The organism is Thermophilibacter provencensis (assembly GCF_900128445.1).
GTDB classification, from domain to species: Bacteria; Actinomycetota; Coriobacteriia; order Coriobacteriales; family Atopobiaceae; genus Thermophilibacter; species Thermophilibacter provencensis.
The window spans coordinates 2,441,313-2,494,543 of sequence record NZ_LT671417.1; the positions used below are offsets into that span (position 1 = coordinate 2,441,313).

Consider the following 53,231-nt stretch of genomic DNA (forward strand, 5'->3'; position numbering starts at 1 on the left):
TGCCGTCGTCAGATACGAACTTGCTCTTGATCTTATCGAACAGTCCCATGGATACCTCCTGTCGCTTCCCTTCCATTGTCTCATGGTACCGATGTTGCCTGCATGTTTCGGGTTCATTCGGCCAGCGGCGCAAAAGGGGGCGGCCGAGACAGAGCGAGACAAAGGGGACGGGTTCGTTTGTCTCATGAATTCGATGAGACAAACGAACCCGTCCCCTTTGTCTCGCCGCGTCCCCTCTGTCTCGCCGCCCCCTTTTGCGCTACCGCACGATGAGGCTGCGCGAGGTGAGGTAGGTCACGAGGAAGTAGCCGCCGTAGAGGGCCACCACGAAGGCGACCGTGCCCGCGAGCGCCGTGCCAATCTGGAAGCCCGTGAGCAGCGCCACGATGTCGTTCACCACGGAGAGCGCCACCGCCGCGTGCGCCACGGCCACGACCAGCGGGAAGAGGAAGTACACCCCCACCTGGGCGAGAAGCGCGCGGTTGATCATGCGCCGCTCGGCGCCGAGCTCGGCGAGGACGCGGTAGCGGCCCACGTTGTCCGCCGCCTCAGAGAGCTGCTGCAGGGCGAGCACCGTGGCGCAGCTCACGAGCAGGACCACGCCGATGTAGATGGCCAGGTAGGTGACCACGACGGTGGTGCCGGACGCCTGGTCGAGCAGGCTCTGGGCGGTCGTGCGCATCCAGACCGGCCAGGCGTCGAGCGTGGAGCCCTGGCTCATGATGTCTCCGTAGGCCTCGTCGGTCGCGGCGACGGCGGCGGCCTCCACCTCCGCGCGCTCGCCCGCGTACATGAGGTTCACCACGGTCGTGGTGGGCCCGGTGCCCTCCGGGACCAGGTCGTCGGGAACGATGAGCGCGCCCGACACCGTGCCGCCGGCGCTCGAGTCCGAGAAGGGCAGGCGCGCGAGCGACTCTGCGGCGAAGCGCAGCGTCTGGCCTTGGACCTCGACCTCGGGGTTCTGCGCGACCACGGCCTCCCAGAGCTCGTCGAGAGACGACATGTCGTTCCAGAGCAGGCACTCGTCGTCCGCGAGCTCCACGTTCTTCTCGCCCAGCATCTGGGCCAGGGCGTTGTACTGCGAGACCGGCACGATGACGAGGTGCTGGTCCGTGTTGCCCTGCATCATGGTCTGCATGGTGGCGTTGCCGGTGAAGTCCGTATTGGCAAAGAGCTCCTCCACGGTGGTGTCCACGAGCAGGTTGCCCTCGGCATCGTAGGTGTACTGGTTGACCTGGACGGCGTCGCGGAAGAGCTCGTCGTAGTCAGGGATGTCCGCGCGCAGGCGGGCGATGGCGTCGTAGCCGTCCGCTGCGGCGGGGCCCTCCTCGGGGTCGTCGGAGACGAGCGCCGAGGCCATGCCCATGGGATAGCTCACGAGCGACATGTCGTAGCGCGTGCCCACCTTGAAGCTCTCGTTCATGCCCGTTGCCACCGAGAAGCCCGTGCACACGCCGCAGATGGCGAGGAAGAGCATCGCGCACACCAGGGAGACGGAGAGCCACGCGGTGTTGATGCGGCTGTTGAGCTGGCGCATCACGAACATGTTGAGGCCGGAGAGGTAGGCGCGCGGGCTCGCCTGGAGCGCGCGCAGCGCAAAGCCGGAGATCGAGAAGAAGAACAGCAGGGTGCCCACCGTGACCAGGCCCGTGGCGATGGCGAAGTACGGGCCCTCCTCCATCATGCCGTGCTCGAGCAGGACCTTGTACGCCACGCCGATGAGCGCGAGCGACACGAGGAAGAGCACCACGGAGAGCGGCAGGCTGCGCAGGCGGACCTTCTCGCTCACCTTGTCCGCGTTGATGAGGTCGATGAGCTTGTAGCGGCTGACCGTGGTCACGTTGAAGACGAGCGTCACGAGGAAGATGCCCGCGAAGCACGCCATCGTGGAGAGGCACGCGGACGGCGAGAAGGCGAAGACGAAGCCCTTGATCGTTGCCTCGAAGAGCCCGGCCGTGACGTACATCATGACCTGCGAGAGGCCGATGCCCAAAAGCAGGCCCACCGCCAGCGCGACCACGCCCACGACGAGCGTCTCTATGACGACGATCCACGAGACGTGCCGGATGTCCATGCCCAGCGTGAGGTAGATGCCAAACTCGCGCTTGCGCCGACGGATGAGGAAGCGGTTGGCGTAGACGACGAGAAACCCGAGGATGATGACGACGAACACGGAGAGGCCGGAGAGGATGTCCGAGAGGGCCTGCACCATGCGGCGCTGGTCGGCCGCCATCTGGATGACGGCAGCCTGGTCGGTGATGGAGCCGAAGGCGTAGAACACGCAGACGCCGACGGCGAGCGTCAAGAAGAAGACCGAGAAGTCCCGGAAGGACTTGCGGACGTTGCCGAGCGCGATCTTAGCGTACATCTGCCCCCTCCCCTCCCAGGAAGGACACGACGTCCATGATCTCGTCGAAGAAGGCCTTGCGCGTCTTGTCGCCGCGGACGATCTCGTTCCAGACGCGGCCGTCCTTGAGGAAGAGGGCGCGACGCGCGTAGCTCGCGGCGAAGGAGTCGTGCGTGACCATGATGATCGTGGCGCCGTCGGCGTTCAGGGCCTCGAGGCTCTCGAGCAGGCGGCGGGAGTTCTTGGAGTCGAGGGCGCCCGTGGGCTCGTCGGCGAGCACGAGCGAGGGGTCGGTCACGATGGCGCGGGCCGCCGCCACGCGCTGCTTCTGGCCGCCGGACATCTCGTGCGGGAACTTGTCGAGGACGTCCGCGACGCCAAGGCGCTCCGCCACGCCGGTCACGCGCGCGACGACCTCCTTGGCGGGGGCGTGGTTGATCGTGAGCGCGAGGGCGATGTTCTCGCGCGCGGTGAGGGTATCAAGCAGGTTGGAGTCCTGGAAGACGAAGCCCAGACGTTCGCGGCGGAACTTCGAGAGCTGCCCGGGGCGCAGGGCGGTGATGTCCTGGCCGTCCACGAGGATGTGGCCGGAGGTGGGGCGGTCGATCGTGGAGATGCAGTTCAGGAGCGTGGTCTTGCCCGAGCCGGACGGGCCCATGATGGCGATGTACTCGCCGGCGGCAACGTCGAAGGACACGCCGTCGAGGGCGCGCGTGACGTTGGAGCGGCTGCCGTAGAGCTTCTCCACGTCCTGGCAGACGAGGACCGGCTGGGCAGGCTGGGCGGATCGGATGTGAGCGGGTGCCATGGGGGCTCCTCTCGTGTGGCGTTCTGGTACAAGACCATACTCGCCCGGCGAGAAGGACGGTGCCATCGGAGGGGCTTATCGCTTCCTTATGGTTTCGTAAGGAAGGGGGGCCGGTGAGACAGGGGGGCAGTCGTGCAAGGGGGACCGTGCAAAGGGGACAGTCACTTTTGCACGGTGTTCGCGTGCAAAAGTGACTGTCCCCTTTGCACGGTCACCTTTGCACGCCCCCTTTGCGTCACGCGCGGTCGACCATGTCGGGGAAGCTCAGGTACACGGTGGTGCCCACGCCCTCCTCGGACTCCAGCGCGGCGCGCACGCCCATCTTCTCGCAGAGCTCGCGCACGAGGTAGAGGCCCATGCCGGTGGAGCGGGCGAAGCGCCGGCCGTTCTCGCCCGTGAAGCCCTTGTCAAACGCGCGGCCCACGTCGGAGGCCGGCATGCCCACGCCGTCGTCGGCGATCGCGAGCACCGTCTCCCACGCGTCGAGGCCCGTCTCCCGCCGCGTGACCGTGATGCGCACGCGGCCCCGCCCGTCCTTCTCGCTGCGGTACTTTGCGCTGTTCACGAGCACCTGGCCGATCACGAAGGAGAGCCACTTGGGGTCGGCGCGCACCGTGAGGTCGAGCCCTTCCAGCTCGGGCGTCACGCGGGCCCCGATCAGCGTGCGCGCCTTGTGGCGCAGCGCGTCGCGCACCACGTCGGCGAGAAGGACCTCGCGAATCTGGAAGTCGCGCTCGAGCGAGGTGCCACGCGAGTAGTAGAGGGCCTGCTCGACGTAGCCCTCGATGGCGTCGACCTCGGCGTCCAGGGCATCCACCTCGGGCGAGGGGTTGTTCTTCGCGATGAGGTGCGCCGCGGCGATGGGCGTCTTGATCTCGTGCACCCAGGTCTCCACGTACTCGCGGTACTCGCGCTGCCGGCGGCGCGCGGCGGCGATGCGGTCGCGCATGGCCCGGGACTCGCGGTCGAGCGCGTCGTAGAAGAGCTCGCCCTCGAGGAAGTCCGGCCGCCCGACGAGCTCCGTGGCGAGGTACGTCTCGTCGAGCGAGTCGAGCATGTCGGAGAGCCGCTGGTAGAACGTGCGGCGGTGGAGCCAGTCGAGCAGCAGGGCCACGGCGGCGGCAAGCACGAGCACGCCGCAGACAAACGCCACGGCGGCCGGGTCGAGGCCGTAGACGCCCATGACGAGCGCGACGAACGCGAGCGCCGCCACGCCCACGACCAGCGGAACCAGCCGGTCGGCGATGTACGCCCCAAAGCCCATGTGTCCTCCCTTGCGTGCCGCTGTGCCGCTGGCGTATGCCACTGGCGTCAGGTTTATTTGGCACGCCGGCTACGCGTGCCAAATAAACCTGACGCCAGTGGCATACGCCAGCGGCACGCCTCACTCCACCAGATAGCCCATGCCGCGCTTGGTGAGCACGTAGTCCTCAACGCCGATCTTCGCGAGCGTCGCGCGCAGGTGGGAGACGTTCACCGTGAGCGTGTTGTCGTCGACGAACTCGTCCGAGGCCCAGAGCTCCTCCTGGATGCGCTGGCGGCTCACCACCGCGCCGGCGTTGCGCATGAGCAGCGCCAGGATGCGCAGCTCGTTCTTCGTGAGCTCGGCGGTGCGGCCGCCCGCGCTCACGCGGCAGCGCGCCGTGTCCAGCACCACGCCGCCGTGGCAGATCTCCGCGGGCGTCGCGCCCTCCCCGTAGCTGCGCTTGAGGACCGTCGCCACGTGGGCGAGGAGGACCTGGTCGTTGTAGGGCTTGGGCACGAAGTCGTCCGCGCCGAGGGAGAGTGTGAGCAGCTCGTCCATGTCGTTGTCGCGGCTCGTCACCACAATGATGGGGACGTCGCTCTTGCGGCGCACCTCGCGGCAGACGTACTGGCCGTCCACGCCGGGGAGGTTGAGGTCCAGGAGCACGAGGTCAGGGGCGGCGGAGAGAATCTGGGCCGCGGTGTCCGCGAAGTCCGTGAGCGCCACGGCCTCGTAGCCGTTGCGCTCGAGAAGGACGCAGAGCTCGTCGCGCAGCCGGGCGTCGTCCTCAACCACCAAAAGGCGTCTCATGGGGCCTCCTGTCCGCAGGTTCTTCTCGCCACGAGGGTAGCACAGCGGCAGGGCGCGGGCGGCAGGCGCTGTGCGAGCGGGGGTTATGGCAATCCCGGCGCCTGTCGCGTTGCGCGGATGGGGGTTATGGCAATCGGCCCCGGGCGTCAACTGCGCGTTCTTCTCGCCCCGCTGCGCTTTTCGGAGTTATGGCAGCCGTGCCGCTGCCACAGCCCCCATCCGCGCAACGCCCGTCCGCCCCGGATTGCCACGGCCCTCAAAGCCGCAACGCTACGTCACATGAACGTTACCGCACACGAAGTCGTGCGCCCCTCTCGGCGCGTCCGCGTCTATCATGTCCCCTACGTGTGACAAGAGCGGAAAGGCCCCGTATGACCATCGTCGACATGCTGCGCGCAAATGCCGAGAAGTATCCCAGTGAGGTCGCCCTCGTGGAGGTCAACCCCGAACGACGCGAGAATCGCCACATCACCTGGCGCGACTACGAGCTGGTCGAGACCACCGACGATGAGCCGTTCCGCCGCGAGATGACCTGGTCCGTCTTTGACGAGAAGGCCAACCGCTTTGCCAACCTGCTGCTCAGCCGTGGCGTGCGCAAGGACGACAAGGTGGCCATCCTGCTCTACAACTGCATCGAGTGGCTGCCTCTCTACTTTGGCGTTCTCAAGTCTGGCGCCACGGTGGTGCCGCTGAACTTCCGCTACTCCGCCGACGAGATCGAGTACTGCCTGGACAAGGCGGACGTGAACATCCTCGTCTTTGGCCCGGAGTTCATCGGCCGCGTGGAGGAGATCGTGGACCGCATCCAGGCCGGCCGCCTGCTCTTCTTTGTGGGCGACGACTGCCCCACCTGGGCCGAGTCATATCGCGAGCTGGCATCCCTGTGCTCCTCCGCCGACCCGCGCGTGCCCCTCTCCGAGCACGAGGACGCGGCCATCTACTTCTCCTCCGGCACGACGGGCTTCCCCAAGGCGATCCTCCACAACCACGAGAGCCTCACGCAGGCCGCCGAGATGGAGCAGCGCCACCACGGCCAGACCCACGACGACGTGTTCCTGTGCATCCCGCCGCTCTACCACACGGGCGCGTGCATGCACTGGATGGGAAGCCTGCTCGTGGGCGGGCGCGGCGTGCTGCTGCGCGGCGTCTCGCCCAAGACGGTGCTCGAGACCGCGTCCAGCGAGGGGTGCACCATCGTGTGGCTGCTCGTGCCGTGGGCGCAGGACATCCTCGTGGCCCTCGAGGAGGGGGCGGTGAGGCTGGAGGACTACCACCTCGACCAGTGGCGCCTCATGCACATCGGCGCGCAGCCGGTCCCCGCGAGCCTCATCCAGCGCTGGCGCGCGGTCTTCCCGCACCACGACTACGACACCAACTACGGCCTCTCGGAGTCGATGGGCCCCGGCTGCGTGCACCTGGGCGTGGAGAACATCGACCACGTGGGCGCCATCGGCGTGCCCGGGTATCGCTGGGAGTGCAAGATCGTGGACGAGCGCGGCGCCGAGGTGGCGACGGGCGAGGTCGGCGAGCTCTGCGTCAAGGGCCCCGGCCTCATGGAGTGCTACTACAAGGACCCCGAGGCCACGGCGGAAACGCTCGTCGACGGCTGGCTCCACACCGGGGACATGGCCCGGCGCGACGAGGAGGGGTTCTACTGGCTCGTCGACCGCAAGAAGGACGTCATCATCACGGGCGGCGAGAACCTCTACCCGGTGCAGATCGAGGACTACCTCATGGGTCACCCCGCGATCAAGGACGTGGCCGTGATAGGACTCCCCGACGAGCGCCTGGGAGAGATCGCCGCCGCCATCATCGAGCTCAAGCCGGACGCCGCCCCCCTCACGGAGGAGGACGTCGAGCGGTTCTGCAAGGGGCTGCCGCGCTACAAGCGCCCGCGCAGGGTCATCTTTGCGCCCGTGCCGAGAAACCCGACGGGCAAGATAGAGAAGCCGGCGCTTCGCGCGAAGTACGGGGCCGACGCCCTCGTCGCCCGCGAGACCCGCCACTAGGCGTGCAAGGCGTGCAAAGGGGACAGTCACTTTTGCACGCATACGAAGCGGCGTGCAAAAGTGACTGTCCCCTTTGCACGCAGGAGAGGAGAGACATGGACAAGCATCTCATGTCCGGAAACGAGGCCATCGCCCAGGGCGCCTGGGAGGCGGGCGTCGCGGTTGGCGTCGGCTACCCCGGCACGCCGTCCACCGAGACGCTCGAGGCGCTCGTGCGCAAGGACGGCGTCTACTGCGAGTGGTCCCCCAACGAGAAGGTCGCCTTCGAGGTGGGCCTCGGCGCCGCCATCGCCGGCGTGCGCGCGCTCGTCACGATGAAGCACGTGGGCGTCAACGTTGCCGCCGACCCCTTCATGGCCGCCGCGTCCACCGGCGTGAACGCAGGCCTCGTGCTCCTGGCCGCGGACGACCCCTCCTGCTACTCGTCCCAGAACGAGCAGGACTCGCGCTTCTACGCCGCCTTCGGCCGCATCCCCTGCCTCGACGTCGCCGACTCGCAGGACTGCTACGAGATGACCCGAGCCGCCTTCGAGCTCTCCGAGCGCTTCGACACGCCGGTCATGCTGCACGAGACCATGCGCATCGCGCACACCCGCACCCTGGTGGCCGCCGCCGGCGCGCGCGAGGCCGCGGCCCCGCGCGACTACGCGGACGACATCCCCAAGTACGTCATGATGCCCGCCAACGCCGTCAAGCGCCGCGCGGTGGTCGACGAGCGCCAGGCCGCGCTCGAGGAATACGCGGAGACCTGCCCGTACAACGTGGTGGAGATGCGTGACGAGAAGATCGGCGTCATCTGCGCCGGTGCCGTCTACCAGCACGTCCGCGAGGCACTGCCCGAGGCCTCCACGTTCAAGCTCGGCCTCGCCTGGCCGCTGCCGGCCCGCGCGCTCGCCGACTTTGCCGCGTCCGTCGACGCGTGCTACGTCATCGAGGAGGCCAGCGACTACTTCTCCTCGCGCGTCCGCGCCCTCGGCATCCAGCTCGCCGAGCCGCCCGCCGCGCCGCTCCCCGTTGCCGGCGAGCTCAAGCCCCAGCTCATCCGCGCCGCCTTCGGCGCGGAGCAGCCCGCGCACCTCGACCCCGCCACCGACCTCCCGCCGCGCCCGCCGGCGTTCTGCCCCGGCTGCCCGCACCGCCTCGTCTTCTGCGAGCTGCGCCGCCTCAAGGCCATCGTCACCGGCGACATCGGCTGCTACACGCTCGGCGCCGTCGCGCCCTACGGCGCGTGCCACACGGTCATCGACATGGGCGCCTCGCTCTCCATGGCGCACGGCATGGAGCTCGCCGGCGCCACCGAGCGCACCGGCCGCCCCGTCGTGGGCGTCATCGGCGACTCCACCTTCGCGCACTCCGGCATCACGAGCATGCTCGGCACCATCTACAACGGTGGCACCGGCACCCTCTGCATCCTGGACAACCGCACCACGGCCATGACCGGCACGCAGGGCAACCCCGTGAACGGCGTCACCCTCACGGACAGCTCGCACAAGATAGGCCCGCTGGACAGCCCGAGCGGCAAGGCGCTCGACCTTCTCGCCCTGTGCCGCGCGATGGGCGTGGAGGACGTGGCCGAGGTGGACGCGCAGGACCTCCAGGCCGTGCGCGCCGCGCTCAAGGCCGCCACGTCCGCGACCGACCGCCTCTCCGTCATCGTCTTCAAGGCCCCGTGCCGCCTCATCGACCGCAGCCGTGGCAAGCTGCCCACCATCCGCGGCTGCCGCGCGTGCGGCCAGTGCATCAAGATCGGCTGCCCCGCCCTCGGACGCGCCAAGGACGGCACGGCCGCGATCGACCCCACCCAGTGCGTCGGGTGCGACCAGTGCGTCCAGTCCTGCCCGTTCGGCTGCATCACGAAGGAGTAAGCAATGGCAGATACCGAGAAGAGCGTGCAGAGGGGACAGGCACTTTTGCACGGCACCAAGACCATCCTCCTCGTGGGCGTGGGCGGACAGGGCACGATCCTCGCGGGCAAACTGCTGGCGACGGTCGCCGCCGGAGCCGGGCTCGACGTCAAGGTCTCCGAGATCCACGGCATGAGCCAGCGCGGCGGCTCGGTGAGCACGGTCATCCGCCTGGGCGAGCACGTCTCCACCATGGTCTGCGACGACGGCTGCGCCGACGTGGTGGTGGCCTTTGAGGCCGTGGAGGCCCTGCGCGCCCAGCACTACCTCGCCGAGGGCGGAAAGATGTTCGTGAACGACGAGGAGATCACCCCGGTCTCGGTGAACATCGGCAACTTCGCGATGCCCGAGCGCGTGGACGAGCGCCTGCGCGAGCTGGGCGCCCACCTACTGGACGCCGGCGTGATCGCGCGCGGCCTGGGCGCCCCCCGCTCCACCAACGTGGTGCTCGTGGGCGCGCTCTCCACGGCGCTGCCCTTCGACGCCGACCTCTGGCGCGACGCCGTGCGCGCCTGCGTGCCGCCCGCGACCGTGGAGGCGAACCTCGCCGCCTTCGACGCCGGCCGCGACGCGGCGCTTCGCGGCGAGGCGCGCTAGCGAGAAGGGCGGCCCGCCCGCTCTTCTCGCCGCCAGAGACGACGTGGCCCCGGCCGCCCGTATGGGAGGCCGGGGCCCTTCTCGTCTGGTGGGCTGGCGCGTCCCCCGACCACGCCAACCCATTGCGTTCGGGGGATGTAAAGCAATCATACCCCATTTTCCTGCCCGTATTCCCCCACGACTCGTTTGCCGCCCGCACCGACGCTGCGTCATGCCCTTCTCCCCGAACAAATCCGACCGTCCGCGAACGCGTTACTTCCGCGGGGGCCCGCACGGGGTAGGCTTTTGTAATCCGCAAGTAAACCGACTTAGGTGGTGATTTCCATGGGTCAGTACGTCGTGGTTGAGAACGAGGGCCGCTACTGCTTCAACCTCTGCGCCAGCAACGGGCACATCCTCATGTCCTCGATCATCTTCCCGTCCAAGGACGAGTGCCTGCACGGAATCGAGTGCGTGCGCGCCTCCGCCGCCGACGCCGAGATCGAGGACAGCACCGTTGACGCCTTCGATCGCGAGTCCACGCCCAAGTTCCGCATCTACGAGGACTTCGACGGCCACTTCTTCTTCCGCTTCATCACCCACGAGGCGGGCGACATCGCGCGCTCCCACACCTACGAGCTCAAGGAGTCCCTGCTTCGCCGCATCGAGCGGACCCGCGCGGAGTGCGACTCCTCTCTTGCCGCGGACGAGAACTAGCGGCTCTCGGCCGGCGCTCCGCCGGCGACAAGAACGTTGACTCGGCACGCCCCCGGGACCTGCATGCCCGGGGGCGTCTGCGAGTTGGGGACAGTCCCCAATTTGCAGAAAAGTTTTATGTGATTTGGGGACTGTCCCCAATTTGCAGACCCACCTCGCAGACACAGGGAGGAAGCCATGGACATGACGGGGGTGCGGCTCACGGAGCTCGTGGAGGCCGCAGGATGCGCGGCCAAGATCGCGCCGGGCGAGCTCGCGGGCGTGCTCTCCGGGCTGCCGCGCCTGGACGCGCCGGAGCTCGTGGTGGGCTTTGACGCCTCCGACGACGCGTGCGTGTGGGACCTCGGCGACGGTCGCGGCCTCATCGCCACGACGGACTTCTTCCCGCCCATGGTGGACGACCCGTTCCTGTTTGGCCAGGTCGCGGCCACCAACGCGCTTTCGGACGTCTATGCGATGGGCGGCCGGCCCGCGCTGGCGCTCAACCTCCTGTGCTTCCCCAACTGCCTTGGCATCGAGGTCGCCGGGCAGATCCTGGCCGGCGGCGCCGAGGCATGCCGGCGCGCAGGGTGCGTGGTGGCGGGCGGCCACTCGATCAACGACCACGAGCCCAAGTACGGCCTCGCCGTCACGGGGTTCGTGCGGCTGGACGAGCGGCTGGAGAACGGAGGGGCGCGGGCGGGAGACGCGCTCGTGCTCACCAAGGCTCTCGGCACGGGCGTCCTCACCACCGCGCACAAGGGCGGCCTTCTGGACGACGCCGGCGTGCGCGTGGCCACGGACTCCATGGCCACGCTCAACGAGGCGCCCATCCGCCTAGCGCGCGAGCTGGGCGCCTGGCCGCACGCGGCCACGGACGTCACGGGCTTCTCCCTCCTGGGCCATGCCTGCGAGATGGCCGAGGCCTCGGGCGTGACGCTCGAGGTGGACGCCGCCTCCGTGCCGCTCATGGCGCGCGCCCGCGAGATGGCGGCCATGGGGCTCATCCCCGCCGGGGCCTATCGCAACCGCGACTTCTTCGGCCCCCGCGTGGCGCTCGACGACGCCCTGCCGCTCGACCTCACCGACGTGCTCTTCGACCCGCAGACCTCGGGCGGCCTGCTCCTGGCGCTGCCCAAACTGGACGCGGAGCACCTGGTGGGAGCCCTGCGCAAAGAGGGCCTTCCCGCAGCAGTCATCGGTCGCGCCCTCCCCTGCGGCGAGAAGAGCGTGGTCGTGGCGTAGACCCCACGACACCGCTATCCGTCGAGAAGGGCAGAGAGATTGCGGGCAAAGCGCTCGCGATCCTCGTTGGTGAAGGCGGCGGGCCCGCGCGTCCGGCCTCCCGTGCGTCGCAACTTCTTCTCCTCGTGGCGAATGAAGAGGTCCATGTCGATCGTCGCCCTTGAGTACACGCGCCCGCGCACGCCAATAGCGGCCGCCCCACGTCCCAGCACCATGCTCGCAAGGCCGATGTCCTGCGTGACCACCACGTCATCTGGCTGCAGGCGCTCCACGATGGCAAAGTCCGCGCTATCCGCCCCGACGGACACGTCGAGCACGTCGACCCAGAACCCGCCGTGCTTGGCATCGCGGCCGCGGGCCCGCTCGGGGCCGCGCGGGTCATCCCGTCGGACGTGCCGTTCAAGGTTCTGCGTGGTGTTTCCCACAATGACCACCGGCACCCGCGCCCGTCGCGCGCAGGCGAGGGCCTCGCGCGTGACCGGGCACGCGTCGGCGTCAATGTAGAGGGTACGACTGTGGGCCACCCGCTCCTCCTCTTAGCGCGCCTCGCCCCCATACCAGCGGCGCAGCGTGGGCAGCACCGCGCCGAGCAGCGACGACGCCTCGTCCGCCGTCCAGCCCATCGCCTTGGCCATGCGCGGGGCGCAGTCCTCGATCATCTCGTCCATCGTGACGTCCTCGACGTAGGCGCCGTCATCGTAGCACCACCGGCAGAGGTCACCCACCTCGGAGCCGTCCGCCTCGTGGCCGTGCTGGCCGGGCGCGGCGAACAACATGCCGCAGCTCTGGCAGTAGTGCTCCGGCATGTCGAGGAGTGCCGTCACGGGGACGTCAAGCTCGCGGGCAATGAGCTTGATCATGTCAATGCCGGGCTCAGTGGCACCGGTCTCCCAGCGACTGACTGCCTGGCGGGTGATGTAGAGCCTTCGCGCCAGCTCCTCCTGCGTGAGCCCTCGCTCGCGCCGCAGGCGGGACAGCGCGTCCTTGAGCATGAGCATGGGACGTCTCCTCTCATCCGGATTCTTCTTCCCCATTGTCCGGGGGGCGGCGCAAGAGCCAAGCAACAGATCGTTGCGCGGACTACCCCCTGGCAAGCTCACGCTGCACGCGCTTGGGCAGCTTGGCAACAACGAGCCTGTAGCTCAGGTCGCAGAGGTCGAGCACGAGCCCCTCAGGCAGGTCGGCGTCGAGGTCCACCGAGATCCACGTGCGCCCGTCGGAGTAGTAGCCGGGCAGGACCGCGTCCGGCCGCTCGGCACGCAGCTCCAGGATGCGGTCGGGATCGCACTTGAGCGAGAGCAGGTGACGCCCGGCATAGGGAGCCTTGGCGTCGGGCGCGACCGTGAGCTCGCAGGCAAACTGCCGGCCACCCACCCAGTACACCATCCAGCCCCACTTCTCGTGAAGCGCCTTGGTGGCGCCGGCGAGCGAGAGCAGGCGCTTGTCGACATTCGCAAAGTCCATGGCGGCCCCCAATCAGGGAAACGGATTGCCCTGCCAAAGGCTACCAGACAGAAATAGGCCGGGGCACCGTCTTCGGCGACCCCGGCCCGTCAGTCACGCCCCGCCGCGTCTACGCGTTGAGCTTCTCCTTAAGGGAGAGCAGCTCACGATAGGTGTCGGCGAAGTTCAGCGCCATGAGCTTGCAGGTCTCGGCGCTCGCCATCTGGTCCTCGGCGTGGAGGAGGAGCAGCGGCAGCGTCTTCTTGCCCGCGCCGGACGCCTCGGCCTGGAGCAGCCTCATGTGAACCTCGTGGCCGCCGTTGTACGCCTCGTCGCCCTGCTTGACCAGGTCGGCCGCCGCGTCGAAGTCGCCCTCCTTGGCCTTGGCGATCGAGTTGACGTAGCAGGACTTGGCGGTGCCCACGTAGCTGATGATCTCGAAGCAGATCTGCTCGAGCTCGTCCATGTCTTCCATCTCAGCCTCCTCGCTGGCTAGCCGAGCATCTTCTTGACGTCGTCGAGAATCTTGGCGGCGTTCATGCGGCCGTAGTCGACCATCGGGATGACGGCGACGGGGATGCGCCCCTCGACGGCCTTCTCGAAGTCGCCCCTCGCGTAGCCGATCTGGGGCCCAAGGAGGATGACGTCGGCCTCGCTGATGTGGTCCATGGCCTCGTTCATCGGGCGCGCCTCGATTGCGACCTCCTCGCCGCGGCTCGCGGCCTCCTTCTGCATCTTCTGGACGAGCAGGCTCGTGGACATGCCCGCGTTGCAGCACAGCATGATCTTCATGATCTGTCCTTTCCGACCGGCATACCGGTCCGTTGCATCCGACGACCGCCAGATGACGGTCACCGCTTCTTGGCATGGGGCCCCTCCGGGGGGCGCCCTCTGCGGACGAGCTGGCATGGCCCGCCCGCAGGGGGCGGGGGGAACTACGCGACTACTCCTGAGCTATCTCGAACTGCTTGCGCTGCGCGGTCTCCGACGCCTTCATGAAGGGCAGGTAGATCAGCGTGAAGATCACCAGCAGCACGATCTGGAGAATGCCCGCGCGGATGTCGCCGCCCGTGGACAGGACGCCCGAGGCGATGATCGGGGTGGTCCAGGGCACCTGGATGCAGGTGGGGCTGACGAGGCCGATGACCGTGGCAAAGTAGCCGACGAGGATGCCGATGATGGTGTTGAGCACGAACGGAACCATGAGCGGGATGTTGAACACGATCGGGTAGCCGTAGATGACCGGCTCGTTGATGTTGAAGATGGCGGGCAGGATGCCGAGCTTGGCAACCTCGCGGGAGGGGCGCCACTTGCCCCAGATGAACGTTGCGACGAGCAGCGCCAGCGTGCAGCCCGAGCCTCCCATGAGCGCGTAGACGTTGATGGTGTTCATGTTGAGCCACAGGTCCGGACGGGCGATCACGGCGTCGATGCCGCCGGAGCTGTACACGCTCGTGGCCTCGACGAGCACGACCGTGAGGACGGGCTCGACGAGCACGCCGTTGATGGTGGACTGGTGGATGCCGAGGGTGAACAGGAACACGCCGAGCGAGTAGATCACCACGAGGCCGATCGGGTTGGTGGTGAGGGCTCGCAGCGGGGTCTGGATGAAGGTGTTGATGAGAGCAGTGACGTCAGTCTGGAAGCCTGCGTGGAGAACCATCGAGAGCACGCCGAAGGCGCCCAGGGTGAGCAGCATCGGGATCAGGACGTTGAAGGACTTCTCGACCGCGGGCGGCACGCCCTCGGGCATCTTGATGCGCAGCTTCTCGACGCCCGAGACCTTGATGAAGAGCGTGGGCGCAAACAGGCCGATGATGATGGCGGTGAACATGCCGTTGGTGCCCGTGTAGTTGGTGATGAACGCGCTCGAGACCTGAGCGGTGGTCACCTCTTCGGCCACGTAGAGCGGCGATGACGCAGCAAGGTTGGCAGCCACCGTCTGCGGCATCATGATGAAGAAGACCGCGAGCGCCACCACCACGCACGAGACGGGGTTGTCGAAGCGCTTGTTGTTCGCGAAGCTGTAGCCCACCATGGCGCACAGCAGGATGGCCGAGATGGAGAGCGCGCCCTGCGTGAGCGAGTTGCCCCAGTACTGGGCCGTGGCGAGCACGTCGGCGTTCGGGAAGAGCCCGGGGCTGCTCGGGTCCGCGCTCCACAGGAACGTGAAGACAACGTTGTTGAGCAGCGCCGCGATGCCGGCGAGGATGAAGATCGGCATGATGGTGGCGAAGCCATCGCGCAGGCTGCGCAGGTGCACCTGGTTGCCGACCTTGGCGGAGACTTCCGCGAACTTGTCGAGGAAGCTTTGTCCGTTGGCCATGTCTTTCACTCCTAACTGAACCGTTGGAAACATCAGCCGTGCCATCGCGCCCCTCTCCAGGGGACGCGTATCCGATGGCCGGACCGAGGGGAGGGAGCCCGGGACCGTTCCCCCCGGCCCGGCCCGAGGACCTACTTCACCACGTGTGTCGCGACAACCCCCCTGAGCCACGCCGCGGACTTCTTGGGCCTGCGGTCGTAGCTCTCCATGAGGTCGACCTCGACGAAGCCGTAGCGGTTCTTGAAGGCGTTCGCCCAGGACCAGTTGTCGATGAGGCCCCAGTAGTGGTAGCCCACGCACCTGGCGCCGTCGTCGATCGCGCGGGCGATCCAGGCGAGGTGGTCGCGCACGAAGTCGACGCGGTAGTCGTCCTGGATCTGGCCGCTCTCGTCGCGGTTCTTGTACTCGCCCTCGATGCCGATGCCGTTCTCGGACACGAACCACTCGAGGTCGGGGTACTCGTCGCGGCACTTCATGCCGAAGTCGTAGATGCCCTTGGGGTAGATCTCCCAGCCGCGGCTCTCGTTCATGACGCGCTCGGGCCAGACGTAGGGCTCGGCGAAGAGCGGGCTGCCCCACTCGTCGCGGTCGCGGCTCGGCGCCTGCACGCGGCAGGGCTGGTAGTAGTTGCAGCCGAGCCAGTCCACGACGCCCGAGCGCAGGACCTCCTCGTCGCCGGGGCGCGCCGGGACGGGCGTCCCGAGGCGGGCGAGGGTCTCGAGCACGTCCGCGGGCAGGCCGCCCCTGGTCGCGAGGTCGAGCCACCAGCGCGTGGTGAGGCCGTCGTTCATGCGCAGCGCCTCGAGGTCGGCCTCGCTCGGGTCCTCCTTGGTGTAGGAGGGGCTGAAGTTGCACACGATGCCGATCCGCGCGTCCGGACGGAGCGCGCCCTCCTCGCGCGCCGCGCGGTAGCGGGCGACGCCGAGCGCGTGCGCGACCGAGATGTTGTACTGCGCCACCACGGCCTCGCGGAAGCTGTGGTGCTGCGGGTACCAGCCGCCGTGCCAGTAGCGGTTCTCGGGCTCGACGCTCGGCTCGTTGAACGTGAACCAGTACCGGACCTCCTTGCCGAACTCGCGGAGCGCCTTCTCGACGTAGTTCGCGTACGCCTCGCAGGTCTCGCGGCTCTCCCAGCCGCCGCGGCGGAAGAGATAGGTGGGGAGGTCGAAGTGGTAGAGGGTCACGAAGGGCTCGAGCCCCTCCTCGCGCGCCGCGCGGAAGAGCTCGTGGTACCAGGCCGCGCCCTCGGGGCTGATGCTGCCGTCCGCGTCGAGCAGGCGGCTCCACTGGATCGACGTGCGGAAGCTGTCGAGCCCGAGTCCCCTGAGGATGGCAAGGTCCTCCTTGTAGTGGTGCATGAAGTCGTTGCCCACGTAGGAGCCCACGCGGTTGTGGAACGCCTCGATGTCCTCGTTGGACCAGGTGTCCCACACGTTCTCGAGCTTGCCGCCTACGTTCCATCCTCCCTCCGTCTGCGGACCGGACATCGCCGCCCCGAAGAAGAAGTCCTTGGGCAAGGTCAGTTCTGCCATGATGCCTCCGTTTCCTCGCTCGTCCTGCGCGGCTCTTTGTCGCGCTTTGTTGGTTAAATTGTAGCGCTTTTATTTTCTCTATGTAGCGGATTTATTGCCGACAAAGACGGGGTCAAAGGAAGATAATGGATTACGTCAGACGAGAACCACGTCGATGAGCTGGGGTTTTGCAGCCGACCAGCCCGACGGGGCGCAACGCGCACGAACCCGCGCCCTCTTGCCTGGCCGCAAAATCAAACCGCTCGCGGGCGAAACAAGACCGTTCGCGGAGCGCGTCGAGGACCGCGGGAAGCACGAGGGAAGCCGCCATGCTCAAGTACGAGACGATTGCCCAGGACATCCAGAGCCGCATCGAGGACGGCGACCTCGTGCCCAACGACAAGCTACCGACGGTCGTGGACCTCTGCGACCGCTACGGCGTGAGCAAGATCACCGTCAAGCGCGCCTTCGAGATCCTCACCGAGAAGGGTCTCATCGCGAGCAAGCGCGGGTCGGGCACCTACGTGAAGAACATCACGGAGCTCTTCGACACGGGGGGCGTCGACCCGCTGCTCGTGGGCAAGGACGGCACGCGGGAGGACACGTTCGGGTTCACCAGGTCCGACCAGCCGATCGGCTTCACCGCCTCGCACAGCGCGCGCGGGAGGAGCGTGAGCTCGGTGGTCTACGACTTCTCGGTCACGAACCCGCCCGAGAGCGTCGCGCGGCACCTGAGCATCTCCCCCGACGACTTCACCTACTACTTCTGCCGGGTGCGCTGCCTTGAGGACGACCCAATTACGATTGAGTACACCTACATGCCGATCGACGTAACGCCCGGCCTCAAGCGCGACCAGCTCTACCACTCCGTCTACTCGTTCGTCCAGGACACGCTCGGGCTCAAGATCTCGAGCTTCCACCGCATCATCCGCGCCGTGGGCGCGACCGAGGAGGAGGCCGGGCGCCTGCGGCTCGACGCGGGCGCCCCCCTGCTCGAGATCTCCCAGGTCGGCTTCCTCGACGACGGAACGCCCTTCGAGTTCTCCGTCGCACGCAGCAACGGCATGCGCTCCGAGCTGCGCGACGTGAACGTCATATAGGCAGCAGGCAGGGACAGGAGAAGGACATGAAGAAGCTGGCGGTTCTCGACGTAGGCGGCTCCGCGATCAAGTACTGCACCATGTGCGGACCGGGCCTCGAGGGCAAGGGGGAGGTGCCCACCCCCGACGGGGAGAGTCACGACCCCGAGCCGTTCCTCGAGGCCATCGAGGGCATCCTCGCCCGCATGGGCGACGTCGAGGGCCTGGCCCTCTCCATGCCCGGAGAGATCGACGCGCGCCGGAAGTACATCCGGACGGGCGGCGCACTGCTCTACAACTACGACGTCGACGTAACGGAGTGGGAGAAGCGCTTCAGACTCCCAGTTGAGATCGAGAATGACGCGCGCTGCTCGGCAATCGCTGAGTTCTCCCGCGGTAACCTCCAGGGCGTTAACTGCGGCGTGGTTCTTGCCTTTGGGACGGGCATCGGCGGCGGTGTGGTCATCGACGGCAAGGTCCTGCGGGGAGCGCACCTCTTTGCGGGGGAGGCCTCGAAGGTCCTCACCTCCTGGCCCGAGAGGGTCTGCGACCCCATTGCGAACGACCGTCTCTGGTCGTCCGCCTGCTCGACCAAATCCCTATGCGAGCGCGTCGCCCGGGCAAAGGGAATCGACGGCTGCGACGGACGGCAACTCTTCGGCTGGCTCGAAGGCGGGGACGAGGTCGTCGCCAGCGTGTTCCATCGGGTGTGCAACGAGATTGCCCTTCAGATTCACAACATCCAGTGCTGGCTCGACCCCGAGCGCGTCTGCCTTGGCGGCGGCATCAGCCAGAACCCGCTCTTCGTGGAGGGCGTGAGGGACGCACACCGGCGCTTCAACGCCGCGTTTGACAACGCATTCCCCGATACGGACATCGTGGCGTGCCGGTTCTTCAACGATGCCAACCTCATCGGCGCCTACGAGCACTTCCTCGCCATGGAGCAATCGCGCTGACCTGCGCGCATTATAGAAATGCATAGCGTCAGGGGGTGCGGACGAAAAGTTGGACCATCGGGTCCGGACTGGAGGTCCGCATGTACTCTAAGGACGACGTCGAGCTCGCCATGGACGGCTACAAGTGCTACCTGAGTCCCGTGGTCGACTGCTTCGACGGGATGCCGGCGGCGTGGTCCCTGTCGCTCCACCCCGACTCGGCCCTCTGTTCGTCGTACCTGCGCTCCTGCCTCGACTCGCTGTCGTCCGGGTCGGCGCCGACCGCGCACACCGACGGCGGCGGGCCCCACCGCTCCGCGGGCTGGAAGGAGCTGTGCTCGGAGCGCGGCGTGACGCGGTCGATGTCGCGGCCGGGGCGAAGCGGCGACAACGCCCCGGCCGAGGGCCTCTTCGGCACGTTCAGGACCGAGTTCCTCGATCCCCTCGACCGGGCGGGCGTCGGCCTCGAGGAGCTGAGGGAGGCGATCGACGGCTACATGGAGTGGTACGGGGACGGGAGGCTCAAGCGCTTCGAGGAGCCCGGCGGAGGGCGCCGCTACGAGACGATCTCGGGGAGGCGCAGGCGGCTGGGGGTCCCGCTGTAGGATGTGTACAAGAAAATGTCCGCACCCCCAAGTCACGTTCTCGCGGCTGAAAGCGTAACTTTGAGTGAGCTGGCTCCGCTCAACTCATTGAAAGCCACGCTTCGAGCGACGAAAACGTGACTTTGCATGAGTTTTCGCACAGCACGCGCGCGGCTCAGCGGCCCTTGCGCGCCACGGCGACGCAGGCGGTCATCCCGACGTGGCGCCAGCTCACCTCGGCGAACCAGGCGCCCAGGATATCCCTGAGCTCCGCCTCCGAGTAGATGCGCACGTCCCCCTCGCGCGAGCGCGGCAGCCACGCGTTCATGACGGCGCGCGCCGGCGCCAGTTGCCAGGCGTCGCCTATCACGAGCGCGCCGCCGGGCGCGAGCACGCGCCACGCCTGGAACGCCGCGCGCTCGGGGTCCGGGTAGTGGTGGAACGAGTCGTTGCACCAGGCCGCGTCGAAGCCCGCGTCGTGGAAGGGCAGGCGCTCAGCGTCGCCGAGAAGGACCTCGGCGCGCCCGGCCAGGCGCGCACGCGCGGCCTCTGCCATGCGCGGCGACAGGTCAACGCACGTGAGGTGCGCCCCGGGCGCGACGCCCAGCACCCGCTCCGCGAGCGCGCCCGTGCCGCAGCCGAGGTCGAGCAGCCGCGGGGCCGCGAGCCCCGCGACCGCGGCGCGCACCTCCCCGAGCACGTGAGGGTAGAGCCGGCGCGCGTGCTCGCCCTCCATCCCGGCGTCGTAGGTCGCGGCCTGCGCGTCGAAGGCCGCCCGGGTGCGCGCCTTGAGCTGCTCGGCGTTCTTCTCGTCCATCGTGGTTCCCTTCTGTTGAGCAATGTTCAATACAATTGGCAGAACGAAGCCCCGGCAACAGCCGGGGCAAGGCCCCTAGCTTGGCGACCCTCCCGCCCGAAACTCGGCAACAAGCGCGCGGAGGTAGCGCCGCGCCGCCGCAAGGGCCGCCTCGTCCGGCATGCCCGGGCCGGAGGCCAGGCCCACGCAGCCGTAGACCATGATGGCGGCGAGCTCGTCGGCGTCCTTCGCGGCGGCCCCCCGCTCCGCGGCGTCCGCCTCGAGCGCGCGGCGCAGGTGCGGGCGGACCGCCTCGCACATCGCGAGCGAGAGCCGGTCGTGGAGCGCCCCGTGCCCCGCCGCGTGGAAGAAGTCCGCGTACGGGTAGCCGTCGTGGCGCGCGCCCGTCGCGAGCGCGCGGTCGAGCCGCTCATCCAGCGAGGGTCCCCGCTCGTCCAGCACGGCGCAGACCCCCTCGGCGCAGCGGCGCGCGTAGTCCTCGATGGCCTCCGCGAACAGGCGCTCCTTGGAGTCGAAGTAGTGGTACGCGAGCCCCGGCGCCACGTGCGCGGCGCGCGCGACCGCGCGGACGGACACGTTGTCGTAGCCATCCTCGGCGAAGAGCCGCATGGCGCAGGCGAGCAGCTCGCGCCTGCGCTCCTCGGGGTCCCTCACGGTCCTGGGCATGCGACATCACCTCCTCGGAGCCATCGTAACTCAGTGTTGAACATTGGTCAATAATTGGAGGGCAATCGCCCGTCCCACGCGCCATCGGGACCTGTCCCGTTTGAGCTGCTCGTTTGAACCCGTCCCTTTTTTGCAGCCGTTAGGGCTTCGTTAGAAATGGGCCGCACCATGGAGGACGTCCACAAAAAACCGAACGAAGGGACGTCCATGGAATACGTGCTCGAGACATGCGGGCTCACCAAGCGCTTCGGCCGGGGCGCGGACGCGCAGACGGCCGTTGCCGGCGTGAGCCTGCACATCAGGGAGGGCGAGGTGTACGGCCTCCTTGGCCCCAACGGCGCCGGCAAGTCCACCACGCTCAAGATGATCTGCGGGATGCTCCGCCCGACCTCGGGCGAGATGCTCTTCGCCGGCCACGCCTGGGGCCGCGACGACCTCTACCAGATCGGCAGCCTCATCGAGGAGGCGCCGCTCTACCCCAACCTCACCGCCCGCGAGAACCTCCGCGTGCGCACGACGCTCCTCGGCCTGCCCGAGCGCCGCATCGACGAGGCGCTCGAGGCGGTGGGCCTCACGGACACCGGGCACAAGCGGGCGGGGCGCTTCTCGATGGGCATGCGACAGCGCCTGGGGATAGCGCTCGCCCTTCTCGCCCGCCCGCGCCTGCTCGTGCTCGACGAGCCCACCAACGGCCTCGACCCCATCGGCATCGAGGAGCTGCGCGACCAGGTCCGCGGCTTCGCGGCCGCCGGCACCACGGTGCTCGTCTCCAGCCACATCCTCTCCGAGGTCCAGCAGATGGCGGACACGGTCGGCATCATCTACCGGGGCCGCCTCGCCTACGAGGACCGGCTGCGGCCGGGGCAGGACCTCGAGGAGCTCTTCATGAGCGTCTGCCGAGAAGGACAGCGCGAGCGCGGGGAGGCGGCATGAGCGAGAGGAGCACGCTGCTCGCGACCTTGCGCGCGGAGGCGCTCAAGTCGCGCCACGCGGCCCCCGTCCGCCTGGCCGTGGCCATGGCGCTGCCGATGCCGCTCCTGGGGACGATGCCCGTCAACGGCTACCAGTCGTTCTCCGCGTGGAACTACTGGTACTCGCTCTTCCTGCCCGTGGCGCTCTCGCTCGTGGTCGCCTGCGTCGCGCAGGCCGACGCGCGGCTCAGGATGCGGCCGCTCCTGGGCATGGGCGTCCCGCTCGGGCGCGCCTGGTGGGCAAAGGCGTTCTGGTGCCTCGCCCTGCTCGCCCTCTCGAACCTTGTGGTATTCGCGGTCTACCTCGTGGGGTCCGCGTTCACGGCGCAGGGCGTCACGATGGCTGGGACGCTCACAATGCTCGCGTGCGCGGGCGTGAACACCGTGACCGCGGCGTGGATGATCCCCGCCGGCCTCTTCCTCACGGCGCGGCTCGGCATGCTCGCGGGCATCTTCGTCCCGCTCGCCGCGCAGCTCGTGGGTGGCTTCGCCTGGAGCGTGGTGCCGCTGCCGCAGCTCTTCCCGCCGTCGGCCTCGATGGTCATCCCCACGAGCTTCATCCCCGTGCTGCCGAGCGGCGAGCCGCTCGCGGCGGACGAGGTGCTCGTCGGCGCGCTCGCCTCGAGCGGGGCGCTCACCGCCGCGGGGCTCGTCGTCTGCGCGGCCGCGTTTGTCGCGCTCACGGCTGCCACCGCCGCGTGGTTCGCGCGCTCCGAGGAGAGGTGATCGCCATGGCAGACCTCAGCGCGCCCGGCGCCGCCCCGCGCGTGACGCTTCCGAGGGCGCTGCGCTCCGAGGCCCTGCGGCTCTCCCGCTCGCCGCTCGTAGCGGTGCACCTTGCCTGCGGGCTCGCGGGCGGGCTTGCCTGTGGGGAGTACTTCACCGTCGCCCGCTGGGACCCGGCGCTGGGCGCGGACGCATACGCCCAGTTCCTCGGCGCCCTCATGCCCCTCATGTCCGCCATCGTCTGCGGGCTCGCCGTGGACGAGGAGCGCGCCGCCGGGCGCCTCGCCAACCTCACGGCGGTCCCCTCGCGCGGGCGCGCCGTCGCGGCGAAGTGGCTCGCCCTTGCGGCGCTCGGCGCGGGCGCGCTGGCCGTGGCGCTCGGCGTGTTCGGGGCCGTGCTCGCCGCCGCCGGCCGCCTGCCGCTCGGGCCCGCGCCGCTCGCGGCCGCCTGGGCGCTCACCGTACTCGGCAGCCTGCCGCTCTACGCGCTTGGGCTCGCACTGGCCCTGCGCCTCGGCCGCAACGCGTCCATCGGCATGGGCGCGGCGGGCACGCTCCTCGCGTTCTTCTCGGTGGGCGGCCTTGCGCACGGCCTCATGACGGGCGAGCTCACCGGCGCGCTGGCGACCCCACTCTCCTGGGTCCCGTTTGCGTGGCCCGCGCGCCTGGGGTCGCTCGGGGTGGAGGTCTTCATCGACTTCGCACGAACGGCGGGGCCGCTCCTCGCGACCGCGCTCGCCGGCGCCGTGCTCGCCCTCGCGGCCGTCGCCGTCCTTCTCGCCTGGTTCCGCCGCTTCGAGGACGGGAGGGCAGATGCGTAGGAAGCCGCTCGTCGTTGCCATGCTCGCCCTTCTTAGCGTGGCACTCGTCCTGGGCGGGAATGCCCTGCTCGAAGCCGGCTGGGGACCGGCCCTGCGCTCCGTCGCCGACCGCGTCCTTCCCAACCCGGAGGTCACCATGTGGGCGCCCGCGCCCATACCCGGAAGCCACGCGAGCTCCTACGCCGACGCCACGGGCGCCGGCACCAACTACGTCTACCTTGTGACGGCGGCAGACGCCGACGGCAACGTCCGGGAGCTCCAGCTCATCTTCTTCGGGCGGGAGTCGGACGGCGGGGGCTGGCTCGAAATCGAGGCCCGCGGCGAATCTGGGGTGCACTACCGGGCATGCGATAGGACAGGCGTGCCCACCAAAGCCCTCGACGCGCTGGGATAGATTGGCCGACGTCGCATACCCCGACATTTTGGGCCAAATTTGAGCCCAAAATGTCGGGGTATGTGACGTCGGCAGAAGTACCCCCGTTACACCTTCGTTAGAATTGGGCGCCAGACTGGTCTTGGGCAAACAAGGGGGCGAGAGATGGCGCGCATTCTGGCGATAGACGACGAGCGGGCGATCCTGGACGCCCTCGCGCGCGTCCTGTCACGCGACGGCCACGAGGTCGTGCGCGTCACCGACCCCACGAGCGTGCCGGGCATAGACCTCGCGCGCTTTGATCTCGTGCTCTGCGACGTCATGATGCCGGGGCTCGACGGCTTCGAGCTCGTGCGACGGATTCGGCCCGCCTTTGACGGCCCCATCCTCTTCCTCACCGCCAAGGTCGCCGAGGAGGACGCCGTCACCGGCTACGGCCTCGGCGCTGACGACTACGTGCGCAAGCCCTTCGGAGCCGCCGAGCTGCGCGCCAAGGTGGCCGCCCACCTGCGCCGCGAGCGGCGGCCGCACGCGCATGCGCTCGCGTTTGACGAGGTGCGCCTCGACCTCGGGGCGCGCAAGCTCTCCGTGGCCGGCAGGGCAGTGCCGCTCTCCCCCACCGAGTACGCCATCTGCGAGCTTCTCGCGCGCCATCCCGGCCAGGTCATGAGCCGCCCCCAGATTCGCGAGTCCGTGCTCGGATGGGACAGCCAGGCGGATGACGCCGCCATATCCATGCAGGTCAGCCGAGCGCGCAAGAAGCTCGCCGCCGCGGGCGCCGACCCCATTGCGACCGTCTGGGGAATGGGGTACAAGTGGCAGCTCTAGGAACCCGCCGCACGGGCGAGAGGGGCGCCGGCATGCCGCTCGCCTTCGTGATCGCGCGCTACTTCGCCTACGCGTTCGTCGCGGTTGCCGCCGCCTGGGCGCTCTCGTTTGCGGCGCTCTCGGCCGCCATCAACCTGGGCTGGGTCTACGAGGCAAGCTGGGGGCCGGCCAATGCGCGCGAGGTCGCGGCGCAGCTGGCCAGCGAGGGGGTCCGGGGTCCGCAGGACATCCCGACGGCGTACCAGTACCTCATCGTCGACGCGCGCGGCGAGCGGCTTATGACGGACCTCGAGGGAACGCGCCTCGACCGTGCCGCGCAGGCGGCCCGCGCGGCGCTTCTCGCCGAGCCGGGCAGCGTGAAGATCGAGGGCGGGGGCAGCGGCCTCACCTACGCGGCGTTTCCGCTCGAGGACGGCGGCGCTTGCGCGCTCGTGTCCGAGTACCTGCCGCAATGGGCCTCTCGCGACCTCGTCGGCGTGCTCCCGAACCCGCAGAACCTCATGCTCGCCGTTGGCCTGGCAGGAAGCGCGGTCTCGCTCGCGCTCGTCGCGCGGCGGGCAAGCCGCGTCATCGCGCGCAAGATGGCCCCGCTCGCCGAGGCGGCGGAGCGCGTGGGGCGAGAGGAGCTCGACTTCCCGGTGGGGCGCACCAACGTGCGCGAGGTGAACGACGTCCTCGCCGCGATGGACGCCATGCGCTCCTCGCTCGCCGCGTCGCTCGAGGCTCGCTGGGAGGCGGAGCGCGCCCAGCGGGAGCAGGTCGCCTCGCTCGCCCACGACCTCAAGACGCCGCTCACGGTCCTGCGCGCCAACGCCGACTTCGTGGCGGAGGAGCTCTCGGAAGGCGCGGAGCCCGGCGAGCAGGGCCGCGCCGAGCTCGCCGCCGCCGCACGCGACATCTCCGGCGGAGCAGAGCGGCTCGACGGCTACGTGCGCCTGCTCATCGAGACGTCGCGCGGCGCGGGGGGCGGGACGCTCGCGCCCGTGCGCCCGGCCGAGCTCTGCGAGCAGGTCGTGGCCGAGGCCGAGGCCGTCGCACGCGCGCGGGGCGTAGGGCTCGCGGCGAGCGTCGCCCCCTCCGTCTCGCTCGCGCCGGAGGCTCCCCTCGACCGCGCCGCCCTCGCGCGCGCGGCCGCCAACCTCGTCGCCAACGCCTCCGAGCACGCGATGGGCCGCGTTGAGATCGCCTGCTCGATAGCAGGCGAAGCGCTGGTCATCGAGGTTGCAGACGACGGTCCGGGCTTCTCGCCCGCCGCGCTCGAGCACGGTTGCGAGCGCCTCTTCACCGACGACTCGTCCCGGACGGGGCAGGGCGGCTCCCAGCACTACGGCCTCGGCCTCTACGCCGCGGCGGGGGTCGCGAGGGCCCACGGCGGGTCCGTCTCCCTTGCCAACCGGCCCGAGGGCGGCGCCGTGGCGACCCTCGCGATCCCCCTCCCGTAGCCGCGGCAATTGGGGGCGTGGTCCGCGTGCGCGCGGGAGACGGCGCCGCGGGCGCGCGGGGAATCGGCCCCGTCGCCGGCGCGCCCGAGGCGGCGGGCGCGGCGGTTCCGAGCGCGTAGGCGCGCGACGAGCAGAATCCCCGACGCCTTAGGGAATTCTTAGCAGTCGGTTCATGCGCCGTTATGGCGGGCGCCCCTAGGCTTGGCTGAGCCACGTCAAAGGGGGAATTATGAACACGACTCGCATCGCGCCGCGCAGGTACCTCAATCGCAGGAGGGCACGTCGCGTCCCGCTTGTGTTCGGGGCGGCCGGCGCGCTGGCGGTCGCGCTCGCCGTCGCGCTCTGGCTTGCGGTGGCCTCGGCCGCTGGCGGCGCGAGGCGGGCGGGCGGCTCGGCGCCGACCAGCTCCACGCCGCGCGAGGAATGGCGCGCGGGCGAGGTCCCCTTCCTCTACCAGACCGACCCGCAGTGGGCAAGCCACCCCTACGCCGGGGGGACCGTCGAGAAGAACGGATGCGGCCCCACGTGCCTCTCCATGGTCTACGTGTCGCTCACCGGGCGCGATGACCTCGACCCCTCCGCCATGGCCGACTTCTCCGAGCGCGACGGCTACACGACCGACGGGATGACGGCGTGGGCCCTCATGACCGACGGCGCGGCCGAGCTGGGGCTCGTCTCCGAGGAGCTGCCCGCCAGCGCCGGCGCCGTGCGCGAGGCGCTCCTCGCGGGGAGGCCCGTCATCTGCAGCGTGGGCCCCGGCGACTTCACCAGCACGGGCCACTTCATCGTGCTCTCCGGCCTGGCCGGGGACGGAGGGGTCGTCGTGCACGACCCCAACAGCGCCGAGCGAAGCTCGCGCACCTGGGACCTCGAGCGCGTGCTCGGCCAGTGCCTGAACCTGTGGGCCCTCTCAGCGTGACGGCGTGACGGGGGACGGAGGTTTTGTCACCGCTCCGTCCCCCTGTCACGCGTCACGCGGGCAGCTCGACGGTGAAGGTGGTTCGGCCGTTCTCGCTCGCGGCGGAGATAGCGCCGCCGTGCAGCTCCACGATCTCGCGGGCGATGGCGAGGCCGAGTCCGGCGCCTCCAGTGGCCGTCCCGCGGGACTCGTCCAGCCGGAAGAACCGGTCGAAGATCGCGCGGAGCTTGTGCGAGGGGATGGTCACGCCCGTGTCGGACACGGTGACGACGACGCTCCCCTCCCCGGCCACGGCCCCGACCTCCACGGGCGTCCCCTCGTCGCTGTAGGCGATCGCGTTGCGCAGCAGGTTGCCAAAGACGCGCGCGAGGCGGGAGGCGTCGGCCGTGAGCACGAGCGGCTCGCCGGGATCGTCGACCGTGCGCACGCTCCCCTCCACCGTCACGCGCGCCACGTTGCCGTGGGCGGCAAGCGCCGGGTAGAACTCGTCGGCGAGCTGGACGAGAAGACCCGCAAGGTCCACCGGGGCAAGCTCGAGCTCTATGTGCGTAAGGCTGTAGCGCGTGATGTCGAAGAGCTCGTTGACCAGGCGCTCGAGCCGGCACGCCTTGTCGAGCGCGACGTCGGTGTAGCGGGCGCGCTGCGCCTCGGGCATGTCGGGCACCTCGTCGAGCAGCGAGAGGTAGCCGATCACCGAGGTGAGCGGAGTCTTGAGGTCGTGCGCCAGGTAGGTCACGAGGTCGCTCCTGCGAGCGGACTCGTCTGCGAGCTGGCGCTCCTTCTCGGCCGCCGCGCGCTTGGCATCTGACGCAACGAGCGCGAGCTCCTCCCAGCCGGGCGGGAACGCCTCGTGCGCCTCGAGGTCGTGCGCCAGGTAGAAGCGCAGCAGCTCGGCGGCTCGGGCGCGCTCCTCGCGACGGGCGCGGCGCGCGGAGAGCCTCGCGGCGACAACGGCGGCGAGCGCAATGGCCGCCGCCACGCAGACGCCGAGCTGAAAGAAGAAGTAGCGCGTCCCCACGATGTCGAGCGCGATCCCCGCCGAGATGCCGAACTCGTTGAGGTTGTGGACGTTCAGGAAGGTGTCCGAGACCCACCCGATGAACACCCCGTTCAGGACCTGGTCGGCAAAGGCCACGAACACGTTGTAGAGCATGACCGCCCCGAGGACGGAGAGGGCGCCGATGCCGGCGACGCGGATGGCCTCGCGGGCGCCGCGCCCCTCGCCCGGGCTCTTCTCGCTAGCGCTCAATCTTGTACCCCAATCCCCAGACGGTCTTGATGTAGCGCGGGTCCTCGAAGGAGTCGCCCATCTTCTCGCGCAGGTGCCGCACGTGCACCGTGATGGAGCCCGACCCCCGCTCGTAGTACTCGTCGCCAAAGATGCGCTGGTAGAGCTCGCGCGCGGAGACGACCGCGCCATCTGCCTCGAGCAGGATCCGCATGAGGGAGAACTCCGTCGGCGTGAGGGCGAGCGGGCGCTCGTTCAAGGTGGCCTCGTGGGCCGGAACATCGAGCAGGAGGCCGCGGCAGGCGATGACGCCGTCCTTCTCGCCACGCGCCCCACTTGCCGCGTTGTACGTGGTATAGCGCCTGAGCTGCGCCTTCACGCGCGCCACGAGCTCGAGCGGAAGGAAGGGCTTGGTCACGTAGTCGTCCGCGCCCAGGGTGAGGCCGCAGATCTTGTCCGCCTGCTCGCCGCGGGCCGTGAGCATGATCACCGGGTAGCTGCGGCGCGCTCGGATGGCACGGCAGACCTCGAGGCCGCTCGCCCCGGGCAGCATGACGTCAAGGACGGCAAGGTCCACCTGCGGCGCATCGTCATCCGTCACGCGGGCGACCGCCGCCGCGCCGTCCCCGAGCGTCTCAACCTCGAAGCCCTCCGCCTCGAGGTAGACGCGCACGAGCTCGCAGATCTCCGGCTCGTCGTCCACCACCAGCACGCGTGCGCCCATGCGTTCCTCCCCTCATGCCGGCCACAAGGATACGCGAGAAGAACGCGGCAGTTCCTAACGTTTGCTTAAGGGCACGTGACAGGGGGACGGAGCGGTGACAAAACCTCCGTCCCCCCGTCACGCCCTCAGGCCAAGCTCGCGCCCAAGGCGTCGGCACGCCCAGACGGCGAGCAGGACGCAGGCGGCGACCCATGCCGCCACGAGGGCGATGAGGGCCGGCAGCGGCGCTGCGGCGGCTATCCCGCCCGCGGCGCGCAGGATCTCGGCGGCGGGACCCAGCGGCCAGAGCCACGTGACCGTTCGCACGGTGTCCGACATGAAGGCGAGGATCGGCGCCACGGCCGCAGCCGTGAGCGGAACGGCGAACAGGCTCGATGCCATCTGCTCACGCGCAAGAAGCCCGCAGGAGAGCCCCAGGAGCAGCAGCGGCTGCGCCGCGACGAGCGAAAGCCCCAGGAGCGCGGCGAGCTCCGCGGGGGCAGACCCCGCGAGCAGGCACGTCAGCGCCTGGGCCGCGAGCGTCACCGTGGTGGCGACGAGCCACTTGGAGATGGCGAGCTGCGCTGGCGTGACGCCGACCTCGGCAAGCGTCAGGTACATTCCGCGCTCGCGCTCCTCCGCCATCACATAGAGCTCCGTCACGCATCCCGCGAAGGCAGGTGCGACGCAGAGCGCGGCCGTGCGCGCAAACGCCGCGCCCTCCCCCGGGGCAAGACGGGGCGACCCCGCCACCACCGTCGAGATGAGCAGCGCGAGCAACACGCCCGTCCCGCACGACATGAGCACCGTGCGGTTGCGCAGCGCGTCCGCAAGGTCACGCGCGAAGAGCGCCCGTATGTTTCTCAACGCGTTGCTTTCCATGCGCCCCATCATACTCGATATACTGGTCCCGCCCCTACAGCGCGACCATCGGAGGCACCATGGCGCAGCCCTCCTCATACGACACCGTCGAGAGCCTTCTCGCCGCCCGCGAGGACGAGAGCGTCCACCTCGAGTGCGGGCGGGAGACGGTGGACCGCGCCGTAAGGTTCGTGCACGAGCGCTACGCCCGACGCCGCTGCGCGTTCTACGTCTCCACCGACCGCGGCTTTGACCGCGAGACCGTGCGCTCCTACCTGAGGCTCTTCTCGCGCCTTGCGGGAGGCTCCGTGACGGCAGGGGACGCGATGGCGCACTTTGGCCTCGCCCCGGCGGCGCGCACGCAGGTGAGAAGGCTCACCGCGGAGCAGAGGGCGCTCCTCAACTTCGCGCGCATGAGCCTCTTCGAGCCCGAGGTGGTCTTCTGCGAGCGACCCCTCGCCGACGTGACGCCCTCGACGCGCGGCATCGTCACCGCCTGGATGGGCCAGGTCGCCGACGCCGGCGGCATCCTCATCACCGCAGGCGAGCCCCTTCGCGAGGCCCTGCTCATGCCCGGGACCGCCTTCTACGAGGAGGACGGGAGGCTTCACGAGGCCAAGACCGCCGTGGGCGAGAAGGACGAGGACGTCGAGTACGCCGGCGACGAGGTTCGCGTCTTCAAGGTCCCGGCGCGCGTGGACGGCGCCACGCTGCTCTTTGACCCGCGCGAAGTCGACTTCGTGGAGAGCGTGAACCGCGCGAACTTCGCGAGCGTGCGCGGCGAGCTCTACCCAGTGACGATGACCCTCGACGAGCTGGAGTCGGAGCTCGAGCGCTTTGGCTTCTTCCGGTGCCACCGCTCCTACATCGTGAACGTGCAGAAGGTCGCCAAGGTCGAGCGCTTCACGCGCAACAGCTTCAACCTCACGCTCGCCGACGCAGCGCAGACGCAGATCCCGCTCGCCAAGGGGCGCGCCGAGGCCATGCGCGAGCGATACGGCTGGCGCTAGCAGCACGACGCTCGTTTGTAGTGTGTTTTCTGGCGAAACATCGAAGTACACTACAAGCTAAGCAGCTCGTCTAGCTGGGAGTTCACCCCTGATTCGTTTGTAGTGTACCTGAGGCGCCCGCCTCAAAGTACACCACAAACGAGAGTCCCCCCATGGCTTGGGCCGGCCCCCAACACATTGACGTCCGTCGTCAAGCGGCGGCTCTTCATGCCAGCTTGCCCGGATGGGCGAACGGCTTACCCGACCGCACGGCTCCTCTCGTGCCCGCCCATGCTCCTCTCGTCGTTTCCGCAGCTCCTGATGACCGGATTCCCTTGTTGCCCCGACCCGGGTTGGCGAGGATGTGCTCGTCAGCAGGAAGCCCGGCGACTGACCCCGGAGCCGGGCGAGAGCGAAGGGACATACCATGACCGAGCAGCAAATCGCAGACATCGTCACCGATGCCCTAGGGCCAAACACCCCGATCAGCCTGGAGCAGCTCTCCGCGCTCCTTATGGCGCTCGCCATATCCGTGATTCTCCTTGCCATGGGTATGGGCTATCAGATCGTCCGGTCCGAGAGACGAATAAGCGCCCTCGAGTCCGCGCTCAACCGCACGGAGCGCGAGAGGGAGGCGATGTAGCATGGACCCCGCGATCATGGGCGCGATCGTCATCGCGTGCTGCTTCGCCGCCGGCGTGTTCGAGTCCGGCAGGCGCAAGAAGGACCGCAGGGACGAGAGGGGCGTGAGCGAGGAGGCTCCGCGGAGGGAGGGCGACGATGGCCGCAACGCATAGCCCCGTGCTCTCGATGGAGGGCGTCTGCATCTCCTTCGGCGCCAAGCGCGTGCTCGACGGGCTCACCTTCGACGTCGCGCGCGGCGAGTGCTTCGGGTTCCTCGGCCCCTCCGGCGCCGGCAAGACCACCACGATCAAGCTGCTCACCCGCCAGCTCGCTGCGGACGCCGGGCGCATCATGCTGTTCGGCAGGCCCATCGAGCACGCAGGCGGCGCCGACTACGACCGCATCGGCATCCTCTCGGACACGAGCGCGCTCTACGAGCGGCTCACCATCGAGGAGAACCTGCGCCTCTACGCGAAGGTGCGCGGGCGCGGCGAGCGCGGCATTCCCGCGCTGCTCGAGCGCGTGGGCCTCGAGGGGGACCGCAAGACGCTCGTCAAGAACTGCTCGAAGGGCATGCGGCAGCGCGCGGCCCTTCTCGCCGCCCTCGTGCATAGCCCGGAGCTGGTCTTTCTGGACGAGCCGACGAGCGGGCTCGACCCGGCGGCGCGCGCCGAGGTCCACCGGATGCTCAGGGAGCTGCGCCGCGCCGGGACCACGGTCTTTCTCACCACGCACGACATGGCGGAGGCCGAAGGCTGCTGCGACCGGCTGGCGATCCTGAACGAGGGCCGCATCGCGGCGACGGGGGCGCCCGCGGAGCTCACCATGGAGCACGCGCGCAACCGCGTCGTGGTGGTCACGCGCACCCGCGGCGCCGTCGAGCTCACGAAGGACGCCGCGTCCGCCGACGCCGCGCGCGAGCTCTTCGCCGCCGGCGAGGTGATGTCGATACACTCGGACGAGCCCGACCTCGAGGAGGTCTTCCTCGAACTGACCGGAAGGGAGCTGTAGGATGGACGCCACGATCAGGCGGGTGGGCGCGCTCGCCGCGAAGGACCTCGCCGACCTCTTCAAGAACCCCACGATGCTCGTGGTGCTGCTCATGCCCATCGGCTTCATGATGCTGTTCCGCCTCGTCATCGGCGACACCGCCGCGGACTCCGGGCTCACCGGCGCGGAGCTCGCCGCCGTCGAGGGCGAGTTCCAGAAGTTCCTGCTCGGCTCCGGTCTCTGCATGAGCGTCGGGATGGTCGCCTCCATGGTGCTCATCTACGGCATCGCCGAGGAGAAGGAGAGGCACACCCTGCGCACCCTCATGCTCGCCAACGTGGGCGCCGGCGAGGTGGCCGCCTCCAAGGGCGGGGTGGCGCTCGCCGCCGTGGTCGCGGTCGGCGCGGCGTGCTTCGCCGTCGCAGGGGGCAACCCCGCGCTGCTGCCCGCCTACCTCGCCCTCACTGCGCTGGGCGCCGTGCCCGTGGTGCTCGTGTCGCTCGTGCTCGGGCTCGCCTCGCGCGACCAGATGACGGCCGGCTTCTACAGCGTGCCCGTGCTGCTTCTGGCCCTCGTGCCCACCTTCGGGACGGCGAGCGACGCCATCGACGCGATCGCGGCGTTCACGCCGCTCGGGGGCGTCTACGACCTGCTCGGGCTCGCGGTCGACGGGCGCCTGCTCACGACCGACTCCCTGGCCCCGCTGGCGGTGACGATCGCGTGGGCGGTCGCCGGGGCCGCGGCCTTCGCGGCGCTCTACCGCAGGCTCGCCCGGGACAACTAGGCGGGCGGAGGGAGCCCCACGCACACCCGTCGACCAGACTGCATGCGCCTCGGAAATCCGCAGGCAGAAGCTACGTAAAGAACTCTTGACACGCCCATTTCGCCCCGCGGGGCCCGGTGTCAGGACCCTTTGATGGTACGATTCCGCGGGACGTGCCATGGTCTGGCCCGTAGGGGGCCGCGCCGAGAAGGACGGAGGGAGAGCGGGCATGGAGGTCGGCGGGAGGATACGCGAGCTGCGCACGGAGCGAGGGATGTCGCAGGACGACCTCGCGGCGCGCGTGTACGTGAGCCGCCAGACGATCAGCTCCTGGGAGAACGGCAAGACCTACCCCGACGTCCAGAGCCTGCTCCTGCTCTCCGAGATCTTCGACGCGTCCGTGGACTCTCTCATCAGAGGAGACGTGGAGACCATGAACGAGACCATCGACCGCGACGTCAAGACCATGAAGCGCCTGAGCTACGTGATGCTCGGATTCCTGCTGCTCATGATAGCCGCGATGATATGGGTCTGCCTGCAGGCGTTCGCCTGGGACTGGCCGCTCGAGCAGACCGTGCCCACCCTCGTTCTCGCCCTCGTGCTCTGGGGCGTCGCAATGTTCGCCGCCTGCTGGGTGGATTGCATCAAGAAGTCGCACGACCTCGTCACCTACGGCGAGATCCTCGCCTACTGGAGGGGCGAGGCGGTGGACCGCGACACGGAGCGCGGGCGGCGCGAGCGCATGATCCCCAGCCGGATGAAGGCCGCCCACGCCGTCGGCCTGACGCTTCTCGCGATGGCCGTCGGCGCGTTCGTGGGCTACGGTGGCGTCGCGCTCGCGAACATGCTGCTCGGATAGGGCTGGCTCCCTCCGTAGGGCTCGCGAGCGGACCCCGCACCTTCGCGCTGGTGGTGATGTACGGGGTGTCCGTGACTGAGGGGCGGGTCGCGCGGCGGCCCGCCCCTCGCCTTCAGATGGCCCGCCCACTCCCCGTGGGCCACGCACGCGATGCGCATGGCCTCGTAGGCGGCGGCCACGAGAGCGGCATTGCGCTGGCGCAGCTCGTAGCCCTCGAAGTAGAACGGGCAGAAGCTCACAAGCACGCCGTCGACCACGGCGTGGGCGCCAAAGTCACCATGGCCCTCGTTGCATCCCAGGCTGAGCGAGTCGAGCGCGGGGTCGTACAGGTCCTCGGCGGCGAGCCAGGCACGAACGACGGGCATGTCGCCCAGGCGCACTGAGACGTCCACGTCACCGTGGGGGCTCCCGGAGTCGCGCCCGGAGGCGGCCCAGGGGACGAATCCTCCCTGGAGGTAGGCCCTCCCAGCGAGCGCAGGGGCGGTCAGCACCCGCAGTGCCGCTGCGAGCACCTGCGGGAACGAGACGGGGCTTATCGATGGAAAGGTGTTGGCGTTCTCTGCCATGGCTGTCTTCTCTCTATCCGGTCGCGGGCCGTAGGGAACCGCCCCGGCATCACCAGGGTCGCAGCCCGCGCTGCTGTCAGGCTCGTCAGCTAGAGGGAAGTCGTCATGCGCGCCTCCTCGGGAGGGGTTGTCTGACGCCATGATACCCGGGGCGTGCGCCTCACAGCGCATGACGGGAACGCTCTCCGACGGAGGTCCCCACAGGGCGGTGGGCGGAGCGTCGCTCAAGGGAGCGGGCCAATAACAGGAGCGACGCTCGCTTGTCGCCCGTTGGGCGCCTGCGCGATGTCCTGGAGAGAGTCGCCCGGAGGAGGGCAACCCCAACGAGCCGACCCATCGGAAGGCGCGGCGCCTCGCAGAATCCCTGCGGGGCGCACGATTGCTGATGCATCTTCGGGGCTAGGCGCCGTGCCTACGACGGCAATTTGCCTCGCTCACGGTGTCGCCCCTGGGAGTCCAGGCCTTCATCGTGTGCCTGTGAGGGGAGCTCCTGCTCCGGCAAGACGTCGACGCTCGAGGCAGCGGGCTCGGGGGGAAGCGGGGGGCAGAAGGATTGATGATATGATGACAGCCCGGTGAGCCCCTTGTTGCGTTCCGCGAGAGCGGGTAGGATATGTATTGATGGGCCCGGGAATGACCTCTGATTCAAGTCACCGGGCCTCAATCATGTCAATAGGAGGTGTTCGATGGCGACCGTGCCCGAGCAGTCTCTCCCCCAGGACAGTAACAACGAGCAAGACAGCCCCACGAGGGCGTGGGCCGAGCGCTGGCTCTCGCCCGAGCGTCTCGCTCCCTACCTCGCTGACTGCGGCGGCGACGTCGAGCGTGCACTTGCGCTCTACGAGTGGAACATATCGCTCGGCCAGGTGCTCATGCGCGACATATCCCACTTCGAGGTGGCGCTGCGCAACGCCTACGACCGCGTGCTGCGCGAGAGCTGGGAGGGGTGCTGGCTTTTGGACGACGCCTCGCCGGCACGCGCACCGGTCATGAGAAAGTCGAAGCGAGGGAAGCTTGATGCGAATCGCATCAATCGCAAAACGATTGACGCCGTGGTCGATCGACTGCCCTCCGACGCGAGCACGGGCACGATCGTGGCAAATCTGACGCTGGGCTTTTGGGTACACCTTTCCGATCGCTCCCGCGAGGCCACAATATGGAGGACGGCGCTTTACCGTGCCTGGCCGAAGGGCACCGACCGCAAAAAACTGCAGCCGCGCTTAGAGGGCATCCTGCGCGTCCGCAACCGAGTAGCCCATGCCGAGCGCCTATTTGACCCGAGCAACGGCAAGCTCTCCCCGCTCCGCGCCGACGCCGATGCGGTGAATCTGCTGCGGGATTTGTGCCCCGAGGCAGCGGAGCATCTATACGGGAACGACACGGCCTCTCCCGTCGAGCTGTTCTGCGAGGAGAACCCGGCGCCTGCGAACGTGAGGCTGTAACGGCACATCTTGATGCGCGAGGGCACTTTCGAGCGCCCTTTTCTTTGCCCCTTGTGGCGCAATGGCGAGAATCCGCCGTGAGTGAGTCTGTCGACCGTTCGCGAGGGTGATTGGCGGGTCAGCCTGTGTAGGCGTCCTCCGCGGCGTTCGTGAAGTCCTGCCGCTCGAGCTGCGCGCTCCTCATCCGTCTCGGGGATGTCGGCACGCTCGATCTTGAAGATGACGAGCCGGGTGCCGTCGTTGCAGCAGGCGATCACCACGTGGTCGTCGTTCGTCTACCCTCTCATGTGACGGGCACTTGTAATGGGGGTGTGACGTACCAGGAGCCCAAAATGCCGTTCGTAACCCCTGAATGCTGGAGCACGGGCGCCCGCTGTTCCCAGTCTTGCAAAAGCACCTTCTCAGCGTCTGAATATAACGGTATAAGGAGAACAAGGTGATTATGTTATGCGGAAAGGACATCGCATGACGGATAGCAAAATGGTAAAGGAGATACTGTTTGGGCTGGGCGCAGACCTGTGCGGCATTGCAAGCATGGACAGGTTCGCCGATGCGCCGAAAGGCCATCATCCTTTGGACGTGCTCCCCACGTGCAAATCGGTTATTTCTTTTGGCTGCAGATTTCCGGTAGGGACGCTAGTCTGCAGATCAGACGTCCCATATACGAGGGTAAGGAATTCCATTACTCCCAAAATGGACGCAATGGCTCTGGACTTTTGCATTGAAATGGAGAGGCGCCAGGTAGTATGCGTTCCCGTTCCAACGAACGAGAGCCAGTGGGATGAGCGCACTGGCAGATATCGCTCCATCGTCTCGCAAAAGCACATGGCTCAAGCGGCTGGGCTGGGGTCAATAGGAAGACACTCTCTGCTCATAACGCCAGAATACGGAAGCATGGTCTGGTTGGGCGCAGTGTTGTGCGAGCAGGAGCTCGAGCCCGATGAGATGAAGGAGCCCGTCTGCGATGACTGCAATCTATGCGTCAGCACCTGCCCGGTCAACGCTCTGGAGAACACAGAGATGAATCAGCAGGCTTGCTGGAACTTTGCGTTTGGAGATGACCAGGAGAGACAGATCTGGAGCATATCTTGTCACAGGTGCAGGGATGCCTGCCCCTATAACCTGGGAAGTCAAAACTCGCTTCTTGGGAACGCTTCTTGGGAAGAAGGACCCGAGCAGAACCTAGCTCGGTGAGATGCCAAAAGGCAAGGCACGGAAACCCGGTGGCCTGGCCAATGCCGAGACGCCGTAAGCAAACTGGAGGCTCGTGGCGAGCCGGGACAACAGGATGAGGCCGCACTCACCCCCGACGCCCCCGCCCAATCGCCCAGAACGCGAGCAGCACGACCGCGCCGCCTGCGACGGCGAGCCAGTCACGGGGAGAGCCGAGGCCGCCCGTCGCCGCTCCGAGGGCGACGGCGCCCGCGACCCAGAGCGCTGGCAGGATGGCCACCGTCCACGTCGGGCGCGCGAGGCGCCCGAGAAGGAACGACCCCGTGAGCGCGGCGGCGGCAACAAGGGCGACCGCAAGGGTAAGGAACGCCTGCCCATCGAGCAGAACGTCGCCCGCCACGAGCACGCCGATGCCGACCGCAAGCCCCGCGAGGACCTGCAGGACGAGCCTTATCCCCAGCGCGGCGCCGCTCACTCGCACCGCCTCGACGGGCTCGCCCGTCGCCGCGCCGAGGAGCTCTGCCGCACTTCTCGCCTCGTCGCCGCCCTCGGAGCGGCGCGCCATGAGCATCACGACCGAAAAGGCCAGCACCAGCACCGCGAGCAGAAGACGCAGCATCGGCTCCAGGTAGTCGCGCCCCGCGACCGCCGTCACGGCGAGCGCCGTGATCACGACCACCTCGACCGCGGCCAGCGCCACCGCGAAAGTCTTCGTCCTCCGCTCGTTCTTCTCGACCATCTCGCGCATCTCGTCCACGCCCCCTCTCACCAGCTCGTCGATCGTGGTGCCGAAGAGGTTGGCGAGGAGCAGCATGCTCTGGACGTCGGGCAGAGTCTTCGACGTCTCCCAGTGGCTCACCGTGACGCGGCTCACGTAGAGCCTCTGCGCAAGCTCCTCCTGGGAGAGGCCCAGACGCTGCCGCCGCTCCCTGATCTGGTTGCCGATGTCCATGCGATTGTCCGTTCCTCGCGGCCTGCCCTGCGACCCCAACGTAGCCGAGGGGCGTCTACGGCGCAGTATAAGGCGCTATACAGGACCTCTGACCTGCGGAGTGGGACCTTCCGACGGGATTGCTCCGCGAACGGCGGGGCGGGTCGCCCGGGAGGGCGGCACGCGCCGACAAGGGAGGGGTCCGCGGCGGCGACCCCTTGTGACGGCCCCTCCCGCCGGCGTCACTCGCCCCAGCCGGGACCCGGAAGCCCGCGGCGGGCGACCGCGCGGAGGGCGGCGAGCCCGCCGAGCGCGCAGGCGGCCGGGGCGGCGAGGTTGACCGCGACGGACGCCGCGTGCCCGAGGGCGCCGGCGGCGGTCACCGAGAGGAAGGCGAGCCCGAACGACGCGAGCACCCCTCCGATCGACCCCACCATGACCGGCAGGCCGCGCTTGACGACCTCGGCGGGGGACGTCCAGGAGAGGTTGGGCCGCGAGGCGTCGATCGCGAGCGCGAGCGAGGCGAAGCCGGCGAGCATGCCGACGGCCGACACGAAGCACTGGAGAGCCAGGAGCGGTGCGGTGCCGCCCGCCAGCAACGCGACGGCCGAGACCGCCGCCGCCACCCCGCCGAGCGCGACGTTGGCGAGGAGCTTGGAGCCGAGCACGGTCCCGGCGCCCACCGGCGCCGTGAGCATGAGCCAGCTCGCGCTCGCCTCGAGCGAGACCGAGGGCCCCGCCGTGAGCGACATGGCGCCGCAGAACCCGAAGACCCACGGCAGGGCGGCGTCGACCTGGGAGCGCATCGCCGCGACGACCTGGGCGTCGAGCCGAACGCCGTCGACGACCCCGGAGGCGAGCAGGGCGTCCACCCCGAGCGCGGAGACCGCGACCGACGCCGCGACCATGAGGAGCAGGCCCGCGCAGTCGTTCAGCGCGTAGAAGGGCATGGAGCCGATACGGCGGAGCTCCTTGACCGTGAGGGCGCGAAGCGGGCTCGCGGCACCGCGGGAGGTCGCGACGGAGCGCGCACGGCGGCGGGGTCCGGAGGTCGCCGCGGCGTTCACCGACGGGTAGCACGCCGCGAGCGCCAGCGTCACGAGCGCGGGAAGCGCAAGCGAGAGCGCCGCGAAGGCGAGGAGGCCCGCTGCCGACCCCTCGCGGACCGCCGCGGCAGCCCATGCCGCGGGCGGGTAGGCGGATGCCACGGCAGCTGAGAGCGCTCCCGCCACATTGCCCATCGCCGCGAGGGCCGCCGCGTCGTCGACTCCCGACGAGGCGCGGCCGAGGGCGAGCGACCCGGCAAGGACGGCCGCGACGAGCAGCGCTGAGAGGGCGAGCTGAACCGCGCCCGCGTGACGGAACCTCACGGCCACCGACGTGAGCGCGAGGGAGGCGAGCGTGGCCGCTGCCGCAGGCGCGAGCGGCGCCAGCACGGAGAGGACGGCTGCGGCCGCAACCGCGGCAGGGCCAGCAGGCGCCACCGAGAAGTACGCCGCATAGAGCGCCGCCGACATCAGCGCCGAGAGCGCGGCGGCGAAGCCGTAGAGCGGCGCCGTTCGCGCGACCACCACCACGCGCGTCGGCACCGGCAGCGCCGCCACGAGGTCGTAGTCGCGGCAGCCGAAGACCGTGCCCGGGGCCTTGACGAACACGAGCGCCACCGCGGCGAGCGAGCCCGCGAGCGCGGCGAGCGCGGGGATGGCGCCCGCGGCGCCGACGGCGACCATGCCCGACCCGAGCGCCCACAGGTAGGCGACCGCCACGGCGACGAGGAGGGCGGCGAGCGCCGCGGCGCCCAGCAGCCGCGCGCGGCCCCTTCCGCGCCGCACGCCGAGCCCGTAGATGAGCGAGCGGGCCTGGAGGGAGAGCAGCGGGCGAAGCGCACGCCCGCGAGAGTGAGACGTCATGCCGATCACCTCGTCCTTCTCGCCGCGGCGCCGCCGTCCTTCTCGTCCACGAGCTCGAGGAACACGTCCTCCAGCGACTCCGAGCCGCGCACCTCGTCGGTGGGGCCCGAGACAACGAGCTCGCCGCGCCGGATCACCGCCACGGTGTCGCAGAGCCGCTCCACGACCTCGAGCACGTGGGACGAGAAGAACACCGCGCCCCCGGCCTCGGCGCGCTCGCGCAGGATGGCCTTGAGCTCGTGGGAGGCCGAGGGGTCGAGCCCCACGAACGGCTCGTCCAGCACGAGGAGCGTCGGGTCGTGCAGCAGCGCCCCCACGAGCACGAGCTTCTGCCGCATGCCGTGGGAGTAGCCGGAGACCGCGTCCCCGAGCGCGTCCGCGAGCTCCAGGCGCTCCGAGAGCTCGCCCGCGCGACGGCGGCGGTCCCCCTCGCCCACGCCGAAGACGTCGGCGATGAGGTCCAGGTACTGCATGCCGGTGAGGAAGTCGTAGACGTCGGGGTTGTCCGGGACGTACGCCATGCGGCGCTTTGCGGCAACGGGCTCCCGCCAGACGTCGATTCCGCAGACGCGAACCTCGCCCGACGTGGGCGGCTGCGCGCCCACCACCGAGCGGATGAGCGTGGTCTTCCCCGCGCCGTTGTGACCGATGAAGCCGCAGATCTCCCCGGGGGCCACCGAGAGCGAGAGGTCGCGCACCGCGACCTTGTCCCGGTAGGACTTCCGGAAGTGGCGCACCTCGAGCACGTATTCCATCTCTCCTCCTTCGGATGTGCAAAAGTGACTGTCCCCTTTGCACGCCTCTGCTATATCTGCTCTATAACAGTTGGCGGGTACTATACCTCTTTGCCGCGCGCTCTGCTATAGTTCAGATAGAACACAATTCCTTCACGCACGGGAGGCGGGCACCACGGTCATCACGGTCGACAGGCTCTCGGAGACACCGCTCTACCTGCAGCTGCGCGACGCGGTCATCGCCGGCATCGCCGCCGGCGAGCTGCGCCCCGGCGACGCCCTCCCCTCCGTCCGCGCGCTCGCGGAGGACCTGGGCATCAACCTGCACACCGTCAACAAGGCCTACGCCACCCTGCGCGACGAGGGGTACGTCATCATGCTCGGCCGACGCGGCGCCTACGTGGCCGACGCCCCCGCGAACCCCGCGGCCGGCATGGGCGCCCCCGCGCTCGCCGCCGCGCTCGAGAAACTCGCGGTGGAGTTCAAGGCGTCCGGCGGCACGCGCGCGGCGTTCCTCGATGCCGCCCGCCGCGCGGCCGCCGACCTGCCGGAGGAGGCTGACCATGTCCGCTGACCTTGTCTCCCAGGCCACGGGCGTCACGATGGCGCTCGTGACCCTGCTCTCGGGGGCGCTCCTCGCCGTCGTGCCCTGGCTCACGCGCCGACGCGAGGCCTTTGCCGTCACGGTGCCCGAGTCCGCCCAGGCCGACCCGCGCATCGCCCGGATGCGGCACGTCTACCTCGTGGTCCTTCTCGCCGTGTCGCTTGCCTGCGCCGCGGGCGCCTACGCGCTCTCGCTCTCCGCCGACCCGCTCGCCCTCTCCGCCCTGGCCTGCGCGCCCGCGCTCCTCGGGTTTCTCCTCATGCTCCTCTTCCGCTCCCGCGTGCGGGCCATCAAGCGCTCCGAGGGCTGGGAGGCGCGCGCCCAGCGCACGGCCGCCGTGGCGGGCCCCGCCGAGAGGAACGTGCCCAGGCCCCTCCCCCTCACCTGGGACCTCCTCTATCTGCCCGTCATCCTCGCCACGCTGGCCGTGACCGTGGCCCTCTACCCCACCATGCCCGACCCGGTGCCCGTGCACTTTGACGCCACGGGCGCGCCGGACGACTACCTGGCCAAGGGATGGCAGGTCATCGCGATGCCGATGGCGGTGCAGGCCTTCCTCGCCCTCTCCCTCGCGGCGGCGCACTGGCAGATGCTTCGCAGCCGACGGCCGGTCGCGCCCGAGAGCCCCACGGCGTCCGCGCTCGCCTACGGGATGTTCGCCCGCGCGCAGAGCGTGGCGCTGCTCGTCACGGGCCTCGTGGTCGTGGCGGCAATCGCGCTCATGCCGCTGTCGTTTGCCGGGGTCGTGACCCCGGGGCAGTCCATCGTGGCGCTGCTCGTCATCTGCGTGGCGGCCATCGTGCCGCAGGTCGGCGTCTCGCTCGTCTACGGCCAGGCGGGGTCGCGCCTCCTGCGCCGCATGGGGGCCGCGGGCGAGCTGGACTTCGACGACGACGCTCTCTGGCACCTCGGCGTCTTCTACGCCAACCGCGAGGACCCCTCCGTCGTGGTGCCGCAGCGATTTGGCGTGGGGTGGGCCATGAACTGGGGCAACCCCCGCTCGTGGGCTCTCGTCGCCCTCTTCGTGGCCGCAGTCGTCGCCTTTGTCGTCGTCATCGAGCTGCTCGTCTGAGCGGCCGCCTCAGCCGGCCTCCGGCCGCTCCTCGGGGGCGCGACCGTCGGGCATCTCCCCGGCGGGGCCGTCCAGCCTCCAGTTGGGCCAGGGGGTGGCGCCCATCGCGTCCAGGCGCTCGGACGAGAGCGCCTCCCAGTCCGCCATATCCACCCCGAGCGCACGCATGACGCGCAGGAACACCTCGACGCGCCGCTCGTAGGCGCCCTCGTCGGGCAGCGGGTTGAACAGCGGGACCATCCAGAGGTTCGCGAGCAGGAGCATCACCTCGGCCGTCTCGCGCGGGTGCGTCGCAGAGATCGAGCCGTCCGCGACGCCCTCCCGGATCGCCGGCTCTATGAAGTCGTGCGCCAGCTCGAAGAGGTCGAGGTACTCGCGGGCGAGGAGCCGCGCGCTTCGGAGCGGGTCAGACGAGGGTCGCATGGCGCCCCACATCTCGGCCGAGGGCCCCGCCGCCGAGGCCTCGTCGAGGGCGCGGATCTTCTCGAGGCCGCTCAGGCTCCGGTCCGCCAGGATCTCCCGCGTGCGCGCGACGAGGGGCTCGTTGGCGCGCTCGAAGACCGCCTCGAAGATCTCCTCCTTGCTCTTGAAGTGGTGGTAGACGGCCCCCTTGGTGAGCCCGCCGAGCCCGCCCACGATGTCTGCCATCGTGGTGTGCTCGTAGCCCTTGGACATGAAGAGCTCCTCGGCGACGTCGAGGATGTGCCGGACCGTCTCCTCCGGGTACTTGTTGCGCGCCATACGTGCCTCCGTCCCTCCTAGTCCGGTAAACGTACCATGAGTATGTATTTGCGACAAGGACGGAGGGCCGCTTCTTTTCCTGGAGAGAGGGTCCCCGATCACCACTCGAGCGTCCGCTGGCCGCCCCCGGCAAGCAGGCTCCTCTGAACCCCCTGGGTCACCGTGTCCTCCGGCCGTACGCTGCCTATGAGAAGGGGGCTCTCCGGGTCATGCCGGCGGTGGTTCTCGGCCGCCCTCCGATGGTCCCTGTTGGCGTAGCAGTACCGGCATCCGTTCGGGCAGGTGTCATAGGCGCCGATGTCGCGCGCCTCGAAGCAGTGGCACCCGGCGCGCATGCCCCGGTGCCTGAGCGGACGGAACTCCACGCCGTTGGCGTACCCCAGGACGTCGAGCGTCATGCAGCCGCTCGGGTGAATGCCGTAGCGCGAGAAGTCCCCGTTGGTCCCGCAGGTCTGAAGCCAGAGGCCGTGCTCGGCCGCAACGGAGCCGAGCGTCCGCGCGAGGTCGTCCATGTCCTCCACGGAGAGCGGCATGAGCTCGGGCATGTTGAGGCGCAGCTTCCGGTACATCTCCACGAAGGAAAAGATGCAGCGGTCCACGTGCGGTGCCAGCACGTCGCACATGCGCGAGAAGGTCTCGCGGTGACGCTCGAGGGTGTAGGTGGGCGTGAGCAGCACCGGATCGTAGCGCCACGCGACGCGACGCGGGCCCACCTGGTCGGCCAGCTCGACGAGCGTCTCCATGCTCTGCTCGACGCTCGGAACGCCGGGCTCAATGTCCTTGCCGTAGGCGGTTATCGTGTAGTAGAAGTAGGTGTTGAACCGGTCCGTGACCTCATGCAGGCGCGGCAGGATGGGCCGATAGTCCTTGGAGCAGAAGACCACGCAGTCCACGACCGCCGGGTCCAGCTGGTAGCGCGTCACCTTGTTGGGGAAGAGCGGGTTTCTCGCCAGGACGTAGCCCTCCTCGAAGCGGCGCAGCAGCCAGGGGGCGTAGTACTGGACGGTGTCGGTGCGCGCGCCCGTGTTGATGATCATTCGTCCCCCCCAAAGCGCCGGCGCAGCCTCAATAAGAGGCGGCGGCCCCTCATTCTCACGACCCTCGCGGGCAATGATAGAAGAACACCTGTTCTATTTCAAGGACAGGGCCCCTGCCCGGCCGGCGGGAGGCGCGGCGCCTCCGCGCGCGACGGTGCCCCGCACCAGCGCGGTCGCGCACAGGGTAGAATGGCGAGAGGAGCCTCAGGAAAGGACCTGCGCATGAGAGTCCCGAAGACCGTCGCCGCCCTGCTCGCCGCCACGATCGCCCTGCCCCTTGCCGGCTGCTTTGGCCTCCCGACCCCGGGCGAGATCGCAAACCACGCCGGCGAGATCGCAAGCCACGCCGGCGAGATCGCCGGTCGGGCAGACGACCTCGCCGATCAGGCGCTGGAGCTCGCCGACACGCTCTCGGGCATCGACTACGGCAAGACGTCCCGCCTCGTCGTGCGCGACGCCGCGACCGACGAGGTCGTGCGCGAGGTGACGGACCAGGCGGAGATCGAGCGGGCCTTCGAGCCGCTCTCCGGCGTCAACGGCCTCGCGGACGCTCCGGACACGGCAGCCGAGTACGTCCTCGAGCTGTGGCAGCCCGAGACCCAGAGGGCCGGGCAAGATGCCAGCGACGTCCAGGACGTCAAGGTTCTCGAGGTCACCACCTACGAGGGATCCTCGGCCGTGACGATCGAGGTGTCGCCCATCGGGCTCAGCCTGGACCTCGCCGCGTCCGAGGAGACCGTGGACGCGCTGCGCGCCCTGGCCGGGTAGCGCCGGACGCGCGGTCGGCGCTCAGGCGCCGTCGGCGACGCGACGAACTCGCAGGCGAACTGCCTGCCGCCCACCCAGTACACCATCCAGCCCCACCTCTCGTGGAACGCCCTGCTTGCGCCGGGGTGCGAGAGAAGGCGGGCATCGATACGCGCAAAGTCCACGACTACCCCCTCATCAGATGGCATCGGCCCCGCCGCGCCGCCGCTCCCGGACCGGATGCCGTATCACCGTCCTGAGCTTCTCAGGCCTGGTCCTGCGCGGGTCCCCGAGGTAGATCTCGTGGTGGAGCCGGACAGATGGCACCGCGCCGTCGGCGCAGAGCGCGTCGAGAAGGGCCTCGGGGTCAAAGGCGCTCGTCGCCGCATGCCCCTCGGGCAACTCCCCTCCCTCGGCGATGTCCGTCACGAGGCCCTTCTCGGCAATGAACGCGGAGAGGGCGGCGATCGTGGCAGGCTCGTCGTCATAGGGTCCGACGTGCATGACCTGCGCGCAAGGGCCCTCGGCGAAGCGAACGAGGCGCAGGTCACCGGACGCGAGCGCCCCGGCGAGCGCGGGCCTCTTCGCGGCGACCATCTCGCAGACCCGCGAGAACGCGTCAGGCGTCACGAAGTCGGGCTGGCGGATGAGCGAGACCCACGAGAGGGCGCCCTTATCGCCGATCGACGCCCCGTCGAAGGCGCCCTCGCCGCCCCACCACAGCCCCTCAAGCGGAGGCACTACGTAGTCGAAGTAGCCCTCGGGCTGCCAGCTCCCCTTCTTGGACATCTTCACGGCATAGGAGAACGCGTAGAGCAGCTCCAGCGCATGCCCGTACGCACCACCCTCCTCGTTTGGGTCACCCGTTCCCGCGATGGCGGCGAAGGTCATCGCCGGAACGTCCACGAGAGAGGGGCGTGCCTTGGGCTGGTACAGGTCACGGAACTCCCGCTTGAAGTCGTACGCCATCCTGGCCTCCGTCTCCTCGTGCTGTGGTAGCATCAGTGTAAAGGAACATTTGTTCGCAATCAAGGGGGTGCGCCATGAAGAGGGGGCTGGGAATCGCGCGCTGCGGGCTCGCATGCTGCCTGTGCTCGGAGAGCGAGGGATGCGGCGGCTGCGACTCCGGGTCGTGCCCGGACGCCGCCGCCTGCGAGGTGCGGGCATGCTCCGCAGCAAGAGGGCTCTCCCACTGTTACGAGTGCGCCGAGCCCTGTCGCAGGGGAATCCTCACCAAGATCAAGCCCCGTGCGTTCACCGAGTTCGCCCGGAGGTTCGGCGAGGGGCGCCTCCTGGACTGCCTCGAGCGCAACGAGGCGACCGGCGTCTCCTACCACCGCGAGGGCGTCGTCGGCGACTACGACGATTTCGACGACCTCGAGGAGCTGATCGCGTTCATCGAGACCGGGCATCAGACAAAGGGGCGAGCAGACCGTGCGCACAAACGTGGGGATTCCCCCGAACATCAGGTAAGTTGCCAGAAAACACGAAATGCTTGAGGCCCATTTTGCCCGAAAGCGCGAAACGTTTGCTCAGAATGCAACGCCGTCACCAAGTTCTGTCCAAGGGCATCGGGGTCGAGAGGAGCTCCCGTCCCGCCATGATGCCCCAAACAGAAAGATATCTTGCTTTCACTCATCTCAACAGCAAGATATCTTTCTGTTATGAATCAATCCAACTGCGTCCGGCCGGCCACAGCAAAAGCCTCGCGGATGCGGCCGCGGAAGGGATGGCCCCTGCGGTCACCGGGCCGCCTATGCCACCTGATGCCGCCTGAAGGAGAGCGCCGCCAGCGGCGTCATCACGAGGGAGAGCAGGGCGTAGACCGCGACCACCATGCCAATCAGGTCGAGCACCACGGGGCCCAGCGGGTAGGACTCGAGCGCCGAGAAGGGCACGCTGAAGTTTGCGAAGTTGAGCGGGAAGAGCGCGAGCGCGCGCTCGAGGAGCCCGATGCCGCCCGAGGGCACGAGCCCCGTGAGCAGGACGAGCACCACGTCCGTCAGGAAGACGGCGAGCGTCGAGCGGGCGCGAGACGAGACGCCGAGCGTCAGGCACGCGAAGCCCAGGCACGCGACGTACATGAGGCCCACCAGGACGAGCGCCGCCTGCCCCGCCGAGAGCGGGTAGGGCGAGGAGAGCGCCATGCTCTGCATGGAGAGGCCAAACCCATCCGCGCCGTAGAAGACGAGCGAGAAGCCCACGATGATGACGGCGCAGAGCAAGAAGTATGCCGTCGCATAGGCGAGCGCGGCGACGACCTTCGCCGCGACGAGCGTGGAGCGGCCCCGCCTCGTGGCAAGCACCACGGCGTCCGCGCCGGACTGATACTCAAAGGAGAAGGTCGGAGCAAGGGTCACGCACACCGCCAGGATCGAGAAGACGAGAAACGCCGCGCAGCTGATGATGTTCTCCCAGCCGCCCACGTAGCCGTACTCGATCGGCTCGGAGACGCCCGCCCGCATCTCGGTCCAATAGGCGCGCTCGGCCTGGCTGTACTCCCACATGCCGGCCTGCCCGTCGTCGAGGGCGTACTGCGTCAGCTCGGAGACGGCGCCGTACCACTCCGCCGCCATCTCGGGCGTCACGCGCGCCGCCGTCTGGGCCGGCTCCTCGCCCGAGACGCGCCACGGCCTCAGCAGCCAGCTCCAGTACGGGTTGTAGAGCTCGTAGACCTCCTCGTCGGAGAAGCTCTGGAACATGAGGTCGTAGACGGCCGAGCCCGTCATCTGGGTCACCTCGTCGCGGTCGATCCGCGAGAAGAGGCGCTCCTGGTAGGCGGCTATGTCGGCGGCCGCGCGCTCGGGGGTGATGGCGCCGGCGTGCGCGTCTGCCTCCTGGCGGGACTGCGCGATGGCGTCTGTGCCCGAGAGGATCGCGCCGGAGGCGTCCGTCGTCTTGGCCTGCGCCACGTTGAGCGCCATGATGGCCACGAGGAACACGACCACGCCGACGTTGGCCGCGAGCGCCGTGCGCCGCGTGAGCATCTTCTTGATCTCGAACAGGATGAGCCTAGCCATGGCGTTCCTCCTTCATATGGGCGCCGCGACGCTCGCGCGGGCGGGCGGTGGGGGCGGCGTCGCGGAACACGTACAGGTAGAGGTCCTCGAGGGTGGGGTCAGCCGGCGCAGAGCCCGCGACCTGCGGCTGGTCTGCGACGTAGCGCACGAGGGCGCGGTCGGGGCCGAGGTAGTGCACGTTGCTCGCGCAGAGCCTGGCCTCGAGCGCCTCGGCCTGGCCGGCGGGAACGACGGCCTCCCACACCCTTCCTTTCGCCTCGGCCACGAGCTCGGAGGGCGCGCCCGACAGCACGACGGAGCCCGCGCGCATCATGAGGATCTCGTCGGCGATGTACTCCACGTCCGAGACGATGTGCGTGGAGAGCAGGACTATCTTGTCCTGGGCGAATCCGGCGATGAGGTTTCTGAAGCGCACGCGCTCCTTGGGGTCGAGCCCGGCCGTGGGCTCGTCGAGCACGAGGACCTCGGGGTCGTTGAGCACGGCCTGCGCGATGCCCAGGCGCTGGCGCATGCCGCCGGAGAAGGTGCGGATGCGCCTGCGCTCCTCGCCGGAGAGCCCCACGCGGTCGAGCAGCGCGAGCGAGCGGTCTCGCGCGTCGCGCCGGCCGAGGCCCTTGAGGGCGGCCATGTACTCCATGAAGTCGAGCGCCGTGAACTCGGGGTAGTAGCCGAAATCCTGCGGAAGGTAGCCGAGAAGCGCGCGGTAGGCGTCGCCCATGCGCGCGACGGGGGCTCCGTCGTAGCGCACCTCTCCCGAGGTGGGGCGCAGCACCCCGCAGACCATCCGCATGAGCGTGGTCTTGCCGGCGCCGTTGGCGCCGAGCAGGCCGTAGACGCCTGGGGCGAGCGTCGCGCTCACGCGGTCCACGGCGATCTTGGGCCCGAACTCACGGGTCAGCCGGTCGAGCGTCAGTTCCATCCTTCGCTTCCTCTCTCGTCAGGGGGATTCCTAGAGCGCCCCGGCGGGCGCGGGGACGTCGGCAAAGCCGGAGGCCGCCGCGCGCAGCCACGCGCGGGCCTCCGCCGCAGCGAAGGCGAGCGCGGCCGCCGCGGCCGCCCACCAGGCGAGCGCCGCCGCGGGGCCGAAGGCCGCCGGGCAGAGCGAGCGGGCGAGGACGCAGACGGCGCACACCCCTGCCGCGGCCGCGGCGGCGGCGACGGTCGCGTCCGGGCTCGCCGCGCGGCGGGCGGCGAGCAGCCCCGCCCCGAGGGCCGCGAGGTAGGGCGCGAGCCCCTGGGCGAGCACGGCCCAGGGCGCCCCCCCAGCCGGGCCCGCGAGGGTGGCGATCAGGGCGATCGCGAGCGCGTCCGCGCAGCAGAGCGCCAGGCCCCGGGCGCATGCCGCGGCCTGCGCGTTCACCGGGCAGGAGGCCTCGAGTTCGGCAATGCCGCAGGAGCGCGAGCGCGTGACCCCCGCGAGCGTGAAGATCGCGAGCGCCGCCCCGAGGGCGGCCGCGACCGTCCCGATGCCGACCCCGGAGAGGGAGCACGGCACGGCGAGAAGAACGAGCGCGACGTGGGCCGCCCACGCCCCCGCACCGACGCGGCGGGCCTGGCCGGCGACCACCTCCACGGCGCTCGGCCGGGAGGGGCGCGCCATCTCCGCCGCGACCGCCTCCACGAGCGCTCGTGGCGCGGCCGCGCCCGCGGCATCCGACCGATAGTGACCTCGCAGCGCGTCCTCAAGGGCACGTCTTTCTTGCCGTCTCATCGCACATCCCCCCGCTCGCCCTTCGAAACACCCAAGTCCGCGCGCAGCGCCTCGAGCGCAGACGATATGGCCCGCGACGCCGCGAACCTGCTCATGCCCAGCACGGCGCCCACCTCGCCGACCGCAAGGCCCTCCCCGTACCTGAGCTCCAGCGCCTCGCGCTGGGAGCGGGGCAGCCGGGCGAGGGCCGAGGCGAGGTCGCGCCCGTCGTCCCCCTCCCCCGGGTCTCCCCCGCCGGGAAGCGCCTCAGGGAGCTCCGCCCATGAGGACGCGCGGTCCCGGGCCATGTCGGCGCAGACGTTGCGCGCGATGGTAACGAGGTAGGCGCGGGCACGGCCCCGCTCCCGGTAGCGCGAGCGGGAGCGGACGAACCGCAGGAACGTCTCCTGGGCGGCGTCCTCGGCGAGCCCCGCCGGCGCATGCCTGCGGCAGTACCGCAGCACGTCCGCATAGTGCTCGTCGACCAGGCGCTCAGCCTCGCCCTCTCGACCGTTCTTCTCGCCCACGGCGCCACCTCCCTCTATCCCTATTAACGCGACGGCAGATCGAGATGAGCGGTCGAACCGAAATATCCGGAAGGCAAGGCTCCCGCGAGCGGCGCCCTCGGCAGGAGTTGAGAATTGCTTGACCATGTCCGGCTAACATTGAGGGGCTCCGGGTTCGACGGGAGGGATCATGGACGTGACGCGCGGGGGGCACCGGGACGCGCCCCTCATTCTCATAGTGGACGACGAGGCTGACATCGCGGACATGCTCGAGTCGTACTTCAGGCTCGAGGGTTACCGCACGCTCGTGGCGTGCGACGCCGCGGGCGCGATCGAGGCGGCGGGCAGGGCGCCCGACGCCATACTCCTCGACGTCAACCTGCCGGACGCCGACGGCTTCTCGGTGTGCCGCACGATCCGCGAGCTCGTGGCCTGCCCCATCATCTTCCTCACCGCCCGCGTCGAGGACGCCGACGCGATCGCCGGCTTCGCCGCGGGCGGCGACGACTACGTGACCAAGCCCTTCTCGCTCGAGGTCCTCGGCGCCCGGGTGAGGGCGCAGCTCGCGCGCGAGCACAGGCGCCTCGACCGGGCGACGGTGCGCTTCCCGGGAGGCATCGTCGTGGACTTCGCGCGCCGCGAGGTCCGTGTCGCGACCGACGGCGGCAGGCATGGCGAGCGCGTCGCCACCCTCGCGCGCAAGGACTTCGACATCGTGGCCCTCCTCGCCCACCGACCGGGGCAGGTCTTCGACCGCGACATGATCTACGAGCGCGTCTGGGGCGAGCCCGGCGACTCCTCCGTGGTGACGGAGCACGTTCGGCGCGTCCGGCGCGCGCTCGCCGAGGCCGGCTGCGCGACAAATCCGCTCGCGACCGTGTGGGGCGTGGGGTACTCGTGGCGAGCGTGAGCGGGGCGCTGCGGGGTCTGCGGTCGCGCGCGGCAAACTGCTCGGTGCGCGCCGCCTTCGCGCTCTACGCCGCCGTCGCGCTGCTCGCCGCGCTCGCGCTCTCGTTCGTCGTCACCGGGCTCCTGGGGCTTCTCGCCAACTCCCTGCTGCCCGTGGACCCGTACGCGTACTCCGGCACGTACGTGTACGACGCGCGGAAAGGGGAGCTCGTGCCCGCCGAGGCGCTCTCCTGGTACGAGATACCCGCCTCAGAGGCACTCCGCGAGAGCTCGTCGGTCCAGGTCACGGCGGACGCGACCGACATCGTCACCCTCTACGTGGAGTCGCGCGCCGACGCGGGCAAGCTGCCGATCGCGGTCGACACGCCACCCTCGGAGGCCCGCGACGGGGAGCTGACGGACCTCGCGTGGTGGACGGGCGCCGAGGGATCGCAGGGCAAGTCGCTCGACTTCGCGGACGTCGCCGCCTACGACGCCGCGGCCCGCGCCGCGCGCCCCGGGTCCGAGGACGCCGAGCGGCTCGCAGAGGGGCTGCCCGACAACGCCGACGGGGAGCGTCCCGCGGTCTCCAACGTGGGCTACTACCTGCCCTATCCCGGCGACCCCGGCGCGTACCGGGCGCTCGCGTGGCTGGCGGTGGCGTCGGTGCCCGCGATATTCGTCGCCTGCCTCGTCATAGCGGGGCGGCGCTTCTACCGCAGCCGGCTCGCGGGCCCCATCGCGGCCATGGACGACGCGGCGCGGCGCATCGCCGCCAACGACCTCGACTTCCGCGTCCGGGCGACGCGCGACGACGAGCTCGGGAGGCTCTGCGGGCAGTTCGAGGCCATGCGCGCCGAGCTCGCGCGGACCGAGGGGGAGCTCTGGCGCGCGGCAGAGAGCCGCCGCCAGGTCAACGCCGCCTTCGCCCACGACCTGCGCACGCCCCTCACCGTGGTGCGCGGCCAGGCGGAGCTCATCGCCAGGATCGCCGGGAGGGACGACGTGCAGGCGGCGGCCGCGGCGATCGTGCGCCAGGCCGAGCGCCTCTCCGACTTCGCCGACTCCATGCGCGGGCTCGACGCGCTCGAGGCCGCCGAGGTCGACCCGGCGCCGCTCGACCCGGCGGCGTGGGTGCGCGAGGCGGCGGCAGACGCCCGCGAGGTGGTGCGGGACGCGGGCCGCGGGCTCGTGGTCGCAAGCGCCGGCCTGCCGCCGCTCGTCATGGCGGACGGCCGCGCGCTCTCGCGCATCGCGGACAACCTCGTGGCCAACGCGGCGCGCTACGCCCGCTCCGAGGTGGGCGTCTCGCTCTCGTGGGCGGACGGGGAGCTCGAGCTCGTCGTCACCGACGACGGCCCCGGCTTCAGAGACGTTGCCCTGAAGCGGGCGGCGGAGCCCTTCTGGGGGGAGTCCAAGCGGTCACCTGGGCCTCGGGCTCTACGTGGCACGGCTCCTCGCCGAGAAGCACGGCGGTTCGCTCGAGCTGGCGCGCGCCGAGGGAGGGGGCGCGCTCGTCCGGGCACGCGTGTCCGCCCCGGAGACCCCGGCCGTGGCGCACGGGGCGCCGGATGCGTGACGCCCCCGGTCTTTTTTGCCCCCTCTTCTCCCGTTGAGGCTTTCTTGACCTCCCTTCCGTAGCCTACGTGCGGACGGCAGGAACGAGGACGGGAGACCACATGGGCGAAGGCAGCGAGGGCGCGGGGACGACAGGGGGATACGGCCGTCGGCGCGCGTGCGCCGTGGCGGCGACGGGGGCGCTCGCAACCCTTGCCCTCGCGCTCGGAGTCGCGTACGGGCCCGAGCTCTGGGGGTTCTTCGCCGACGGGGATGCCGTCCGCGCCTGGGCGGACGCCCAGGGGCCGCTCGCGCCCGTGGCCATGGGGGCGCTCGTCGTCGCCCAGATCGTGATCGCGGTGCTCCCCGGCGAGCCGGTCGAGCTCGCGGCGGGCTACCTCTTCGGCTTCTGGGAGGGCACGGCGGTGTGCCTGGCGGGCGGCATGGTGGGCACGCTCGTGGTGACCGTGCTGGTGAGGGCGCTCGGGATGCGCGTCGTGCGCGCGTTCTTCTC

The 53,231-nt window shown here is 69.5% G+C and carries 58 protein-coding genes (2 of these 58 cut by a window edge); 30 read left to right on the plus strand and 28 right to left on the minus strand.

What is annotated here, in order from left to right; translation table 11 throughout:
* The 5 genes from BQ7391_RS10995 to BQ7391_RS11015 all read right to left on the minus strand — a co-directional run.
* Positions 1 to 49, minus strand: the start of a protein-coding gene (locus BQ7391_RS10995) for a PTS sugar transporter subunit IIA (protein ID WP_075280647.1). It extends 515 nt beyond the left edge of the window; only the first 49 of its 564 coding nucleotides appear in the window; its start codon is at positions 47 to 49; its stop codon lies off the left edge, out of view.
* A 210-nt stretch (positions 50 to 259) separates the two neighbouring features.
* A complete protein-coding gene (locus BQ7391_RS11000; RefSeq protein WP_075280648.1) occupies positions 260 to 2,368 on the minus strand; it encodes an ABC transporter permease in 2,109 nt (702 codons plus the stop codon).
* Positions 2,358 to 3,155, minus strand: coding sequence for an ABC transporter ATP-binding protein (locus BQ7391_RS11005; protein ID WP_075280649.1), 798 nt, complete (start codon positions 3,153 to 3,155; stop codon positions 2,358 to 2,360). The genes BQ7391_RS11000 and BQ7391_RS11005 overlap by 11 nt, the downstream gene beginning before the upstream one ends.
* Before the next feature lie 235 nt (positions 3,156 to 3,390).
* A complete protein-coding gene (locus BQ7391_RS11010) occupies positions 3,391 to 4,419 on the minus strand; it encodes a sensor histidine kinase (protein WP_075280650.1) in 1,029 nt (342 codons plus the stop codon).
* 120 nt (positions 4,420 to 4,539) lie between these two features.
* Entirely contained in the window at positions 4,540 to 5,211 is a 672-nt protein-coding gene (locus tag BQ7391_RS11015; protein WP_075280651.1) for a response regulator transcription factor, read from the minus strand.
* A gap of 371 nt (positions 5,212 to 5,582) precedes the next feature.
* Between BQ7391_RS11015 and BQ7391_RS11020 the strand changes: the two genes are divergently transcribed.
* The 5 genes from BQ7391_RS11020 (at position 5,583) to selD (ending at position 11,641) form a co-directional block, all read left to right on the plus strand.
* Entirely contained in the window at positions 5,583 to 7,220 is a 1,638-nt protein-coding gene (locus tag BQ7391_RS11020; RefSeq protein WP_075280652.1) for a class I adenylate-forming enzyme family protein, read from the plus strand.
* A 95-nt stretch (positions 7,221 to 7,315) separates the two neighbouring features.
* Entirely contained in the window at positions 7,316 to 9,085 is a 1,770-nt protein-coding gene (locus BQ7391_RS11025; protein WP_075280653.1) for a thiamine pyrophosphate-dependent enzyme, read from the plus strand.
* Between the two features lie 3 nt (positions 9,086 to 9,088).
* On the plus strand, positions 9,089 to 9,721 hold the full coding sequence (locus tag BQ7391_RS11030; protein ID WP_075280654.1) for an indolepyruvate oxidoreductase subunit beta: 633 nt from the start codon (positions 9,089 to 9,091) through the stop codon (positions 9,719 to 9,721).
* A gap of 324 nt (positions 9,722 to 10,045) precedes the next feature.
* On the plus strand, positions 10,046 to 10,417 hold the full coding sequence (locus BQ7391_RS11035) for a YegP family protein (RefSeq protein WP_075280655.1): 372 nt from the start codon (positions 10,046 to 10,048) through the stop codon (positions 10,415 to 10,417).
* A gap of 183 nt (positions 10,418 to 10,600) precedes the next feature.
* Positions 10,601 to 11,641 carry a selenide, water dikinase SelD gene (gene selD, locus BQ7391_RS11040; protein ID WP_075281002.1) on the plus strand — a complete coding sequence of 347 codons (1,041 nt, stop codon included), beginning with the start codon at positions 10,601 to 10,603 and terminating at the stop codon, positions 11,639 to 11,641.
* A gap of 14 nt (positions 11,642 to 11,655) precedes the next feature.
* Here the strand turns inward: selD and BQ7391_RS11045 are convergent, their stop codons facing one another.
* The 7 genes from BQ7391_RS11045 to BQ7391_RS11075 form a co-directional block, all read right to left on the minus strand.
* Positions 11,656 to 12,165, minus strand: a complete 510-nt coding sequence (locus BQ7391_RS11045; RefSeq protein WP_075280656.1) for a YaiI/YqxD family protein — start codon at positions 12,163 to 12,165, stop codon at positions 11,656 to 11,658.
* A 12-nt stretch (positions 12,166 to 12,177) separates the two neighbouring features.
* A complete protein-coding gene (locus BQ7391_RS11050) occupies positions 12,178 to 12,639 on the minus strand; it encodes a zinc ribbon domain-containing protein (RefSeq protein ID WP_075280657.1) in 462 nt (153 codons plus the stop codon).
* 82 nt (positions 12,640 to 12,721) lie between these two features.
* On the minus strand, positions 12,722 to 13,105 hold the full coding sequence (locus BQ7391_RS11055; RefSeq protein ID WP_075280658.1) for an MmcQ/YjbR family DNA-binding protein: 384 nt from the start codon (positions 13,103 to 13,105) through the stop codon (positions 12,722 to 12,724).
* Positions 13,106 to 13,214: 109 nt separating this feature from the next.
* Positions 13,215 to 13,559: a PTS sugar transporter subunit IIA gene (locus BQ7391_RS11060; RefSeq protein WP_200799611.1), complete on the minus strand. Its 345-nt coding sequence runs from the start codon at positions 13,557 to 13,559 to the stop codon at positions 13,215 to 13,217.
* A 17-nt stretch (positions 13,560 to 13,576) separates the two neighbouring features.
* Positions 13,577 to 13,876 (minus strand): PTS sugar transporter subunit IIB, encoded by a 300-nt coding sequence (locus BQ7391_RS11065; RefSeq protein WP_408033463.1) that lies wholly within the window; start codon positions 13,874 to 13,876, stop codon positions 13,577 to 13,579.
* Positions 13,877 to 14,027: 151 nt separating this feature from the next.
* Positions 14,028 to 15,410, minus strand: coding sequence for a PTS sugar transporter subunit IIC (locus BQ7391_RS11070; RefSeq protein ID WP_075280659.1), 1,383 nt, complete (start codon positions 15,408 to 15,410; stop codon positions 14,028 to 14,030).
* Positions 15,411 to 15,541: 131 nt separating this feature from the next.
* Positions 15,542 to 16,942, minus strand: coding sequence for a glycoside hydrolase family 1 protein (locus tag BQ7391_RS11075; protein ID WP_075280660.1), 1,401 nt, complete (start codon positions 16,940 to 16,942; stop codon positions 15,542 to 15,544).
* Positions 16,943 to 17,250: 308 nt separating this feature from the next.
* Here BQ7391_RS11075 and BQ7391_RS11080 point away from each other — a divergent pair, with 308 nt between their 5' ends.
* The 3 genes from BQ7391_RS11080 (at position 17,251) to BQ7391_RS11090 (ending at position 19,540) form a co-directional block, all read left to right on the plus strand.
* The gene (locus BQ7391_RS11080; protein WP_075280661.1) at positions 17,251 to 18,021 is read left to right on the plus strand and encodes a GntR family transcriptional regulator; all 771 of its coding nucleotides are present in this window, start codon (positions 17,251 to 17,253) and stop codon (positions 18,019 to 18,021) included.
* Positions 18,022 to 18,047: 26 nt separating this feature from the next.
* Positions 18,048 to 18,956 (plus strand): ROK family protein, encoded by a 909-nt coding sequence (locus BQ7391_RS11085; protein ID WP_075280662.1) that lies wholly within the window; start codon positions 18,048 to 18,050, stop codon positions 18,954 to 18,956.
* Positions 18,957 to 19,036: 80 nt separating this feature from the next.
* Complete coding sequence (locus BQ7391_RS11090) at positions 19,037 to 19,540, plus strand: DDE-type integrase/transposase/recombinase (protein WP_075280663.1); 504 nt, start codon at positions 19,037 to 19,039, stop codon at positions 19,538 to 19,540.
* A 154-nt stretch (positions 19,541 to 19,694) separates the two neighbouring features.
* Here the strand turns inward: BQ7391_RS11090 and BQ7391_RS11095 are convergent, their stop codons facing one another.
* Both BQ7391_RS11095 and BQ7391_RS11100 read right to left on the minus strand, forming a co-directional pair.
* Entirely contained in the window at positions 19,695 to 20,336 is a 642-nt protein-coding gene (locus BQ7391_RS11095) for a class I SAM-dependent methyltransferase (protein ID WP_075280664.1), read from the minus strand.
* Between the two features lie 75 nt (positions 20,337 to 20,411).
* On the minus strand, positions 20,412 to 21,002 hold the full coding sequence (locus BQ7391_RS11100) for a TetR/AcrR family transcriptional regulator (protein WP_075280665.1): 591 nt from the start codon (positions 21,000 to 21,002) through the stop codon (positions 20,412 to 20,414).
* A 207-nt stretch (positions 21,003 to 21,209) separates the two neighbouring features.
* Here BQ7391_RS11100 and BQ7391_RS11105 point away from each other — a divergent pair, with 207 nt between their 5' ends.
* The 7 genes from BQ7391_RS11105 to BQ7391_RS11135 all read left to right on the plus strand — a co-directional run bounded on the left by BQ7391_RS11105 (position 21,210) and on the right by BQ7391_RS11135 (position 27,082).
* On the plus strand, positions 21,210 to 21,935 hold the full coding sequence (locus tag BQ7391_RS11105) for a lantibiotic protection ABC transporter ATP-binding protein (protein ID WP_075280666.1): 726 nt from the start codon (positions 21,210 to 21,212) through the stop codon (positions 21,933 to 21,935).
* Complete coding sequence (locus BQ7391_RS11110) at positions 21,932 to 22,699, plus strand: ABC-2 family transporter permease (protein ID WP_075280667.1); 768 nt, start codon at positions 21,932 to 21,934, stop codon at positions 22,697 to 22,699. Before BQ7391_RS11105 ends, BQ7391_RS11110 begins: the two co-directional genes overlap by 4 nt.
* Before the next feature lie 5 nt (positions 22,700 to 22,704).
* Positions 22,705 to 23,520, plus strand: a complete 816-nt coding sequence (locus BQ7391_RS11115) for an ABC-2 family transporter permease (protein WP_075281004.1) — start codon at positions 22,705 to 22,707, stop codon at positions 23,518 to 23,520.
* Positions 23,513 to 23,914 carry a hypothetical protein gene (locus tag BQ7391_RS11120; RefSeq protein ID WP_075280668.1) on the plus strand — a complete coding sequence of 134 codons (402 nt, stop codon included), beginning with the start codon at positions 23,513 to 23,515 and terminating at the stop codon, positions 23,912 to 23,914. Before BQ7391_RS11115 ends, BQ7391_RS11120 begins: the two co-directional genes overlap by 8 nt.
* A gap of 144 nt (positions 23,915 to 24,058) precedes the next feature.
* Positions 24,059 to 24,721, plus strand: a complete 663-nt coding sequence (locus BQ7391_RS11125; protein ID WP_075280669.1) for a response regulator transcription factor — start codon at positions 24,059 to 24,061, stop codon at positions 24,719 to 24,721.
* Positions 24,709 to 26,163, plus strand: a complete 1,455-nt coding sequence (locus BQ7391_RS11130) for a sensor histidine kinase (protein ID WP_129583963.1) — start codon at positions 24,709 to 24,711, stop codon at positions 26,161 to 26,163. The genes BQ7391_RS11125 and BQ7391_RS11130 overlap by 13 nt, the downstream gene beginning before the upstream one ends.
* A gap of 229 nt (positions 26,164 to 26,392) precedes the next feature.
* Complete coding sequence (locus BQ7391_RS11135) at positions 26,393 to 27,082, plus strand: C39 family peptidase (protein ID WP_083662212.1); 690 nt, start codon at positions 26,393 to 26,395, stop codon at positions 27,080 to 27,082.
* Between the two features lie 52 nt (positions 27,083 to 27,134).
* Here the strand turns inward: BQ7391_RS11135 and BQ7391_RS11140 are convergent, their stop codons facing one another.
* The 3 genes from BQ7391_RS11140 to BQ7391_RS11150 all read right to left on the minus strand — a co-directional run bounded on the left by BQ7391_RS11140 (position 27,135) and on the right by BQ7391_RS11150 (position 29,880).
* Positions 27,135 to 28,331 (minus strand): sensor histidine kinase, encoded by a 1,197-nt coding sequence (locus BQ7391_RS11140; protein WP_200799612.1) that lies wholly within the window; start codon positions 28,329 to 28,331, stop codon positions 27,135 to 27,137.
* Positions 28,321 to 29,034, minus strand: a complete 714-nt coding sequence (locus tag BQ7391_RS11145) for a response regulator transcription factor (RefSeq protein ID WP_075280671.1) — start codon at positions 29,032 to 29,034, stop codon at positions 28,321 to 28,323. The genes BQ7391_RS11140 and BQ7391_RS11145 overlap by 11 nt, the downstream gene beginning before the upstream one ends.
* 117 nt (positions 29,035 to 29,151) lie before the next feature.
* Entirely contained in the window at positions 29,152 to 29,880 is a 729-nt protein-coding gene (locus tag BQ7391_RS11150; protein ID WP_235858671.1) for an ABC transporter permease, read from the minus strand.
* Between the two features lie 74 nt (positions 29,881 to 29,954).
* Here BQ7391_RS11150 and BQ7391_RS11155 point away from each other — a divergent pair, with 74 nt between their 5' ends.
* From BQ7391_RS11155 to BQ7391_RS11175, 6 genes are all read left to right on the plus strand, one after another.
* Positions 29,955 to 30,884, plus strand: coding sequence for a LytTR family DNA-binding domain-containing protein (locus BQ7391_RS11155; protein WP_075280672.1), 930 nt, complete (start codon positions 29,955 to 29,957; stop codon positions 30,882 to 30,884).
* Between the two features lie 406 nt (positions 30,885 to 31,290).
* Positions 31,291 to 31,506 carry a hypothetical protein gene (locus BQ7391_RS11160; protein ID WP_075280673.1) on the plus strand — a complete coding sequence of 72 codons (216 nt, stop codon included), beginning with the start codon at positions 31,291 to 31,293 and terminating at the stop codon, positions 31,504 to 31,506.
* A 1-nt stretch (position 31,507) separates the two neighbouring features.
* Positions 31,508 to 31,660: a hypothetical protein gene (locus tag BQ7391_RS12410; protein WP_159437366.1), complete on the plus strand. Its 153-nt coding sequence runs from the start codon at positions 31,508 to 31,510 to the stop codon at positions 31,658 to 31,660.
* Positions 31,644 to 32,498 (plus strand): ABC transporter ATP-binding protein, encoded by an 855-nt coding sequence (locus tag BQ7391_RS11165; RefSeq protein ID WP_075280674.1) that lies wholly within the window; start codon positions 31,644 to 31,646, stop codon positions 32,496 to 32,498. Before BQ7391_RS12410 ends, BQ7391_RS11165 begins: the two co-directional genes overlap by 17 nt.
* Before the next feature lies 1 nt (position 32,499).
* Entirely contained in the window at positions 32,500 to 33,261 is a 762-nt protein-coding gene (locus tag BQ7391_RS11170) for a hypothetical protein (RefSeq protein WP_075280675.1), read from the plus strand.
* Positions 33,262 to 33,469: 208 nt separating this feature from the next.
* On the plus strand, positions 33,470 to 34,099 hold the full coding sequence (locus BQ7391_RS11175) for a helix-turn-helix domain-containing protein (protein ID WP_075280676.1): 630 nt from the start codon (positions 33,470 to 33,472) through the stop codon (positions 34,097 to 34,099).
* On the opposite strand, the gene BQ7391_RS11180 is transcribed toward BQ7391_RS11175, so the two are convergent.
* The gene (locus BQ7391_RS11180; protein ID WP_075280677.1) at positions 34,060 to 34,665 is read right to left on the minus strand and encodes a hypothetical protein; all 606 of its coding nucleotides are present in this window, start codon (positions 34,663 to 34,665) and stop codon (positions 34,060 to 34,062) included. The two genes, BQ7391_RS11175 and BQ7391_RS11180, sit on opposite strands and share 40 nt — an antisense overlap.
* A 686-nt stretch (positions 34,666 to 35,351) precedes the next feature.
* Between BQ7391_RS11180 and BQ7391_RS11185 the strand changes: the two genes are divergently transcribed.
* Both BQ7391_RS11185 and BQ7391_RS11190 read left to right on the plus strand, forming a co-directional pair.
* Positions 35,352 to 36,107, plus strand: a complete 756-nt coding sequence (locus BQ7391_RS11185) for an Abi family protein (RefSeq protein WP_083662213.1) — start codon at positions 35,352 to 35,354, stop codon at positions 36,105 to 36,107.
* 465 nt (positions 36,108 to 36,572) lie between these two features.
* On the plus strand, positions 36,573 to 37,301 hold the full coding sequence (locus tag BQ7391_RS11190) for an epoxyqueuosine reductase (protein WP_075280678.1): 729 nt from the start codon (positions 36,573 to 36,575) through the stop codon (positions 37,299 to 37,301).
* A 106-nt stretch (positions 37,302 to 37,407) separates the two neighbouring features.
* Here BQ7391_RS11190 and BQ7391_RS11195 read toward each other — a convergent pair whose 3' ends face one another.
* From BQ7391_RS11195 to BQ7391_RS11205, 3 genes are all read right to left on the minus strand, one after another.
* A complete protein-coding gene (locus BQ7391_RS11195) occupies positions 37,408 to 38,232 on the minus strand; it encodes a helix-turn-helix transcriptional regulator (protein ID WP_075280679.1) in 825 nt (274 codons plus the stop codon).
* A 221-nt stretch (positions 38,233 to 38,453) separates the two neighbouring features.
* Entirely contained in the window at positions 38,454 to 40,121 is a 1,668-nt protein-coding gene (locus BQ7391_RS11200) for a hypothetical protein (protein ID WP_129583965.1), read from the minus strand.
* A gap of 5 nt (positions 40,122 to 40,126) precedes the next feature.
* Positions 40,127 to 40,876 carry an ABC transporter ATP-binding protein gene (locus BQ7391_RS11205; RefSeq protein ID WP_075280681.1) on the minus strand — a complete coding sequence of 250 codons (750 nt, stop codon included), beginning with the start codon at positions 40,874 to 40,876 and terminating at the stop codon, positions 40,127 to 40,129.
* A gap of 70 nt (positions 40,877 to 40,946) precedes the next feature.
* Here BQ7391_RS11205 and BQ7391_RS11210 point away from each other — a divergent pair, with 70 nt between their 5' ends.
* A complete protein-coding gene (locus BQ7391_RS11210; RefSeq protein ID WP_235858673.1) occupies positions 40,947 to 41,429 on the plus strand; it encodes a GntR family transcriptional regulator in 483 nt (160 codons plus the stop codon).
* Positions 41,419 to 42,531, plus strand: coding sequence for a DUF1648 domain-containing protein (locus BQ7391_RS11215; protein WP_075280682.1), 1,113 nt, complete (start codon positions 41,419 to 41,421; stop codon positions 42,529 to 42,531). The genes BQ7391_RS11210 and BQ7391_RS11215 overlap by 11 nt, the downstream gene beginning before the upstream one ends.
* A 9-nt stretch (positions 42,532 to 42,540) precedes the next feature.
* Here BQ7391_RS11215 and BQ7391_RS11220 read toward each other — a convergent pair whose 3' ends face one another.
* Positions 42,541 to 43,272 (minus strand): TetR/AcrR family transcriptional regulator, encoded by a 732-nt coding sequence (locus BQ7391_RS11220; protein ID WP_075280683.1) that lies wholly within the window; start codon positions 43,270 to 43,272, stop codon positions 42,541 to 42,543.
* 98 nt (positions 43,273 to 43,370) lie between these two features.
* A complete protein-coding gene (locus BQ7391_RS11225) occupies positions 43,371 to 44,309 on the minus strand; it encodes a DUF1848 domain-containing protein (protein WP_075280684.1) in 939 nt (312 codons plus the stop codon).
* A gap of 222 nt (positions 44,310 to 44,531) precedes the next feature.
* On the opposite strand from BQ7391_RS11225, the gene BQ7391_RS11230 reads away from it, so the two are divergent.
* On the plus strand, positions 44,532 to 45,077 hold the full coding sequence (locus BQ7391_RS11230; protein WP_075280685.1) for a hypothetical protein: 546 nt from the start codon (positions 44,532 to 44,534) through the stop codon (positions 45,075 to 45,077).
* Positions 45,078 to 45,254: 177 nt separating this feature from the next.
* Here BQ7391_RS11230 and BQ7391_RS11240 read toward each other — a convergent pair whose 3' ends face one another.
* Positions 45,255 to 46,025 carry a GyrI-like domain-containing protein gene (locus BQ7391_RS11240; protein ID WP_075280687.1) on the minus strand — a complete coding sequence of 257 codons (771 nt, stop codon included), beginning with the start codon at positions 46,023 to 46,025 and terminating at the stop codon, positions 45,255 to 45,257.
* Positions 46,026 to 46,099: 74 nt separating this feature from the next.
* Here BQ7391_RS11240 and BQ7391_RS11245 point away from each other — a divergent pair, with 74 nt between their 5' ends.
* Positions 46,100 to 46,555, plus strand: a complete 456-nt coding sequence (locus BQ7391_RS11245; RefSeq protein ID WP_075280688.1) for a DUF3795 domain-containing protein — start codon at positions 46,100 to 46,102, stop codon at positions 46,553 to 46,555.
* A gap of 255 nt (positions 46,556 to 46,810) precedes the next feature.
* Here BQ7391_RS11245 and BQ7391_RS11250 read toward each other — a convergent pair whose 3' ends face one another.
* The 4 genes from BQ7391_RS11250 to BQ7391_RS11265 are packed head-to-tail and all read right to left on the minus strand — an operon-like array spanning position 46,811 to position 50,293.
* Positions 46,811 to 48,076, minus strand: coding sequence for an ABC transporter permease subunit (locus BQ7391_RS11250; RefSeq protein ID WP_075280689.1), 1,266 nt, complete (start codon positions 48,074 to 48,076; stop codon positions 46,811 to 46,813).
* A complete protein-coding gene (locus BQ7391_RS11255) occupies positions 48,069 to 48,995 on the minus strand; it encodes an ABC transporter ATP-binding protein (protein WP_083662214.1) in 927 nt (308 codons plus the stop codon). The genes BQ7391_RS11250 and BQ7391_RS11255 overlap by 8 nt, the downstream gene beginning before the upstream one ends.
* 30 nt (positions 48,996 to 49,025) lie before the next feature.
* Positions 49,026 to 49,787, minus strand: coding sequence for a hypothetical protein (locus BQ7391_RS11260; RefSeq protein ID WP_129583966.1), 762 nt, complete (start codon positions 49,785 to 49,787; stop codon positions 49,026 to 49,028).
* Complete coding sequence (locus BQ7391_RS11265; RefSeq protein WP_075280691.1) at positions 49,784 to 50,293, minus strand: RNA polymerase sigma factor; 510 nt, start codon at positions 50,291 to 50,293, stop codon at positions 49,784 to 49,786. The genes BQ7391_RS11260 and BQ7391_RS11265 overlap by 4 nt, the downstream gene beginning before the upstream one ends.
* 169 nt (positions 50,294 to 50,462) lie before the next feature.
* Here BQ7391_RS11265 and BQ7391_RS11270 point away from each other — a divergent pair, with 169 nt between their 5' ends.
* The 3 genes in view from BQ7391_RS11270 to BQ7391_RS11280 are tightly spaced (at most 38 nt apart) and all read left to right on the plus strand, a layout consistent with a single transcriptional unit that may run on beyond the window.
* Positions 50,463 to 51,182 (plus strand): response regulator transcription factor, encoded by a 720-nt coding sequence (locus BQ7391_RS11270; protein WP_075280692.1) that lies wholly within the window; start codon positions 50,463 to 50,465, stop codon positions 51,180 to 51,182.
* On the plus strand, positions 51,170 to 52,801 hold the full coding sequence (locus tag BQ7391_RS11275) for a HAMP domain-containing sensor histidine kinase (RefSeq protein WP_075280693.1): 1,632 nt from the start codon (positions 51,170 to 51,172) through the stop codon (positions 52,799 to 52,801). Before BQ7391_RS11270 ends, BQ7391_RS11275 begins: the two co-directional genes overlap by 13 nt.
* Before the next feature lie 38 nt (positions 52,802 to 52,839).
* Positions 52,840 to 53,231, plus strand: partial view of a TVP38/TMEM64 family protein gene (locus BQ7391_RS11280; RefSeq protein ID WP_075280694.1) — the 5' portion only. The gene runs 337 nt beyond the window's last position; 392 of the gene's 729 nt are visible here — the first part of the coding sequence; it begins with the start codon at positions 52,840 to 52,842; its stop codon lies beyond the right edge, outside the window.

Bases quoted from the DNA above. Each gene is read 5' to 3' on its own strand.
- BQ7391_RS11020 (WP_075280652.1), top strand. From the start codon at position 5,583: ATGACCATCGTCGACATGCTGCGCGCAAATGCCGAGAAGTATCCCAGT.
- BQ7391_RS11080 (WP_075280661.1), top strand. From the start codon at position 17,251: ATGCTCAAGTACGAGACGATTGCCCAGGACATCCAGAGCCGCATCGAG.
- BQ7391_RS11175 (WP_075280676.1), top strand. From the start codon at position 33,470: ATGGAGGTCGGCGGGAGGATACGCGAGCTGCGCACGGAGCGAGGGATG.
- BQ7391_RS11135 (WP_083662212.1), top strand. From the start codon at position 26,393: ATGAACACGACTCGCATCGCGCCGCGCAGGTACCTCAATCGCAGGAGG.
- BQ7391_RS11240 (WP_075280687.1), bottom strand. From the start codon at position 46,025: ATGGCGTACGACTTCAAGCGGGAGTTCCGTGACCTGTACCAGCCCAAG.
- BQ7391_RS11155 (WP_075280672.1), top strand. From the start codon at position 29,955: ATGGCGCAGCCCTCCTCATACGACACCGTCGAGAGCCTTCTCGCCGCC.
- BQ7391_RS11190 (WP_075280678.1), top strand. From the start codon at position 36,573: ATGACGGATAGCAAAATGGTAAAGGAGATACTGTTTGGGCTGGGCGCA.
- BQ7391_RS11170 (WP_075280675.1), top strand. From the start codon at position 32,500: ATGGACGCCACGATCAGGCGGGTGGGCGCGCTCGCCGCGAAGGACCTC.
- BQ7391_RS11050 (WP_075280657.1), bottom strand. From the start codon at position 12,639: ATGCTCATGCTCAAGGACGCGCTGTCCCGCCTGCGGCGCGAGCGAGGG.
- BQ7391_RS11075 (WP_075280660.1), bottom strand. From the start codon at position 16,942: ATGGCAGAACTGACCTTGCCCAAGGACTTCTTCTTCGGGGCGGCGATG.
- BQ7391_RS11250 (WP_075280689.1), bottom strand. From the start codon at position 48,076: ATGGCTAGGCTCATCCTGTTCGAGATCAAGAAGATGCTCACGCGGCGC.
- BQ7391_RS11165 (WP_075280674.1), top strand. From the start codon at position 31,644: ATGGCCGCAACGCATAGCCCCGTGCTCTCGATGGAGGGCGTCTGCATC.
- BQ7391_RS11070 (WP_075280659.1), bottom strand. From the start codon at position 15,410: ATGGCCAACGGACAAAGCTTCCTCGACAAGTTCGCGGAAGTCTCCGCC.
- BQ7391_RS11255 (WP_083662214.1), bottom strand. From the start codon at position 48,995: ATGGAACTGACGCTCGACCGGCTGACCCGTGAGTTCGGGCCCAAGATC.
- BQ7391_RS11030 (WP_075280654.1), top strand. From the start codon at position 9,089: ATGGCAGATACCGAGAAGAGCGTGCAGAGGGGACAGGCACTTTTGCAC.
- BQ7391_RS11060 (WP_200799611.1), bottom strand. From the start codon at position 13,559: ATGGAAGACATGGACGAGCTCGAGCAGATCTGCTTCGAGATCATCAGC.
- BQ7391_RS11220 (WP_075280683.1), bottom strand. From the start codon at position 43,272: ATGGCGCGCAACAAGTACCCGGAGGAGACGGTCCGGCACATCCTCGAC.
- BQ7391_RS11015 (WP_075280651.1), bottom strand. From the start codon at position 5,211: ATGAGACGCCTTTTGGTGGTTGAGGACGACGCCCGGCTGCGCGACGAG.
- BQ7391_RS11125 (WP_075280669.1), top strand. From the start codon at position 24,059: ATGGCGCGCATTCTGGCGATAGACGACGAGCGGGCGATCCTGGACGCC.
- BQ7391_RS11120 (WP_075280668.1), top strand. From the start codon at position 23,513: ATGCGTAGGAAGCCGCTCGTCGTTGCCATGCTCGCCCTTCTTAGCGTG.
- BQ7391_RS11095 (WP_075280664.1), bottom strand. From the start codon at position 20,336: ATGGACGAGAAGAACGCCGAGCAGCTCAAGGCGCGCACCCGGGCGGCC.
- BQ7391_RS11115 (WP_075281004.1), top strand. From the start codon at position 22,705: ATGGCAGACCTCAGCGCGCCCGGCGCCGCCCCGCGCGTGACGCTTCCG.
- BQ7391_RS11055 (WP_075280658.1), bottom strand. From the start codon at position 13,105: ATGGACTTTGCGAATGTCGACAAGCGCCTGCTCTCGCTCGCCGGCGCC.
- BQ7391_RS11160 (WP_075280673.1), top strand. From the start codon at position 31,291: ATGACCGAGCAGCAAATCGCAGACATCGTCACCGATGCCCTAGGGCCA.
- BQ7391_RS11110 (WP_075280667.1), top strand. From the start codon at position 21,932: ATGAGCGAGAGGAGCACGCTGCTCGCGACCTTGCGCGCGGAGGCGCTC.
- BQ7391_RS11100 (WP_075280665.1), bottom strand. From the start codon at position 21,002: ATGCCCAGGACCGTGAGGGACCCCGAGGAGCGCAGGCGCGAGCTGCTC.
- BQ7391_RS11000 (WP_075280648.1), bottom strand. From the start codon at position 2,368: ATGTACGCTAAGATCGCGCTCGGCAACGTCCGCAAGTCCTTCCGGGAC.
- BQ7391_RS11215 (WP_075280682.1), top strand. From the start codon at position 41,419: ATGTCCGCTGACCTTGTCTCCCAGGCCACGGGCGTCACGATGGCGCTC.
- BQ7391_RS11260 (WP_129583966.1), bottom strand. From the start codon at position 49,787: ATGAGACGGCAAGAAAGACGTGCCCTTGAGGACGCGCTGCGAGGTCAC.
- BQ7391_RS11010 (WP_075280650.1), bottom strand. From the start codon at position 4,419: ATGGGCTTTGGGGCGTACATCGCCGACCGGCTGGTTCCGCTGGTCGTG.
- BQ7391_RS11185 (WP_083662213.1), top strand. From the start codon at position 35,352: ATGGCGACCGTGCCCGAGCAGTCTCTCCCCCAGGACAGTAACAACGAG.
- BQ7391_RS11105 (WP_075280666.1), top strand. From the start codon at position 21,210: ATGGAATACGTGCTCGAGACATGCGGGCTCACCAAGCGCTTCGGCCGG.
- BQ7391_RS11225 (WP_075280684.1), bottom strand. From the start codon at position 44,309: ATGATCATCAACACGGGCGCGCGCACCGACACCGTCCAGTACTACGCC.
- BQ7391_RS11085 (WP_075280662.1), top strand. From the start codon at position 18,048: ATGAAGAAGCTGGCGGTTCTCGACGTAGGCGGCTCCGCGATCAAGTAC.
- BQ7391_RS11245 (WP_075280688.1), top strand. From the start codon at position 46,100: ATGAAGAGGGGGCTGGGAATCGCGCGCTGCGGGCTCGCATGCTGCCTG.
- BQ7391_RS11230 (WP_075280685.1), top strand. From the start codon at position 44,532: ATGAGAGTCCCGAAGACCGTCGCCGCCCTGCTCGCCGCCACGATCGCC.
- selD (WP_075281002.1), top strand. From the start codon at position 10,601: ATGACGGGGGTGCGGCTCACGGAGCTCGTGGAGGCCGCAGGATGCGCG.
- BQ7391_RS11270 (WP_075280692.1), top strand. From the start codon at position 50,463: ATGGACGTGACGCGCGGGGGGCACCGGGACGCGCCCCTCATTCTCATA.
- BQ7391_RS11035 (WP_075280655.1), top strand. From the start codon at position 10,046: ATGGGTCAGTACGTCGTGGTTGAGAACGAGGGCCGCTACTGCTTCAAC.
- BQ7391_RS11200 (WP_129583965.1), bottom strand. From the start codon at position 40,121: ATGACGTCTCACTCTCGCGGGCGTGCGCTTCGCCCGCTGCTCTCCCTC.
- BQ7391_RS11005 (WP_075280649.1), bottom strand. From the start codon at position 3,155: ATGGCACCCGCTCACATCCGATCCGCCCAGCCTGCCCAGCCGGTCCTC.
- BQ7391_RS11145 (WP_075280671.1), bottom strand. From the start codon at position 29,034: ATGGGCGCACGCGTGCTGGTGGTGGACGACGAGCCGGAGATCTGCGAG.
- BQ7391_RS11090 (WP_075280663.1), top strand. From the start codon at position 19,037: ATGTACTCTAAGGACGACGTCGAGCTCGCCATGGACGGCTACAAGTGC.
- BQ7391_RS11180 (WP_075280677.1), bottom strand. From the start codon at position 34,665: ATGGCAGAGAACGCCAACACCTTTCCATCGATAAGCCCCGTCTCGTTC.
- BQ7391_RS11025 (WP_075280653.1), top strand. From the start codon at position 7,316: ATGGACAAGCATCTCATGTCCGGAAACGAGGCCATCGCCCAGGGCGCC.
- BQ7391_RS12410 (WP_159437366.1), top strand. From the start codon at position 31,508: ATGGACCCCGCGATCATGGGCGCGATCGTCATCGCGTGCTGCTTCGCC.
- BQ7391_RS11065 (WP_408033463.1), bottom strand. From the start codon at position 13,876: ATGAAGATCATGCTGTGCTGCAACGCGGGCATGTCCACGAGCCTGCTC.
- BQ7391_RS11205 (WP_075280681.1), bottom strand. From the start codon at position 40,876: ATGGAATACGTGCTCGAGGTGCGCCACTTCCGGAAGTCCTACCGGGAC.
- BQ7391_RS11195 (WP_075280679.1), bottom strand. From the start codon at position 38,232: ATGGACATCGGCAACCAGATCAGGGAGCGGCGGCAGCGTCTGGGCCTC.